We start from the raw sequence: 42,076 nt of genomic DNA on the forward strand, positions 1-42,076 counted from the left end.
TCAAGCCGGGACTCGTTTTGTGACTTTGGAAGAAAATTAGAAACTCTTAGGATGCCTGTCCGTAACACAGTGTTGTGCTGCCACGGACGGCAGCACAAGTCTTAATGTGCCCGGATGGCACATTTAAGACGCACACGTCACTCCGCCACAATATAAATCAGGCATACTTAGACTTTCTTATTTTCGTACAACGGAACAAAAAGAGTCCCGGCTTGATGCAATTTGCCAATCGAAAACCCCCGGAACCACCCTGCACGAGGAAACTCATGTCACCCGCAAACCAGCATTTGGCAGGCAACGCATTTATCCCATACTACTTCAACTGATCCACCGCTTTTTTCAGTTGCACAAACGCCTGCTCTAATGTTCTTCTCGGACATGCAATATTAATGCGCTCAAATCCTATTCCTGTTTTTCCAAAAATAGTTCCGGCATCCAGCCACAGTCCGGCTTTGTCGATCAGAGCCTCTAGTTCTTTTCTTTCCAGTCCAAGCGCTTCAAAATCCAGCCAGATCAGATACGTTCCTTCCGGCTCGATCAATTTGACTTCTGGCAGATTTTCTTTCAGATATTCACGTACAAAGGAAAGATTTTCAAGCAGATATTCTTTTAACTGCAAAAGCCATTCTGCTCCTTCTTCATAAGCAGCCTGACACGCGACAAGTCCCATCAGGTTTACCTGACTGTACCCCGCCTGATCCACCGCACGGATAAATTTTTTACGCAATCCTTCGTCAGCAATAAAAATATTTGACACCTGAAGTCCGGCAAGATTGAATGTTTTGCTTGGTGCTGTACAGATCACGGATATCTTCTCAAATTCCGGCTCTATAGACGCAAATACATAATGTTTATTTCCCGGATACACAAAATCACTATGAATCTCATCGCTGACAACAACAACCTGATATTTCAGACATATTTCTCCGATCTTTCTTAATTCCCATTCTTTCCAGACACGTCCTACCGGGTTATGCGGACTGCAGAGTAAAAACAAATGAATCTGATGTTCCTTTATTTTTGCCTCAAAATTTTCAAAATCAATCTCATAATGACCATCCCGCAAGACGAGATCACTGCTGACTAACTTTCTGTCATTTGATTCGATCACCTGACGGAATGGATAGTATACAGGTTGCTGAATCAGTACGGCATCGCCTTTTTCTGTATAAGCACGTACTGCTGCCGCAAGTGCAAAAACGACCCCTGGAGTTTTTATCATCCACTCCTGCTTTGTGTTCCAGTCGAAATGATCACGGTACCATCCTGACACTGCTGCAAAATAATCTTCCTTACTGTCACTGTACCCATAAATCCCATGTTCCACTGCTTTCTGCAGTCTTTTTGTTACCGCCGGCACAGTCTTAAAATCCATATCAGCAACCCACAGTGGCAATACATCTTCTTTTTTTCCACGCTCTTTTGCAAAATCATATTTTAAACATCCGGTTCCTCTTCGCTCTACTACTTCATCAAAATCGTACTTCATGACATACTCCATTCCGGGATACTGCTCCTTTGCTCATCCTTTGTATTTCTGTTATCAGTTGCCGCATCCTTTTTCTCTTTTATCATTTAATTCATATCAAATTAGTATGATATTAGCATTTTCAATATCATATGTCAATAGTACTAAAAAAGACTGTTCAAACGAAAATCTGTATTCTCCTTCGAACAGTCTATGATCTCTTATATATAATAATAAGTTTTTATGAATTTCCGTGTCTGATATCACGGATTGGAATATTAACAAACAATGCCGGTACAGTTCCATTGTTTGACTCTGACTCTGTCTGTGTGATCTGGATGTCAAGGCCTTCCATATCAATATCCATATGTTTTGAAATTACCTGAATGATCTCGTTTTTGATCTGCTCCATCATTTCCGGGGAACAGCTTGCGCGGTCAGTCACCAGCAAAAGTTTTAAACGGTCTTTTGCAACATCACCGGAACTTTTCTTTTTAAATAAGTCCATCAATCCCATGACTGTTCCTCCTAATTTTTCTTAAATAAATCTTTTAATTTTGAAAATACTCCCTGTTTTGCCTCAAGATCAAGGAATGCGACTTCCTCGCCAAGAATACGATGGCAGATATTTTGATATGCCTGTCCCGCAAGACAGTTGCTGCCAACTAACGGCTCACCCTGATTCGTAGAAATTACGATATTCTCATCATCCGGTACTGCACCGATCAGATTGATCGCTAAAATATCGCACACATCTTCTACATTCATCATATCGCCACGTCTTACCATGTCCATACGCAGACGGTTTACGATAAGATCAACCTTTTGGATCTGGTTTGCCTGAAGCAGTCCGATGATACGATCTGCATCACGCACTGCGGAAACCTCAGGTGTTGTAACTACAAGTGCTCTGTCTGCACCTGCAATGGCATTCTTAAATCCCTGCTCGATTCCTGCCGGGCAGTCTAATAAAATATAATCGAAATCCTGTCTTAAATCTTCGATCAGCGCCTGCATCTGCTCCGGAGATACTGCTGACTTATCTCTCGTCTGTGCTGACGGTAAAAGACATAAATTCGGATATTTTTTGTCTTTGATCAATGCCTGCTCAACACGGCAGTTTCCTTCTACAACGTCTACCAGGTTGTAAACAATGCGGTTTTCAAGTCCCATTACAACATCCAGGTTACGAAGTCCGATATCGGTATCGATCAGCACTACTTTTTTATTTAACTGTGCCAGACCTGTTCCAACATTTGCGGTTGTAGTCGTTTTACCAACTCCGCCCTTTCCGGACGTAATTACAATAACTTCACTCATTTCAAAAAATTCCTCCTGCCGTTAAATATCGCTTAATAGTTCTTTTGTCAGCGGTTCAATACAGATTGTTCCATCTTTTAAATACGCAATCTGCGGAGACGTGGTCGTTTCCTTGACCTTTTTTCTTATTTTACGCCTGCCAAAAGGTTTGTCCGGACTCTTTGCCAGAACATTTCCAATGCGGATCTGAATCGGGTCCATATCCAGTGCAACGATAAATGCACTGTCATCTCCACCAAGTCCTGCATAGACACTTCCTTTTACCGCTCCAAGTACAACGATACTGCCGTTTGCCATGACTGCTGCGCCCGGATTGACATCACCTACCACTACAATACCTGTTTCGCTCTCAAGTGTCTGACCTGAGCGAAGCGTTCCGCGGTAAAACTGAGTCCCTCCATCCACATACGGCTGCTGCACAGATGCCTGATATTCTTCGATCTGCTGCTTGACGTATGCTTCACGGTCCGGATCATGATCTACAATGCACAATATCTCGATACTTGTATTAGATGTCACTGCATCAATGATAGCCATTTCTTCATCATGTGTCAGCTTTCTTCCCTCGAAAGAAATCGCCAGTTTTGCCCCTTTAAAGAACTTCTCTGACTCTTTGAACTTCTCGACGATGGCATCTAAAAGTGCTTTAAAAGATATCTCATTGCTTAATACAAGATGTATCCCGTATTTATTACTTTTTATAACAACTGCCTGTGACATATCGTCCCTCCACTTTACTATCCGATTTAGTATAGCAGATTCTTGAAACAGGTGCAATGCGACATGAGAAATTTGATTGAAATTTTTATATTTTTTATGTTATATTGTCATAAACGCTGACATGATACATGCTCCCTCTGCCCCACATTCACACACAAGGTCAACTTTTCCATCACCAAACCCGATTCCACCGATAGCGTATACCGGTATATGCACGGATTTACACACCTGTTTTAAAAATTCTGTTCCACGCGGCGGAAGCCCCTTCTTACAATCTGTGGCAAAAATATGACCTGCGGTCAGATAAGATGCACCTAGTTTTTCCGCCTCGATAGCATCCTCCACAGAATGAACGGAACAGCCTAAGATCATTTTAACTTTTGTCTCTGTCTGCTTTTTCTCATTTTCCGTTTTTTCCATATAAACTCTTAATAATGGAAGCGGCAGATGAATGTACCTGCTCCCTAACCGCTCTGCGACTTCCAGATAACTGTGCAGAATACAGATCACCCCATATTCTGCACAAATTTTTAAAACCTGTATTGCCAGACTTTCATATTCTGTTTGCGGCAGATCTTTTTCCCTTAATATCAGCGCCGCTGGTTTCTTTTCACATACTCTTTTAACCTGTTCTAAAAATGAGCGGTCACAAAGTGTGCGATTTGTAACCGCAATTATTTTTCCCGGAATTGGATTTTCTTTTTTATACATAAATATAGTCACTCATAACAGGCTGCAGTCCTTCTTCGAGCAATGCATCATACACCTGTTTTACTGTCCTTCCATCCGAAATTTCAAACTGCTCATCTCCCTGATCCTCAAGTCCCTTTGCATGGCTTCCGATACCGGTGCTGACTCCCGCAGAAATCTTTGTTGCAGCGATCTCCATCAGACTGTCTCTTACCCTCGCACACTCTCTGGTAGAAACCGTGATACTTGCAAATGGCATAAACAGACGGTACGCCGTCACAACCTGCAGAAGCTGTTTTTCATGCACATCCATCGGGTTGATCTTGTCATTATTGATAATCGGACGAAGTCTCGGACAGGAAAAAGCAATCTCTGCATGCGGGTATTTTCTCTGCAGCAGATAAGCATGCATTCCTGTCGCAAACGCATCTTTTCTGAAATCATCCAGCCCTAACAGTGCTGCAAATCCCACACCTCTCATACCGCCGCGGATTGCACGCTCCTGTGCCTCCATACGGTATGGAAAAATACGTTTGTGTCCTGCTAAATGAAGTGTCTCGTATTTATCTGAATTATAGGTTTCCTGAAAAACAGTCACATAATCTGCACCGCATTTGTGCAGATATGCATATTCATCAGAATTCATCGGATAAACTTCAAGTCCTATGACTTTAAAATATTTTCTTGCAATTTTACATGCTTCTCCAATATATTCCACATCCGACATTTTTCTGCTCTCACCTGTCAGAATCAATATTTCCTGCAGACCTGATTTTGCGATCTCAGCCATTTCTGCTTCAATTTCCTCCGTATTCAGCTTTGCCCTGCGGATGCGGTTATGACAGTTGAATCCACAGTAAATACAGTAGTTTTCACAATAATTTGCAATATAAAGTGGTGTAAAAAAGCAGACAGAATTACCAAAATGATTTTCTTTTTCCACCTTTGCGCACTGTGCCATTTCTTCAATAAAAGGCTCTGCCGCAGGTGACAGCAACGCTGCAAAATCTTCTGGTGTACGGTTTCTTTTTGTAAGTGCCCTCCGTACATCTTCCGCTGTGTAACTGTCATAATCATATGCCTGCATTACTTCAACCACCTGTTTTGTGATATCGGATCTCAACGCTTCCATCCCCGGCAAATATGTCATATGATCGATTCTTGCTTCTTTCTGGTGTTCCTTTATCTCGTCGCTTAAAATACTTTCATTGATATGTTCCATGATTTTTTATCCCCTGTGCTTATTTTGAACCCGAAACTTTTTATATTCATTTTTCTGTTCAAATCAAATTATAAAAAATGCATTATATTTTCTGATTCAAAATTTCCATAAAACTAATTTTTATTCTGCTCCCATATTTGCCACTCTGATTCTTCTGAATTATTCAGAGAGAAAACCCGTCAGTGGAGAAGATGCACTTGCCCCACCCATCTTGACACGTCCACAACCCGACAGGTATGCTTTTCTTCCGGCTTCGATAGCCTCACGGAAAGCAGATGCCATTGCCGGAATATCACCTGCTGTCGCAATCGCAGTATTTGCCATAACCGCTGCTGCTCCCATTTCCATAACTTCACATGCCTGGGATGGTTTTCCAATGCCAGCGTCCACGACGATCGGCAGGTCGATCTCATCGATCAATATCTGGATAAAATCTTTTGTACATACTCCACGGTTTGAACCGATCGGCGCCGCAAGCGGCATGATACAGGCTGCACCTGCGTTTTGCATATCACGTGCTGCGTTGAGATCCGGATACATATATGGCATTACAACAAATCCTTCTTTTGCTAACACTTCTACTGCTTTCGCTGTCTCATAATTGTCCGGCAGCAGATATTTTGAATCATGAATGACCTCGATTTTCACAAAATCACTGCCGCTGATCTGTCTTGACAGTCTTGCAATACGGACTGCCTCCTCTGCATTTCGTGCCCCGGATGTATTTGGCAGCAATGTCACATTCTTTGGAATATAATCTAAGATATTTGCCACACCACCCTCATTTGCACGTCGCAGTGCCATCGTCACGATCTCTGCTTTTGCTTCTTTTACTGCTGCATCAATCAGCTCTAAGGAATATTTTCCGGAACCTAATATAAATCTGGAGGTAAACTCATGTCCTCCTAATGTCCATGTATCTTTCGTCATTTCACTCATTTTTTTCCTCTTTTCTGTTATGTCTGTACTGTTATATCTTTTCTGATAACACAGCTATCAACTCTTTTTTCTTTTACAATTTTCTTTATTTCTGCCAGATATTCCGCTTATGCCAGCTTAACAGCCGCCACCCATAAAACTGACAATTTCTAAAATGTCATCATCCTTTAAAACAACTTTCGCATAATCTTCCCTGTCTAAAATCACATAATTGTGCTCAACTGCAATCTGCGCTAACACGTAATGATTCTGCTCTAAGTAATCAAGTATTGTTGTTCCTTCCGGCAACGTTGCATGCTTTCCATTGATCTCCATAAATCCTTTCATTTTCCTCCTTTTGTTTTTTCAGGCAAAAACAAAGAGTCGCTTGCGACTCTTTCGCGCTCGAGCAGTGCTATTTACAGCTAACTTCTTCTCCGCGAGATGCGCATCCTGCCCGGAGGACTTTTTGATTCATAGGACGTAATTTCCTATGAATCAAAAAAGCGTTCACAAAGAAATACACCCAAGGTGGTGTACCCCTTCATGAACGCTCTGCTCACTCTATTTCAGATGATAGCACTATACAGTGGTGAAGTCAAGAAAAAAGTTTATACTAATTCACTATATTTTACTCCACTTGTGCAGCACTGCTGACACCTTCCGGCGTCCGATGCTTCGTTACAATGATTTTTTTGTCAATCTGGTCTTTTAGTTCCGATACATGTGAAATGATGCCTACCAGACGATTACCCTCTGTAAGCTGTAACAATGCCTTTAATGCCTGCTCTAGGGCATCCTCATCAAGCGAGCCAAACCCTTCATCTACAAACATGGAATCCATACGGATTCCGCCTGCATAAGACTGTATCTCATCCGACAATCCAAGTGCAAGCGACAATGATGCCTGAAATGACTCTCCGCCGGAAAGTGTCTTGACACTGCGCTTTGTTCCGTTATAATGGTCTACCACACAAAGTTCCAATCCTGCTTTTTCCTTGCGGCTTCCTGTCTCCTCCTCACGCTGCAGTTCATACTGCCCACTGCTCATCGTAAGCATTCTCCTGTTTGCACGGATCAATATCCGGTCAAAGTAAGCCATCTGCACGTAAGTTTCTAATTCGATCTTTGCCTTTCCGGTCAACATACCGCTTGCTGTATCGGAAAGCGACTTCATCCAGACATATTTCTGTTCAGTCTGTGCAATCTCCTTTTGTTTTTTACTGACATTTTCACAGATATTCATATTCGCATGATAAGAAGTATATTTTGATGCCCTGTTTTCTTCGATCTCACTTCTTTTTGTCCGCAGTTCTTCCGCCTGTTTTTCGATTTCTTCTTCCGGAAGTGCTATCAACTTTTCTGTCTCCCTAATCTGACCAAGAAGTACCTGAATGGCACCTTTTTCACTCTCCGTATTTTTTTCGTAATTATTATAGGTTTCCCTCGTCTTTTCCCTGTTCTCTTCAAGATTTTTCTTTTGTTCCGTACATTTTTCTATCTGTGACTGTACTTCCTCTTTTGTAATATCTTCTACCTGCTCTTTCAGTTCTTTTAAACCTTTTTCTTCGTTTACATACTCTGTCTGTAAACGTATTATCTCATTTTCTGCCGCACCGATCTGACTGGTAAGTTCTTTTATTTCTGTTTCATCAAGCGGAATCTGCTTTTCTAATGCAGCCTTTTTTCGTTCTTTCTCCTGCTTTTTGGATAATTCCACCTGTTTTTCACTGGCTGCATTTTGCATCATGACAATCACATCCTCTGCGAAAGCCATCTGTTCGTGCTCTGCTTCCTGTATTTTCTGCACGATAGTAGTGCCGGTATTTCCGAAGATATCTGCCTGACTGCATACAGACTGCATGTCTGTTCTCATCTGCTTTTCGACAGTCTCTTTATTTCCTGTCAGTTTTGCGATTTCTTCCTGGATGCTGCTGATCGTTACACGTATTTTTTGCTTTGATTCTTCACTTTCTTTTAATTCACCTGCAATCTGTTCCACACGCTCCCTGTCTTTTTTTGCCTGCAAAAACTGCATATTTCGTTCTCTTTCAATTTGGGAAAGCTGTGATAAAACAATCTGGGAATCTTCTGTATTTTCCAGCATAAAGCCACAGTCAGCAATATTTTTCTCCCACTGCTGTTTCTGCTGTGTATAACGTTCCTTTGCCGTAGCATTCTTCTGTCCAAGGGCATTCTTCTTTTCACTTAACAGCGTCAGTTCATTCTGCGTATCCTGCATCTTTTGTTCTAACAGATTCTTTGTGTCCAAATCATTCTTTGCCTTTTCTTTTTGACTTTTATATTCTTGTCTTTGTACCTCATTCGCATTCTTTTGTTTTTGATTCTCCAGCCTGATCTCTGCTAAAGACATTTTGTCATCAGATATTCCCAATAATTCCTTTGCATCTTTTAATACAGCAGATATTTTTTCTTCTTCCTGTACCATAAGCTGATGTGCCTTTTCACTCAGCCTGCTGACTTTTTCCCTTGATTTTGCATCCTCCGCTTTCGCATTCTCTAACTCATCCCTCTCCGGAGTCTCCTGTGGTATAACTGCCGGCAGGGGATGATGCACTGAGCCACAGACCGGGCACGGTTCTTCTTCTTTCAGTCCCTGTGCCAATATTCCTGCCTGTGCATCCCAGAATTGCTGCTCCATCTTCCTGTAATGCTCACTGATCTGTTTTTGCGCTGTGACCTCTTTTTGATACTCTTTTTGTGCCTTTTCCCTGTTTTTACTGATTTTTTCCCAATCTTCTAACTTATCTTCCAGCTCATCCTGTCTGCGTATTGCTTCCGATACCTTAATACTCTCTGTTTCAGCCTGTTTTTCCCTTCTTTCTGCGTCGGAAACCTGCTCTAACACTTCTTTTTGCTGCTGCAGTTCGCTGCTTTTCGTATCATACTTCTTCTGTGCATTATCCTGTTCCATGCCCAGTCTTTTCACTTCTTTTGCTGCCGTTTCCAACTGTTCCGTAATCTCTGTCAGATTTCTTATTTTCTGCCGGATATCATTTAATGCGTTCTTACAGACAATTTCACAGCCTGCAGCATCTTTCTTCTGTTCCTGTTCTTCTTTTAGTTTTTGTTCCTGCATTAACAGATGATCTTCTGTTTTCTTTTGTAAACTTAAACTTTCCTTTCTGACTGAAAGTGCTGTTTCCAGTTCAACAATCTTTTTTTTCTGATTTTCTAACGAATCTCTTTTTTCTGTAATTGTGTGGATTTCCCGTTCCACACGCTGTTTTTCTACAGTAGCACCCTCATATGATTTTAAATTTTCTTTCTCCTGCTGCAGTTTTTCCTCCAGCCTGATTTTTCTCTGTTCCTCCTGCTGCTTTTTTTGAACTTTCTCTTCTATATCCTGCTGTTTTGTCCGCTGTGCCAGGTCAAGTTTCTGGATTTTTTCATATAGTGTCAGCTTCTTTTCATATTCCTCCACTGCCCTGTCTAATCTTTCGCAGTCTTTTGCTGCTTCTTGGGCGTACAACATATCTTCTTTTGCCTTTATAAGTAGTGGTTCTAATTCCTTTAATCTTTGCTTTTTCTCTTCTAATAACTGCTTTCTTTTTGTATTTTCCCGTACTTTTCCACTGAGTTCATCCGCACTTCTGATCTTTTCATCAAGTGTCTGTTTCTCATTCTGTAAATATTCTAATGACTCTTTCTGTACCTGGCAGAGCTGCTCTAAAAGCAAAATTCCCTCTTCCACCCTGCCATCAAACTTTTCTTTTTTGAGCAGGTTCATTTTTTCAGCGATTGCTGCCCCTTCTTCATTCAATGAATCACTATCACAAACAATTCCATCCATATACTGATTGATACTGCGCCGCAGTTCATCATATTCTCTCCACTGCTTTTTCACAGCATCTTTCAGCCGTTCCTGCAGCACACGGTAAATATCTGTACCGAATATCTGTCGAAAGATCTTTCCTCTCTCCTCCGTATTTGCAAACAATACTTTCTGAAAATCTCCCTGTGCGATCATCGCTATCTGGGTAAACTGTTTGCAGTCTAAACCAATCAGTTCTGTGATGGCACGTGTAACCTCTCTGCTTTTTGTCACCGGTTCCCTGTCATCCGGATACTCTAACGTAGCATTCGCTTTTTCCATTGTCATTCCAGTTCCGCGTCCTTTTGGACGCATGTATTCCGGATTGCGTTCTACGATATACCGCTTATTTGCATACTCAAACGTCAGACGCACAAATGTTTTCACATCCGCTTTGGCGTATTTACTGCGGAACATATCCGCTTTGCGCACATCACCGCTGGCTTCCCCGTACAATGCAAATGTGATCGCATCAAAAATTGTAGTCTTTCCTGCTCCGGTATCTCCTGTAATCAGGAATAATCCCTGTGATCCAAGCCGTTCAAAATCTATGGTCTGTTCTCCCGCATATGGTCCAAATGCACTTATTGTAAGACTGACTGGTTTCATAACCGCTCCTTTTTCCTGTTTTATGAAAACATAATAATATTGAGATCAAATAGTTATTTACAATATTAATGTAATTCCTCTAATAGTTTTTTTACAAAATTCTGCTGTTCTTCATTCATCGGCTGATTATTTTGTATCTCGTAAAATTCTTCAAACAATTCTATCTCTGACTTTTGCTCCACATGCTCCGTCACTTCAACCTGCCTGCTCTGTCTGGTTCTGCTATTATCATAGACAAGCTGCATCAGATTGGGATATACCGTCCGAAGTTTCGCCATTCCATCCGGGACATCTTCCTCATCAGTCAGCGTGATCTGCAGATAATCGTCCGTTTCTGTGCCCTCATAAAAATCTTTTGCCATCAGTTCCATGTAGGTTCCACGAATCTTACGCAGATCACGAAGAGGTTTCAATGGAACCTTTTCAATACAGATATCCCCCTTCTCCTTTATCTCCATAACAACAACAGACTTTTCCTGTTCTGCCTCTGAAAAAGAATACTTGAGCGGTGTTCCGCAATAACGCAGTGTCTCCCGGCTGATATACTGTGGACTGTGAATGTGCCCCAGTGCAACGTAATCAAAAATATTAAATACTCCCGCCTCGATCTGGTCTAATCCGCCAACAGAAACTTCTTCCGACTCACAACGGGCTGCACCTGTCACAAACTGATGTGCCACTAATATATTACGCTTTGATATGTCTACCGGCATGTGTGATACGACATACTGCAGTGCATCCTGATATGTTTCCACTGTCTCCACGTTATCTTCTTTCGCAAGATCCTGTTTTGTCCCGGCATCATTTTTCCCAATAGATATCCCCTCTGTCACATTTCTCCACGCATGGCGCACAACCGCAGGACGTATAAACGGAAGCAGCCAGATACACAGTTCTCCGTATTCATCCTGACAGGTAACGCATCTTACCTCTCCATCATAAACCGGAGAAACATAAACTTCCCGGCTGCTCATAAGCTGCGCACCAAATGCAATGCGTTCCGCTGAATCATGGTTTCCACTGACTGCAAATACCTTTTTCCCGCAATCTGCAAGTTCTGTCAGAAACTTGTCAAACAACTGTACCGCCTCTGCAGACGGAACTGGCTTATCATAAATATCCCCCGCGATCATAACTGCATCCACCTGCTGCTCCAATGCAATTTTTTTGATCTGCCGTAAAATATATTTCTGATCTTCGATCATGGAAAACTCATTGACACGTTTCCCAATATGTAAATCTGAGATATGAAGAAATTTCATGTTCTCCCCCTGTACTATATCAATCGTAATATTTGATTTAAATGTACCACATAACACCGCGCAATGCAAACATATGTTTTGTTTTTGTTACTTTTTCACAAAAATCAGGTCTCTGAAAATCAAAACACAATTTTCAAAGACCTGACCGATTATTTTTCTACTCTTCCCGGATCTCTATCGGATGTGCATCCGCAACAAAAATCATTCCATCATACAATTTTTCCGGCGATTGTGATATGCGGTAACTTTGAGGGAAAATACTCATAAAAAACGCACTGTAACCCTCTCCTAATGATCCCATAGAAACATGATCTGTAATCTGTTCTTTCAGTTTTGAATTTTCCGGAACCTTTGAAAAATCCAGCCAGCACATATCATAACCGGCTTTCTTCGCGGCTTTTGCAAGAGGATCATACGAATAAAACGTGTGCGTGATACGCTTTCCATCACTTTTCGGAAGATTGCAGTTTGTCTTGTAAAAATCTGTTCCTATTGCAAAATATCCTTCTCCAAGTTCATCCGATAAAATATTTCCCATAACCCTGTTATCCGTGCCATAATTTCCAGACCGCTCTATATGTCCATTGTGACCGGAAATAAAAATACATGCATTCCCCCGTTGTTCTTCCATAGAAAGAATCCACATCACATTTTCTGCCATCCGTTGATCTCTGAGCGCATTTCCTTCTACGGCAGAATCGATCACTTTTCCAAGAGAAATATTCTGCAGCAGCGTATCTGCCAGATGATCTGCCTGTTTAATGTCTTTCGCATCTGATTCCTGCAATTCTTTTTTTATCTCCATTATAATCCTGGTCTGTTCCTCAATATCATAGCCGCCGTCTGCCTCGTCATTGTCTTCTAATTTTTTCAGTTCAGTTACGTCGATTCCTGACGCTTTACATGCCTCGGTCAGATACTGCAGATTATAGGACCAGTTTTGCATGTCAAACCCATAAAATCTTAAGTCATCTCCAGCCTTTGCAGTCTCATTGTATTTTCGCATATAAGAAATCAGATCTGCCATCTCATCGGTTCTGTATATTGCAAAGCCAATCGCCGCGGCAGCCTGCTCTGCCGTTCCTTCCCCGCCGTGAATGTAACGGTTCACATACTCACATCCGCCATAGTCTCCCTCCAGTGCAAATGCCCTTATCCCGGCATTTTCCACCAGATTTTGAAATACGGAAAGTTTTAACTGCTGAAACCCTACATTTCCATGGGATGCTTCCCCTAATGCCACAATCTTTGTTTTCTCCGGTATTTTTATATTATCCACCTGGTCTGCGTATTGCATAAATTCCGTTTCATCAGCACATGGTCCGGTACCAAATCCTCCAAAATGAGAATATATACTGCCGACAGCAACTATACCCAGCAGGATTATACCTACGACAGCCCAGATTCGCGAATGTTTTTTCTTTTTCATAAATTTCCCTCCCCAAAAATTATCTGCTTTACTTAATTCACGACTTTATCTTAACAAAAAAGGAAATGTACCGCCATTTTATTAGCTTACATTTCCCTGATAAATCTTACATTTTTGTAAGATTGGAAGAATCTTCAAATTTATATTGCAAGATAACTTTACTTCCCAAAAGTGTGATCGCCTTTTGTGGACAATTACATATACAGCGGTAACACATCGTACATTTGCCACCTGGATGAGGTCTTCCATTCTCCATCGTGATATTTTTCATGGGGCAGATTTTTGCACACTTACCACATCCCACGCAATCCTGATTTATTTTTAGCTGGTCGGTATATCCCGCTGTTTTTTTATAAAACCAGAGCCTTTGTCCAAAAAGTCCTGCTATATGGGCGAAAATTGTCAGCCCCTCCGCAGGATAATCCCCCTGCCTGATCCGTTCTGCAGCTTCTTTCAATTTTTCATCCGCTTTCCTGATGATCTTTTCATTTTCTTCCACTGATTCTTTCAACATTTTACTGTCACATATGGAATCCGGCATTTTAATATGTACGCCGCCTAAGATTACTGCTCCGTATTTTTTCAGAAGTCTCGCTGCACATCCGGCGCCGTCCCCGCTAAATGCTCCCATGGTCGCGACACATATCATTTTCTTGCCCGTCCATAAAGAGGCATGCGTTTGGATAAAATCTCTGATCATATATGGTGCATTCGAAAACTGCGTCGGATATCCCAGGATAATCGTTTCATTCCTTTTTATTTTATCAGTAACAGATTCATCCTCTAATGGAACCACATCGGCTGACGCATCAATTAATTTCACCAGTCTTGTAACACAATGTTTCGTATTGCCTGTACCACTCAAATAGATTCCTAACATACACTTACTCACTCCCAATAAAATTTTATGCAGCTCCTTTAAGTGCAACCTCAACCGCCTTCTTAATAACAATACTCGAATTCGTCGCACCTGAAACGGTATCGACGTCTATTCTCTGTTCATCAACGATCTCATTTTATTCTCCGATATAAACTCCATCCGGAATATCCGAAATATTTACTTCTTCAATAGTCGTTTCCTTTACAGCCCGCTTATACTCTCCTACACGATCTATATAAGCAGTTCCAAAAATTAATGCTAAAAGAAGAAACAACATAATAAGAATCATCACTATCTTTTTTCTGGATATACTCATTTCAAACTCCTCCTCTTTCTATTATTCTGGTATTTTTTTTATAGAATATTTTCTATGGAATGATACAGCATGCAAAACCCATCCTCTAAAAATTCGCTCTTCGATAAATCCATCGACATTTTGATATATTCTTCCTTATTCGCCGCAAGCTGTATCAGTCCTGCTAACATTCCCCAAAGCTGAAAGATCGTAGGCATTATTTTTAAATCTTCACGCAAATCGCCTTTTTGAATGCCTGCCGCTAAAAATTCTTTCATTTTTTCATTGATTTCTTCCCCTACCTGATAGGTAGCTTTCTCTTCCGGCAGATAATCATGATCTTTAAAATCAACATTAATTTTGTCTAACACCATTTTAAAATAAAACGGAAATTCTTCCTGATACTGTATTAAACCTTTACAGATCATATCGTATCTCGCCCTTGTTGTCTGCTGCTCTTCTAACGCAGCAACTATATATCCATATAATTTTTGCATGCTCTCTAAAACCAGCAGACCAACGATCTCCTCTTTGTTTTCAAAATATACATATAACGTAGCTTTGCTGTACCCGGCAGCTTTTGCTATATCGCTCATGGAAGTTGCCGTAATTCCATTTTCCATAAACAATACCGATGCCGCTGACGCAATATTTTCTCTATGTACTGCCCTCGGTTCTTTTTTTCTTCGTCCCATATACCTCTCCTTTTTTATTAATTAAACTCTCAGTTTAATTATATTGACAAATATATGGATTGTCAATCCTTACCCTTACACACAAAAAACCCGCACAAACCTTTCGGTTCATGCGGGTTTTCTCTCTATATATTACCTTCTCCCAAAAATAACATATCCCCTTTTTAATTTATGCAATACACATTATTTGTTTGCAATTGCTGCACTGTGCATGCAGCACAGGCAACATTTTACCTTACAACAAATTATTTATTTGCAATAGCAGCCTGTGCTGCAGCTAAACGAGCGATCGGCACACGGAATGGTGAACAGGATACATAATCCAGACCAATCTTGTGGCAGAACTCAACAGATGAAGGATCTCCACCGTGCTCACCACAGATACCAACATGGAGTTTCGGATTAACCGGTTTTCCAAGTTTAATAGCTGTCTCCATTAACTTACCAACACCTGTCTGGTCAAGTTTTGCAAATGGATCGTTCTCGAAGATTTTCTTATCATAGTAAGCATTTAAGAACTTACCAGCATCGTCACGAGAGAATCCATATGTCATCTGTGTTAAGTCGTTTGTACCGAAGCAGAAGAAGTCAGCCTCTTTAGCGATCTCATCAGCTGTAAGAGCAGCTCTTGGGATCTCGATCATAGTACCTACTTCATAATCAAGTTTGATACCTGCTGCTGCGATCTCAGCATCTGCTGTCTCAACAACAACCTGTTTTACATATTTTAACTCTTTTACTTCGCAAACCAATGGGATCATGATCTCAGGTTTTACAGTCCAGTCAGAATGTTTCTTCTGAACGTTGATTGCTGCACGGATAACAGCTTTTGTCTGCATCTTTGCAATTTCCGGATAAGTAACTGCAAGACGGCATCCTCTGTGTCCCATCATTGGGTTGAACTCATGTAAAGAAGCGATGATGTTCTTAATTGTCTCAACAGATTTACCCTGAGCTTTTGCAAGTTTCTCAATGTCAGCTTCCTCAGTAGGAACGAACTCATGAAGAGGCGGATCAAGGAAACGGATAGTAACTGGGTTGCCTTCCAGAGCTTCATATAATGCTTCGAAGTCTCCCTGCTGATATGGCAGGATCTTCTCTAATGCAGCTTCTCTCTCTTCTACTGTATCGGAGCAGATCATTTCACGGAAAGCAGCGATTCTGTCTTCCTCGAAGAACATATGCTCTGTACGGCAGAGACCGATACCTTCTGCACCAAGCTCACGAGCTTTCTTAGCATCTGCAGGAGTATCTGCATTTGTACGAACCTTAAGAGTTCTGAACTGATCAGCCCATGCCATAACACGTCCGAACTCACCAGCGATCGTAGCGTCAACTGTCTTGATAGCTCCATCGTAAATGTTACCGGTTGTACCATCGATAGAGATATAATCTCCCTCATGGAACTCTTTGCCAGCTAATGTGAATTTCTTATTCTCTTCGTCCATAGCGATATCGCCACATCCGGATACACAGCAGGTACCCATACCACGTGCAACTACGGCTGCGTGAGATGTCATACCACCACGAACTGTTAAGATACCCTGGGAAGCTTTCATACCAGTAATATCTTCCGGAGAAGTTTCAAGACGCACTAATACGACTTTCTCTCCTCTTGCATTCCACTCTTCAGCATCCTCTGCTGTGAATACGATCTTACCGCAGGCAGCACCCGGAGAAGCACCAAGTCCTTTTCCGATCGGTGTAGCAGCTTTTAATGCAGCAGCATCAAACTGTGGATGAAGTAATGTATCAAGGTTACGAGGATCGATCATCGCGACTGCCTCTTCCGGAGTCTTATGTCCCTCGTCTACTAAATCACAAGCGATCTTAAGTGCAGCCGGAGCTGTTCTCTTACCGTTACGGCACTGAAGCATGTATAACTTCTTGTTCTCAACGGTGAACTCCATATCCTGCATATCATGATAGTGATTCTCAAGAGTCTCACAAACTTTAAGGAAGTCTGCATATGCCTCCGGGAACTCTTTCTCCATCTGAGCGATCGGCATAGGTGTACGAACACCGGCAACTACGTCCTCACCCTGTGCATTGATTAAGAACTCACCCATCAGTTTGTTCTCACCAGTTGCAGGATCACGTGTAAATGCAACACCTGTACCAGATTCGTTATTTAAGTTACCGAATACCATAGGCATTACGTTAACTGCAGTACCCCAGGAATATGGAATATCGTTATCACGACGATATACGTTCGCACGTGGGTTGTCCCATGAACGGAATACAGCCTCGATAGCAAGTTTTAACTGCTCAACAGGATCTGAAGGGAAATCTGTTCCTAACTGATTCTTGTACTCAGCCTTGAACTGCTCTGCTAACTCTTTTAAGTCAGCTGCTGTGAGGTCGATATCGAATTTAACGCCTCTTTCTTCTTTCATCTTGTCGATGAGCTGCTCGAAGTATTTTTTACCAACTTCCATAACTACATCTGAGAACATCTGAATGAAACGTCTATATGAGTCATATACGAAACGCTCGAATGCAGGATCCGGATTACCTTTGATCATAGCAGCAACTACTTCGTCATTTAAACCAAGGTTTAAGATGGTATCCATCATACCTGGCATGGAAGCTCTTGCTCCTGAACGAACAGATACTAATAATGGATTCTCAAGATCGCCGAATTTCTTTCCGTTGATCTCTTCCATTTTCTTAACGCCTTCCATAGCCTGAGCCATGATCTCGTCGTTGATCTTACGACCATCTTCATAGTACTGTGTACAAGCCTCTGTTGTGATTGTGAATCCCTGTGGTACAGGAAGTCCGATGCTTGTCATCTCTGCAAGGTTGGCACCTTTACCGCCAAGCAGGTTACGCATGGTCATGTCGCCTTCGCTAAACATATACACCCATTTGTTTGCCATTTTGATAATTCCTCCTAAATTATATTACTATGTAATTATGGACACTGTATTTGTTTCCATAATCAAGCCATGTCATGTGCATTTCTAAAACGCACATATTCATTTTATCATATTTTGTCTAAATAGCAACATTTTTTTTGCTATTTATCCCTGTTTTTTTGTTACATTTTCACAATGCAAAACTTTGTTTCGTGATGTGGAACATTTTGTAAGTATTTATTTCTTTTTCCACTTCGCATACAGCGTCATTTTCCCTGTGCTGCCTTTTTTAATTGAGGTTACCTTTTTGGTACATTTTTTATCACGGTACCATGTGGTGTCAACTTTTATGATCCACGCAGAACCAGCACAAGTTGGAAACAGTAGCTGCCGGTGCATCTGGAATCTCAGATAAACCAGAAAAGGACCCACAACCACAGGGCACAAAGTTCAAAGTCGTAAGTCCAAAGGATAAAATAAGCCCACAGCAAGTCCACGAGAATGACTTAAGCCCATGCATCGGCTTCGCTGAACGCACATAAAAACAGACGGATCATTCCCTCCCAACCGGAAAATCCGTCTGTCTTTTTCTTTTCCTTTTTATTCTCAGACTCTAAAAATCCTAGAAATCTACTTCCGTATCATAGTAGCAGCACTTCAGCAGTTTCTCCATCTCCTCCTGACTCGGCTGACGCGGATTCGATCCGGTACAAGCATCTAAGATGGCATTGGCTGCGATTTCCGGCAGTCTCTCTAAGAATACCTCTTCCGGCACAAATCCCTGCTCCACCGGATAACTGTCTGCGCCATAATTTTTGATGCAGTGCGGAATCTTTAAGTCATCATTCATGCCGCGCAGATATCTGATCAGCAGATCAACTTTCTCATCTAAAGAATCTCCGCCAAGTCCCATAAAATCAGCGATCTCACCATAGCGTTTCTTTGCCGTCTCATCTTTTGCATTGAACGCGATAACTTTTGGCAGATACATTGCATTTGCTGCACCGTGGATGATATGTGCACCGTAATCTGCAAATGCTGCACCCGTCTTGTGTGCCATGGAATGAACGATACCAAGCAGTGCATTGGAAAATGCCATACCTGCAAGGCACTGTGCATTGTGCATGTTATCCCTCTTTTCCATATCCCCGTTATAAGATCCTACCAGATCTCTCTGGATCATCTTGATCGCATGCAGTGCAAGCGGGTCTGTGAAATCACAGTTTGCAGTAGATACATATGCCTCGATCGCATGTGTCATTGCATCCATTCCGGTGTGTGCAACAAGTTTCTGTGGCATCGTCTCTGCAAGTTCAGGATCTACGATTGCAACATCCGGTGTGATCTCAAAATCAGCGATCGGATATTTGATACCTTTCTGATAATCTGTAATAATAGAGAATGCTGTTACCTCTGTTGCAGTTCCTGAAGTGGAAGAAATTGCACAGAAATGCGCTTTTTTGCGGAGTTTCGGAATGCCGAACACTTTGCACATATCCTCAAATGTGATATCCGGATACTCGTATTTGATCCACATTGCCTTCGCTGCATCGATCGGTGAACCTCCTCCGATTGCAACGATCCAGTCTGGTTCAAACTCCTCCATCGCTTTTGCACCCTTCATTACAGTCTCCACAGATGGATCCGGCTCAATTCCCTCAAAAAGCTGTACTTCCATACCGGCTTCTTCCAGATACTGTTTTGCACGGTCTAAGAAGCCAAAACGTTTCATGGAACCACCGCCTACACAGATGATCGCCTTTTTGCCTTCAAACGTCTTTAATGCTTCTAATGCCCCTTTTCCATGATACAAATCGCGTGGTAATGTAAATCTTGCCATCTTTCCTCCAATCTGCTGCCATCCTCTGGCTGCCCCCTGACACAATACTGTATTTTATGTGTCCTTAACTGTGTGCAATTTTTATGTAACTGTCACATATTTTGTTAATTAAATAACAATATGTATAGTAATATTATATCACACTTTTCAAAAATAAGAAGCTATTTTATGCATTTTTAATAATTCTTAATATTTTCTAAGCATTGTTCTTAAATCCACATTTCGGGCAGACATTTCCTCCCTTATATACATAACCACAGCGGAAACAGCAGATCGTATCATGTTTTTCTTTCGCCAGATAAGAAATATTTCTCGAATCCGGTTTTTCCTGCAGGTAATGTATAAATTCGTTTAACACTCCCGCATATGCCGTCAGCTGCTTATTGTCCACCGCATACGGAATTTTCGTCTTTTTTCCATTTTTTTCAGTCACATAAACTCCACGGTTTAAAAGTCCTGTGGATGCACTGATCTCCAGAACAGATGACACATCGATCCGGTAGGATGTCATAAGAGTACTGTAATAAAGATGTTCCGGCGTCAGAATGATTCCCTCTTTTCCACTGTTATTCCGCGATGTATCCACCACAAAGATCGGGTATTCGAACAGACCGTTTCCTGCGGCATAGGATGCCATGGCATAATCGATAACCTCTGTTTCCTGCGGTGCTGCCTGTTTTAACAGCACTTTTCTTGCCGGATAAAAATAGTGTTTCTGATTTTCAGCGATACCCGCTTCTTTCAGTTCATTTTTGAGTTTATTTACCAGCTGTTCACATTCATCCGTCTTGATCTTTGAGAGACGCCTGCTTAAAAGTTCTAATGCATTATCTTTCAGATCTGGTAAATAAGGTCCGTCTGCTATCTTCTGATATGCATCCATTCCCTCCTCAAAGGACATATGCACCGGATCACCGGCAATCTCTGCAATCTCATTTTCATCCATCTGGCGGATTTTGTTCTCGATCTGCTCAAAATACGGCAAAACCAGCCCCGGCTCAAACTCCTTTTCTTTCAGACGCTCCTTAAGCTCTGTCAGATCATCTCTGGTGATTTTTCTCGACTGGCGGATCATATTTTTTATTTCCTGCTGTTCGGCAAGATTTTTCTGCGATTCTAACCGTTCCTGATATGGGGTTAAATCTACTCCTTCGTATTCTTTTAATTTCTCCCGAAGTGCATGGTAACGTGCCCTGTCCATATTAGGCGGCATTTTTCCAACCAGCTCTGCGACTTCCCGCTCTGCCTGTGTCTGCATTTTCTGTTTCAGATTTAAAAGCAGATTCTGTTTTTTCTCCTGCGGCAGCTTTTCCTCTGCAATCTCGTCATAGACACGGCGCATCACGGCATAATTTTTATCTGCGCAGCTCTCTGCCTTTTTATTTAACGCGGTAAGCTTTCTGTCCTGTTCTTTTTCCTCTAACATATCCAGGTATTGTTTCCGCTCTTCGGGCGAAATTCTTGTTTCATGCATGAGCTGGTGTTTTAATTCGGAAAGCTGGCGCTCTGACATACGGTCTGCGACTCCAAATTTAGCCTGATAAGTCTCGCGGACTTTCTGTGCCTCCGCATTATTTACCTGTGCATATTTTTCATCGGACGATTCCCCGCTGATCTGCCCAGCTTCGTGCGGCTGCCTGCTGTCACTCTCATATCGGGAACCTTTCACATGGCGTCGTTCGGTTTCATCCTGACGTGCATCTGCATACAGCCTTTCGTTCTCATTCCGTGAAATATTTCCCTCACGTCTTTCATTCTCACTCTGTCGTGCATTTACATGCAGACTTTTCTCCTCATTCCGGCGTGCATCTGCCTGCTTTTCTTCCCGCTCGTTCCGCTTCCATCCACTTTCACCCGCGCTTTCATTTCCATGCTGTTTTTCTTCGTGCCGGTTCTTGCTCTCATCCTGCTCTTCTTCATCATCTGTGACTTCGTCCTGATCTGATGCAGGCGTACTCTTTAACTTTTTACGACGCTTTTTTTCCTCCTGTATGGCAGGTTCGCAGGCTGCAATACTGCTTTCCGGGAAAAATCCCTCTTCTATCTTATTTAATAATTCCTCAAAGTCTGCATCTGAATATTCCGGCAGATCCTCGCACAGTTCCTCAAGTGGCTGCTGCTCATCCTCGACACCCGCCGGCTTTCTGCCGTCCTCATATTCATTATAACGACTGTTTGCCTCATGCTCGCCGTTACGCCCCATCAGCTCAAGATAATCTTCGTATGCCTTTTTATCCTCCTCAAAATCCATCAGATAAATATCGCCGTCTCCAAGAAGTTTCCATGGGCGCGGCGTATAAAATCTGTGACACGCCGCACAGGTACATGCTTTTGCCAAAAGGACTACTCCCTCAGGCGTCTCAATCCGAAACTCTTTTCCTTTCGGATACATGATCATATGCAGATTTCCTTTGCATTTTGGGCAGCGGTAACCAACTTTATAAAAGTTATTGCCAATCCTGCCTTTTGCTCTTTCTGACAGTGAAAGTTCTGTTCTCTCAAAAACAGTATGCGCCATCTTCCATTCAACTTTATGCCAGAGTCCCTGTTCCTCGTCTGCTTCCTCTTCCTTCTGCACTGCTTCTTTTGCCTCAAGTGCCGCCTGTATCACATCTTCATAGGTAATACGCTTTCCTGCATGATAAAAACGGAAATACTGCGTGGTATATTCCGGTTCAATATAGATTCCTGCAAGCACATGCCCGAAAAGAGTATTCAGCTGCTCCGTATTTTTTTCCACACGAAGTCCCTGGATCGTCCCCCATTTTCCAAATGCATACAGGATCATATTGATCACATCCCGTACTGCTGCCTCATCGGTATCTTTGATCTCATCTTCTTTGATCGGCAGATCTACAATATTTTCCGCCACTTTTCTGCTGTCAAAATGAAAAAACAGGGAGCGCACTTCCCCCTGTAAAATGAGATAATTATCAAGTGCCACAAAAAGACCTGTCCAGTTTACATTTGCATGCATGGTCTTTATCAGCCGTTCAAATGTCATTTTTAATTCGCTATCTGCTTTTAATACGATCACTTTTTTCACCTCTTACTTTTCAAATGCAGATTTTTCCTTCAAGATCTGTGCAAATCCCATATGAAGTTCTTTTTTTGCCCATTCAAAATCAATCTCCTGATTGCTGTCATTCAAACAGACGCTTCCACTCTTCTGATGACCTATATCAGCCACAATCCTGCTGTTATCATTTGAGACATCATAATACCGGCAGAGTTTTCTTACATTGCCGGGAACAAAACCGCCTGTCAGTTTCTGATACTCCCTGAGCACATACTGGCTGACATCCTCTTTCTGACGAAATTTATGGCTGCACACCTCGTTTAACAACTCCGGTTCTAATTCCCACATTTTCACAAAAGTACTCTTTTTAAAAGAAGACGGCCCATGAACCGTGTAAAATCCTGTAAACAATGGGAACGCCAGTTCTAACATATTATAAATAAAATACATAAACGGATAACCGGGATGGAAATATGCTCCCGGCTGTTTTTTCATATTTTCACGTTTGTCAAAATATTTTGCCAGAAGCATGGTATTATTCAGGTAAATATATGGCATGACCTGATCTTTTGTATTTGCCACATCAGGCTGAAGAGCCAGCATATCCACCGGAAGATCATTTTTAAAATACTGTTCCGGTCTGACCTTTTTTATCAGAAACATATCATCATTAAAATATACAAAATTCTCTGCCAGACCTGGGATTCTGTGCATATTCCACTCAATGGCATGTGAATTAAATGTCGGCAGATATTTTTCCGGTATAAAATCTTTATGATTTACAATATTTAACTTCGGATGTTCTTTATTTAACCAGGATGGCAGATGCCCCCATGTAACAAAGTGTATCCTGCGCACCCATGGTGCAAAACGCTCCACACCACGAAACCAGTACCTCAGCAGATCCCAGTCTCTGTATCTCTCTTTTCTGTCATCCTGTTTCTGCGACAGATCCGGCTGCATACTGTACTCCATTTTCTGTTTCTGCCAGTCCGGATCATTGCCATCTACCCATGTGATCACAAAATCAATTTCCGGAATGTTATTGTCGCGTGTCATAATAATCTCCATTTCTGCCCATCTAACGTCTTTTTCATCTGCATGATAATTTTTACTTCTATCATGATAAAACAAATCCCGCAAAATGAAAATCCCATTTATCTGCTTAATTTATATTTTTTTAAGAAATCCTGTTTTTCCCGATTTTAAAGCATTTTTGCCGTTTTTGTTAGCACTCGTTTAAAAAGAGTGCTGATTTTCTATTGACTTTTAAAATTTACGGTTATAATATTAGATTCAGGCAGCAGCGAAGCGGATCTGCTCCGCTGCATTTTATAACGATCATAAAGGAGTGTTTGAATATGGCAGAGAAACATGGAAATCTTTCAATTAACAGTGATAATCTGTTTCCGATTATCAAAAAATGGTTATATTCCGATCACGATATTTTCTTCCGTGAGCTGATCAGTAACGGCTGTGATGCTATCACGAAATTAAAAAAACTTGAGATGATGGGCGAATATACATTACCGGCAGACTACAAACCGGAAATTCACGTTGTCGTAAATCCGGAGGAAAAGACCTTAAAATTCATCGATAACGGTCTTGGTATGACTGCAGACGAAGTTGAGGAATATATCAACCAGATCGCATTTTCCGGTGCAACTGATTTTATTGAAAAATATAAGGACAAAGCAAACGACGATCAGATCATCGGTCACTTCGGACTTGGTTTTTACTCCGCATTCATGGTAGCCGATCAGGTAACGATCGATACTTTATCTTACAAAGACGGTGCAACAGCTGTTCACTGGTCCTGCGATGGCGGTACAGAATTTAATATGGCTGACGGCAATAAAGAAGGCGTCGGTACTGAGATCACCCTTTTCTTAAATGAAGATGCTGTTGAGTTCTCCAACGAGTACCGTGCAAGAGAAGTCATCGAAAAGTACTGCTCTTTCATGCCTACCCCGATCTTCCTTGAAAAAGCAAATGCCGAGACCGAATATGAGACGATCGACGCTGCTGATAAATTAGACACTGATACCGTTGTGGAGACGATCCATGAAGAAGCAAAAACAGAGGAAAAAGAAAATGAGAACGGCGAAAAAGAAGTCGTTGAAGTTTCCCCTGCAAAAGATAAATTAAAGATCGTAAAACGTCCGGTTCCACTTAACGATATAAACCCGCTCTGGGCAAAAAATCCAAACGAGTGTACGGATGAAGAATACAAGGCATTTTACCGTAAAGTATTCTTAGACTACAAGGAGCCGCTGTTCTGGATCCACTTAAATATGGATTATCCATTCAACTTAAAAGGTATCCTGTACTTCCCGAAGATCAATACGGAATATGATTCTATCGAGGGAACCATCAAACTTTACAATAATCAGGTATTTATCGCTGACAACATCAAAGAGGTCATTCCTGAGTTCTTAATGCTCTTAAAAGGTGTGATCGACTGCCCGGATCTGCCGCTTAACGTATCCAGAAGCGCATTACAGAATGATGGCTTTGTAAAGAAAATTTCCGAGTACATCACCAAGAAAGTTGCAGACAAACTGATCGGCATGTGCAAGACGGATAAAGAAAACTATGAGAAATACTGGGATGACATCAGCCCATTTATCAAATTCGGCTGCTTAAAAGATACCAAATTCTGTGACAAGATGAACGATTACATCCTGTTTAAGAATCTCGATGACAAATATCTTACTCTTCCGGAACTCTTAGTCAAAGAGGAAGAAAAGAAAGACGAAGCGAAAAAAGATGAAGCTGAAGTATTAGACGCTGATGGCAATCCGATCAAATCCGAAAACGCTGATGCTGCAAATGAAAATGCAGAGGAAAAAGACGAGCGCAAGGTGATCTACTATGTAACTGACAAACTTCAACAGGGTCAGTACATCAAGATGTTCAAAGAGCAGAACATGGACGCTGTCATCTTAGACCACAACATTGATACTTCCTTCATTTCACAGTTGGAACAGCGCAACGAGCATTATAAATTCATGCGTATCGATGCAGATGTGACAGAATCCTTAAAGGACGAGACTTCTGCTGAGGACTTAAGGGCTGAGACAGATACCCTGACGGATGTATTCAAAAAAGCCTTAAACAATGACAAGCTGACTGTCAAAGTCGAGAAACTGAAAAATGCTGATATTGCTTCTGTCATCACTCTCTCCGAGGAAGGCAGACGTATGCAGGATATGATGAAGATGTACGCAATGAACGGCATGGGCGGTATGGACCCGAACATGTTTGCAGCAGATCAGACCCTGACGTTAAATGCAAATAACGAACTTGTAAAATACATTTTCGAGCACAAAGATTCTGAGCATGTTCCGATGTTCTGCGAACAGTTATACGATCTTGCAATGCTTTCAAACCAGCCTCTGTCTGTTGATGCAATGTCCAAATTTGTACAGCGCAGCAATCAGATCATGATGCTTTTAGCAAAATAAATATGAGTCATCCAGTTTATTAGATCAAAAAAAGCGATGCCACCGGTTAAAACCGTGCATCGCTTTTTTCATTTAATTCTAATTTTACAGGAAAACGCAATCCTGCTTTTTAATTCTATTGTTACATTGAAATCTTATCTAAAATTCCGGTCAGATGGGCGATCGTCACACCATAATTGGTCATCGGAACCTGCTGTTTTTTTGCTCGGTCGATCCGGGACAGCACATATTTACGGTTAAACATACATGCACCGCACTGGATGACCAGATCATAATCTGATAAATTCTCCGGGAAATCCGTTCCGCTTACAATATCTACCGTAAGCCCCTCCCCGGCACGTTTTTTTAACATGCGCGGGATCTTGACTCTTCCGATGTCTTCCTGCAACGGTGCATGGCTGCAGCACTCTGCGATCAGAACGTGTGATTCATTCGTCAGGGAGTCTAACATCTTCGCACCTTCCACATAATAAGGAAGATCCCCTTTATAGGCTGCAAATAAAACGGAAAATGAAGTCAGCATGCTCTCTTTGGGTTTGTGCTCATACACATAGCCAAACACCTGTGAGTCCGTAATGATCAGTTTCGGCAGTTCTTTTAAGGCTGCAAGTGCCGGCACCAGTTTGTCTGTTGTCACACTCATGACCAGACATTTTTTATCTAAAAGCTCCCGCAGCGTCTGCACCTGCGGCAGGATCAGGCGTCCTTTCGGTGCCTGAATATCCTGCGGCATAACCAGCAGGACAAGATCTTCCTCTGTGACAAGTTCTCCCGTGATCTTTCTTTCCCCGAAGTTTTCCGGTACAAGGCGGGCTAATTCTTCTCTTACCGCATCGATTCCTGCCCCGGTTTCTGCACTGATTGCAAGCGCTTTCTTTCCGGTTTTTTCTTTGATATATGAAATAAGTTCTTCTGTGTGCGGATCAATATCTGATTTTCCGACGAGGAACAAGACCGGTGTGTTTTTCTCTTTCAAAAACTGGTACCACTTTAATTCTTCTGTGATATCCCATTCATTATCCGGCTGTGATACCACGATCACTGCAATATCTGCCTTTTCTGCCGCCAGTTTTGTTTTCTCCACACGACGTTCACCAAGCTCGCTTGTATCATCAAATCCTGCCGTGTCAATGATCACACAGGGGCCAAGCGGGCTGATCTCCATCGGCTTATAGACCGGATCTGTCGTCGTTCCGGCAATATCCGCAACAATGGAAACTTCCTGATGTGTGAACGCATTGATAAAAGAAGATTTTCCACTGTTTGTTTTTCCAAACACACCGATATGCAGACGGTTGCTGCCCGGTGTGTCATTTAGTGTTCCTGCCATAGTACTCCTTTCGAACAGCCTGCGGGCATAATTTATCTGCCTTTGGTTTGTTCATTCCGAATATGCATCACGTTTTTCTTAGAATCTGAAATCACGTTTTCCTTCTGCAATATCATGAATATGCTCGTATGCAGTCTGTTTTACTTTCGGATTCGGAATCTTTTCGAGTTCTCTGTCGATCAGCTCCATACCAAGTTTTTTAGTCTCCTCGCTCGCATAATCCTCTAAGTATTCTTTTAACGTCATCAGCGCATTCGGGTGACAGCAGTTTAAGATCTGCATGTTTTTACAAAGTGCCATAAAACGGTCACCGGTTCTTCCCTCACGGTAACATGCCGTACAGAAACTTGGGATATAACCAAGTTTGATCAGCCAGTTTACAACCTCATCTAACGTTCTCTGGTCACTGACATCAAACTGCTCACTGGTCACTTCGTCCTCTTTTTCCGGCTCTGCATATCCTCCTACACTTGTCTTTGATGCGCCGCTGATCTGAGATACACCAAGCGGAAGTACTTTATTTCTCACTTCCTGGCTCTCTCTGGTTGAGATAATCATCCCGGTATATGGAACGGAAACACGGATCAGTGCACAGATTTTTGCAAATGTATCATCGGAAATACCGTTATCAAACGCATCCGGATCAATATCATCTGCATGTTTTACTCTTGGAACACTGATCGTATGAGGTCCCACTCCATGTACTGCCTCTAAATGCTCTGCATGCATTAAAAGTCCTGCAAACTCATAGCGGTACAGGTCAAGTCCGAATAATACACCAAGTCCCACATCATCAATGCCGCCCTCCATTGCGCGGTCCATTGCTTCCGTATGATATGCATAATCATGTTTCGGTCCGGTCGGATGCAGTTTTTCATAGCTGTCTTTGTGGTAAGTCTCCTGAAACAGGATGTAAGTTCCGATTCCTGCCTCTTTTAATTTGCGGTAATTTTCTACGGTCGTTGCTGCAATGTTGACATTGACACGGCGGATCGCACCATTTTTATGTTTGATACTGTAGATGGTTTTGATACACTCTAAAATATATTCGATCGGATTGTTGACCGGATCTTCCCCAGCCTCTATCGCAAGACGTTTATGTCCCATATCCTGCAGTGCAGTAACTTCTTTTACGATATCTTCCTGTGTCAGTTTCTTTCTTGCAATGTGTTTGTTTTTCAGATGATACGGACAGTATACACAGCCGTTTACACAGTAGTTTGACAGGTAAAGCGGTGCAAATAATACGATACGGTTTCCGTAAAAGTCTTTTTTGATCTGCTCTGCAAGTTCATAAACTTCCTGGATCTTTTCCGGGATCTCACATGCTAAAAGGACAGATGCCTCCCTGTGATTTAAACCTTTTCTTAATTTTGCCTTTTCGATGATCTCATCGATCAGTGCCACATTGTCTTTGTTGGCATCTGCATAGGCAAGTGTCTCTTTGATCTCCTCGTCTGAAATAAACTCTTCTGCTTTTAATGATTTTGCGTTGTACATACATGCTTCCTTTCTTTCCGGTCAGTCTGCACCCGCTGTTACTGTTCGCACATACTGTTTGAGCAGTAACCACCCGCTTACTTTCCGGTTAGTATTTTTTATATGGTATGACAGTTTTTCTGTCACCTAAAACCGGCAATGCTATTTTAGAACTGCCAGTTCTTTATCTGTTTTCTCTGTTATGCCAAAAAATCTCCCCTGTTTACAACTACCTGATAACCAATGCTTTCCATGCGCCGCTGCATGCAGAAACGGCATTCTGCCGCCTCATCGCCGGTACAGATCTTATTGTCATATAATTTATATTTTTCACGCACGGCAACCGGAGACAGATTTGGCATGACAACATTCGCTCCTGCTAAGATTCCGAGCTCCCTGCCCTTTGGATGGATCGTTCCAAGTGCCGTGGTTGCCGGGAGCAGCACATGCGGATGGATCAGCCTTATGACCGACAGCAGCCGCAGTGTCATCTCCATCGTACCCGCCGTCTCATTGCCAAACGGCGTATCCTTCTGCGGGATAAATGGCCCGATACCGACCATCTGCGGTTTTAATCTGCGGATAAACTGCAGATCCTCCCACAAAGTATCTACGGTCTGATATGGCGAACCCACCATAAATCCACAGCCGGTCTGATATCCAATTTCTTTTAAATCTCTAAGACATCGCATCCGGTTCTGATAGGACATCTCCGCCGGGTGCAGCTTTTTATAATGTGCCTCATCTGCCGTCTCGTGGCGCAGCAGATACCGGTCTGCCCCGGCGTCAAAATATGCCTGATAACTCTCCTTTGATTTTTCACCGATGGAAAGTGTCACCGCACAGTCCGGATATTCCTCCTTGATCTTTGAAACAAGATGACAGATTTTTTCATCTGAATAAAATCCATCCTCTCCCCCCTGTAATACAAAAGTCCGGAATCCCAGTTCATATCCGTTCTTACAGCAAGAAAGGATTTCCTCCTCCGTCAGCCTGTAACGGTCTGCGTGGCAGTTACTTCTGCGGATTCCACAGTAAAGGCAGTCATTTTTGCAGTAATTGGTAAACTCGATCAGTCCGCGGATATAAATATTTTTTCCATAGATGCGGTCACCCACATTTCGCGCACGTTGTTTTAAGTCCTGTATCATTGCATTGTCCTCTGTGGAAAGAAGAAATGCAAGCTGTTCTTTTGTGATATCTGCTGTCTTTTCTATTGTCTCCGGCAGATTTTTAAGTTCACGCTCTGGCATGCCGTAGGTGCTCTGTGTGCTCTGTGTATTTTTGTTTTGATCTTGTATTATCTGGTTTTGTAACATAAATTCCTCATTTTTTAATTAATTAGTAATTTCAATTACATCTGCACTGGTGTACTGTATCACTAACAATAATAGCGTACACTAGCTTATGCCAACATTAGAATACACTGTCTTTGCCGTGATTCCGTTAAGTCTGCCAATTTTGCCGGAAAGTGCATTAATGATATCCTGCGGCGCATCGATCGCAACACTGATGATATGTACATTCCGCTCGCGGTATGGTAAACCCATACGTCCGATGATATACGAACCATATTCATGCAAAAGATTATTTAATTCTGGTGTGGAATCCATGTTTTCTACAATGATCCCTATCAAAGCTACTCTTGTTTCCATTCATTTTCTCCCTGATTACCAAATTTATATTATTTTCATACACGAATCTATGATGCAGCTTTTGGAACCAAAAAAGCTGTACCCCTAATTCCAGGTACAGCCCAAAAAGAGTCACAATGCGCCTCTTATATTTTACTCTATGCCGTACCTTTCATCTCAGATAATTCTTTCAATGTCAGTGTCTTTTCTTTTTCCATTTAAAATCTTACGCAACAAGGACTTTAAATGTGCTCTTTGCAAAGATTTACAATATTACTTCACAAAAATACCCTCTATATACATGAAAATTATACGGGAAAAATATTTTGCATATAAGTATTATGTATACAAAGGGTATCATGATTTTTTAAGAAATGCAATTATGTTTCTGTTCTGTATGCCATAAAATACAAAGCATACCCTGCAAAAATCTGTCACACTTTTACGGCACCGGCTCTTCCTCCGGCACCTCGATCTCTTTAATCATCGTTTCATTTCCACATAAAAGCCAGGTATGTTCACCACCACACTCCGGGCAGATCTTACCGTGCTCTACGGTATCATATTCACAGCCACAGTCGTCACAATGTGTTACCGCATGGATCATATCAATTTTTAACTCACTGCCGGATAAGATCTCTGTACGGTCTGCTGCCCAGCGCCAGCAGTCTGTAAGATAGGACGGCACAATGCCGGACACTTCTCCAATGGAAAGTGTCACAGCCGAAACCTTTGTCAGATCATTTTCCTGTGCGATCTCCTCTACGCTTTTGATCACATGAAATACGATTCCAAGTTCATGCATTCGCTTTATTTCTCCTTTTTCCCAAAACGGATCTTCACTTCACGTTTTAACATATAAGGAAGAATTGCCTTCATCTTATCCTCTGCTTTTACCATGCGGCTGCACTCCGGCAGTTCACGGTGCAGATGGATCGCATCAAACTCACATTTTGTTGTGCAGACACCGCATCCGATACACTTGTTCGGATCCACCACGGAAGCACCACAGCCAAGACAACGCGCTGTCTCGATCTTCACCTGCTCCTCGGTCAGTGTCTTATGTGCATCACGGAAGGATCTGTGTGCATCAATCTTATCATCCATTGCAGGACTCTGTCTCTTTGCATTGTCATATCCTTCGAGCGCAAGATTTTCCTTATCCAGTTCGATAAACTGACGGCGGTTTCTTCCGATCGTCATGCTCGCATTTTCATGGACAAAACGGTGAATGGACTCTGCACCTTCTTTTCCGGCCGCGATTGCATTGATTGCAAAGCTCGGTCCGGTATAGACATCTCCACCAACAAAAATATCCGGTTCTGCAGTCTGATAAGTAAGCGGATCTGCCACAGCTCCGTTTCCTCTTCCAAGTTCCACTTTTGAACCTGCTAAAAGGTCACCCCAGAAGATACTCTGTCCGATACTTAAGTAAACATGCTCACATTCCACAGTCATCGTATCATTCTCATCAAACTGAGGGTTAAAGCGGCCTGTCTCATCTTTAACAGAAATACATTTTTTCAGCACGATGCCGCGTACTTTGCCATTTTCTGTTAGAATTTCTTTCGGACCCCAGCCACAATGAACGGCTGCGCCCTCTTCTTTAACTTCCGCCACCTCATCTTTTGATGCCGGCATCTCTTTTTCGGACTCCAGGCAGAACATGGAAACTTCATTTGAACCACAGCGTGCTGCTGTACGTGCCACGTCAATTGCAACATTACCGCCACCGATGACAACGGATCTGCCATCCACACGGTAATCTTCATTTCCACCGGATACGATATGTAAGAAATCAACTGCACTCATCACACCGTCCGCATCCTCACCCGGAATACCTGCTTTACGGCTTCCCTGACATCCGATTGCGATATAAAATGCCTGATATCCCTGTGCACGCAGCTCATCTAATGAAATATCTTTTCCAACTTCCACGCCGCATTTAATATCTACGCCAAGTTCACGCATTACTTCAATCTCAGCATCCACAACATTTTTCTCTAATTTGAAGGAAGGAATACCGTAAACGAGCATTCCACCCGGACGTTCATTTTTCTCAAATACAGTCGGTTTGTAACCTCTGGCAGCCAGATAAAATGCACAGCTTAAACCTGCAGGACCACCACCGATGATCGCGATCTTCTGTGGGAAAGTTCCACGGTTTGACGGCTGTACGACTGGTGGAATATAACGCGTTTCTGCCTTTAAATCAAGTTCTGCGATAAATTTCTTAACATCATCGATCGCAACCGCCTGATCTACGGTACCTCTTGTACATGCATCCTCACAACGATGGTTGCAGACACGGCCGCAGACTGCCGGAAATGGATTCTCCTTTTTGATCAGGGCAAGCGCATCCGTATAACGTCCCTGTGCTGCCATTTTTAAATATCCCTGTACTGCGATATGTGCCGGGCAGGCAGTCTTACACGGTGCTGTTCCGGTATCATAGCAGTTGATACGGTTATTATCACGGTAATCCATATCCCATTTTTCCGGTCCCCATTTGGTATTATCCGGCAGTTCGTGTTTCGGATATGTGATAGCTCCGTCTTTCGTACAAAGCTTCTGACCAAGTTTTACGGCACCTGCCGGGCAGTACTCTACGCAGCGTCCACATGCAACACAATCCTTCGTCTCAACCTTTGCCACATAAGCAGAACGCGACATATTCGGCGTGTTAAATAACTGTGAAGTACGAAGCGCATTACAGATATTTACATTACAGTTACAGATAGCAAAAATCTTGTCCTCGCCGTCAATATTTGTGATCTGATGGACAAAACCGTTGTCCTCTGCACGCTGTAAGATCTCCATTACCTTTTCACGTGTGATATAATGTCCCTTATTTGTCTCAACCAGATAATCAGCCATATCGCCGACACCGATACACCAGTCTTCCGGATCATCCGCACATCCCTCGCCTAAAACACCGCGTGAATAACGGCAGGAACATGGACCTGCTGCGTATTTTCCGTCATATTTATCCAGCCAGTGGGAAATATGCTCGACACTGACAGACTCATTCTCTGTCTCGATCGCTTTCTCAACTGGAATAACATGCATACCGATTCCTGCGCCTCCTGGCGGTACCATCGGTGTTACTTTCTGCAATGGTAAAAATGCCATACGCTCAAAGAATGACGCTACCTCCGGGTGCTCTTTGATCTGGTCTAACTTCATATTAAAGAACTCTGCACTTCCCGGTACATACATCGGAAGAACATACTGTTTCTCATGCTTTGGATTTTCCCAGTTGTATTCCAAAAGACCGATATTGCTCATCTCCTGCAGCAATTCTTCGAGTGCTTTCTCTTCTTTTCCGGTTGCTTTTACGATCTGCGCTAATGTCATCGGCTTACGCACTTTCATTTTCAGTGCAACCTCTGCCATCTCATCGGTCACAAGTGCCTCTAAACCATAATATTCCGGATCTTCTGCTGTCACCGTATGACCGATGCGGTCAGTGATCTTCTGGCCTAATTTTAAGATCAGCTCTCTCGGCTGTTCCGGTGGTGTGTACTCAAACTTTTTCATGCGTGTTCCTCCTCTTTCCATGCAGCTGTTTCTGTTTTCAGCCAGTCTGCCCATTCTTCAATACCCTCTCCGGTCTTTGCACAGATCGGGATGATCTTTGCATTCGGATTGCGCATTAAGATATTCTTTTTACACTGTTCCAGATCAAAATCAAAATAAGGCATCACATCTATTTTGTTGATCAGTACAACATCGCAGATAGAAAACATCAGCGGATATTTTAAAGGCTTATCATGTCCTTCCGGCACAGATAAGATCATTGCATTTTTAACAGCACCTGTGTCAAACTCTGCTGGACATACCAGATTGCCGACATTCTCTAAAATAACCAGTTCCACATCATCTGTCCCAAGTCCTTTTAATCCCTGTCCCGTCATATCTGCATCCAGATGACACATGCCGCCTGTATGAAGCTGGATCGCTTTTGCTCCGGTCTTTAAAATCGTCTCTGCATCCACATCTGAATCAATATCTGCTTCCATGACACCGATCTTTAAATCATCTTTCAGTGCCTCGATCGTGCGTGTTAACGTCGTTGTTTTGCCCGATCCAGGTGATGACATAAGGTTCAGTAAGAACACACCATCTTTTTTCAGTTCTTCGCGGAGCAATGCTGCCTGCTTGTCATTGCTCTCGAAAATACTCTGTTTTACTTCCAGAATCCGTACATTTCCCATTGATAATCTCCATTTCTGATGTAACATTTTTGTTTCGTCTGTTATTTATAGATAAATTCTATCATTTAATAGTGGTGATGTCAATAAATTCTGGTCATACCAGTGTGCCAATTATTTATATTTTGTTTAGAAACACGTAATATTTCATAAATATGTTCCTAAAAATCAGATACAATATGCTTATTCATAAAACTTATAACACCACGTGTGCAATCGGCGTATACAAAATGGATAAAGGAGATTATTTATGAATACAACACAAACGAACAGCACCGTCTTATTCTGCGACTATTACAAACAATGGATCACCGTATACAAAGAAGGTGCCATAAGAGCTGTAACTATGCAAAAATATCTGATGGCCCATCACTGGCTTGAGAAACTTGTTCCTGATTTAATCATCAGCGATCTTGACCGGATTTCTTACCAGAAACTGCTCAATGATTACGCTTCCACACACGAGCATCAGACAACTCTCGATTTTCATCATCATATAAAATGTGCTGTACTTGATGCCGTTGATGAAGGACTTATTTCCAGAGATCCCACCCGAAAAGCCATTATTAAGGGAAAACAACCCGGTGATAAAAAGATTAAATATCTCAATCAGTTTGAATTGCATAAATTAATCGAAGATTTAACATTGGAACAGAATATTTCCTGGGACTGGTTCATTCTTTTGGTTGCCAAAACAGGTATGCGATTTTCCGAGGCACTTGCTTTAACACCAAAAGATTTTGATTTTGCCCACCAGTCACTCTCCATTTCTAAGACCTGGGACTATAAAGGTGACGGCGGTTTCCTTCCCACGAAAAACACTTCCTCTGTGAGAAAAATCCAGATTGACTGGCAAACGGTTATGCAATTCTCAAATTTATTAAAAAATCTTCCAGAGGATGAACCCATCTTCGTAAATGGAACCAAAGTATATAACTCCACTCTAAATGGCATATTAGCGCGCCACTGTAGAAATGCCGGCATACCTGTCATTGCAGTACATGGTCTTCGCCATACACATGCCTCTTTACTTTTGTTTGCCGGAGTTTCTATTGCAAGTGTTGCACGCCGGTTAGGACATTCAAGCATGACAACAACCCAAAAAACATATCTGCATATCATACAGGAACTTGAAAGCAAAGATGTAGATATCATCATGCGCTCATTGTCAAATTTAAACTAAAATCAAAACCCTTGTCTGCATGCTCTACAGACAAACACATTGTCACAAATTTATAATACGCCGATTCTAAAAATAGCTGCCGCATTTTTCAGCTCAGCGGCAGCTATTTTGCATACTTTATCCGATCAGGCAAGTAATGGAAGAACGCTTTCCATCAGATTATTTTTAAAATCTTCTATCATTTCTTTTCTGAATTTAAATTTTGGCATTGGTTCATTTTCATTATTTTTATACGATGTATAATCTGCCTTTTCCTTTAAATTATTTTCATTTGCAAGCTCTCCATCCTTGAAATTATATACCTCATATCGTACCGTTTCAAAATCTACATACCACTGACGGGCAAAATCTTCTATCTCTTTGTCAATGGCTGCGTATCTCATTTCATTAATAATCACGGAAATATCCTGTCCTATATACTTTGTTTTATCTTTCTCAATCTGATCGACCACTGACTCTAACAGGGCACTGAGTTTTGGATTATCTTTCGAAAAATCCTGAATCAGACCACGGATCATACTCATATCATGTTCAAAATCTGCTTCTTTAAAATTATCCTCCGATTGATCTAAAGATTCGACAACTCCCTGCAGCAACTCAATAATATACTCAAAGTCCACTCGCAGTTTACTGTAAGCAATCAGATCATAATCATCCATAACCGGATTATCCTCATCCTGCTTATCTTCTTCTGCCTTCTTTAATTCTTCCATCACATTATGATACATTGCTGCATAATCTTCATATTCTGCTTCCGAAAACTCATAATCTGCAAGAATTTCATCACTGTAATTCGAAAATGCCTTTAAATGTGCAAAATCATGATCTAACGCACGAAACATATGTACAAAGGCTTTTTTCTGTTTTTTTGACAATCCTGCAACATCCATTGGTGTACTTGCAAGCGTATGTATTGTTTTTACTGAAATTGCAAATGAACTTAATACATCATCCCAGTCTTCTGCAATCGGGCTTCCATCGCCGCCTCTGGAATACAATTTTAATGCATAATTGATCGCATTTTTAAAATCTCCGGGAGATTGAAATGTTACAACCTGACCATATTGCTTATTTGGATCAAATAAACGATTTGTCCTGGAAAATGCCTGTATTAGATCCTGCGGGCTCATCGGCTGACGATCCATAAACAACGTTGACAGACACGGTGCATCAAAGCCTGTCAGCAGCCGGTCGACTACGATCACAAGATCCAACTGCTGGCTTCTTTCCAGATACCGCTTCTCTTTTCTTGCAAGCCGGTCATTCAAATTGCTGTTATATGCGTTGATTCCCTCAATTTTATAAGTAGTTCCAAACATTTCATTATAATCGTCCATGGACTCCTTCATCTTTTCCTGATAAATACTGGATGTCTCTTCATTTTCTGATAACGAATACGTAATAGCAAATTTCGGGAAATCCGGCATTGCACGGCTGATATCTTCGTGAATCTTTAATTTATCCTGTCCCGCTTTTACTTTTTTCAGCAGCTCATAATATTTCTGCGCTTTTGGAATCGAATTAACTGTCAAAATTCCCTCGTATGTTTTGCCTTTGACATTCTGCATACCAAACTTTGTATAGGACTGATTCAATATGACATCCAGTACTCTGCGCATATGATCTTCCGTCTCAAATGCGGATAAATCAACATTGGCATTTTTCGGTCCAAGATTTTCGATCATAAATCCCAGAACTGCCTCATCATGAATCGCTTCTTTTATGGTATAACTGTGCAGACATTTTCCATACAACTGCTCTGTCGTCTGTGGCAAATCTCCTTTTTGTTCATACTTATTCTCTTCAAAAATTGGCGTCCCTGTAAAACCATACCACAAGGAATTATTAAAAAAACGTTCCAGCAATCTCTTTGTCTCCGGAGTAACTGCCCTATGACATTCATCCACTACAAAAGCGACTCTCAGACTTTTTATTTTCTGGTATTCTTTTGTACCTTCCTGCAGACGTTTATTGACCATCGTCTGCATCTTCTGCCTTGTTGTTACAATCATCTGGCGATTTCCATCTGCCAGCTTTTTGATCAAAGTATCCACATAATCTGTATCATCTACGTCTATCGTATCATTGTCCGCATAAGACTGAAATGCCATCTTTGTCTGTAAATCAAGATCTTTCCTGTCGATCAAAAAAATTGTCTTTTCTATGGATGGGATATCCATCAGCAAATTTCGCGTTGCCTTATAAGATGTCATTGTCTTTCCCGAACCTGTGGTATGCCAGATAAATCCCGATTCGCCCCTCTTTGAAGCAGCTCTCATAGCTTCAATCGCATGTATCTGGTACGGACGCAGGATCAATAACTTCTTCTTATCATTATCCAATACCGTATATTTTGTTACCATCTCATGTGCTTCCGGTATTTTCAGCACCGCTTCGGCAAAATCAATATAATCACATACTGATAAATTTTCTTTATCAATCCACCCGGTTATAAATTTTTTGTTTAATTCCGTGTCTCTTGCCGCTGAAAAATACTTTGTATCAACCGCATTACTTACCACAAACATCTGCACATTCGAGAAAATCCCATGAAATTTCCCCTCTGCTATATACTTTTTGATCTGCCGGTATGCATCCATATAAGAATGTTCTTTATTTTTCAATTCAATATGGATCATTGGTATACCGTTAATCAGAAGCGTCACATCAAATCTCCGGTCACGATTATCATTTTCCTCACCCGTTGCAAACGCCTGATACTGATTGATCACTTCATATACACTGGTTCCCCCTGCGATATGCTCATTGTTCATCACAAGTAAATGCAGTGTCTCATTTCCACGCTGCACATGCACATATACTTTGCCGTTCTCACCAACCAGCCACTTTCCGGCATCATAGAAGGAGGCATGTGAAAGATCATTCTTCACCTTTGCAAATTCGGAGTCAGATAATGGCGTATCATTTAATTTTGCCTTATTGTTCTGCTCTAAAATATATTTAAAATTGCTCCAAAGCTGCTCTTCTGTTCTGATATCCGGCCGGTATGTCCACTGTGATTCACCACTGCATAACTTATCGATCAGTCTTTTTTCGATGACTGCTTCTAATTCTGCCATAATTTTTCCTTTCTCATTAGTTCAAAACGTATCCTTCTTCATAGGAACAACGCAGGTAATCCTCGATCCATTCATCACAGACTTGTTCCATAGAAAGACAGTGATTCACAGGTGCCGCTTTTATCTGATGCGCAACATCATCATCAGATAGTCTATTTACAATATCTCGGACATGATTATGTGTACTTCTTGCAACAAATTCTATTACTATGCATACATAAAACAAATCATCCGTTACTAAATTTTTCATGTATTTTGTCACTCCTTTCATATTTCAGGCAGGAAAGTGCCTGAATACTCCTTATAACGTTTAAGGCATCTACCATTTATGTAATTTTATCATATATTTTCACTTGTGTCGTAGAAACATGCGCTGTAGCATATACTTTTTTATTTTTCTTAGTAACTTATACTTACGCTGATGAAGAGTGATAAGGTGGTCGAGGTTTTTCAAATATGCAGAAATCATACATTGTTCTTCTTTTGAGGAAGGCATGGATATTGTAACCTCATCAAAAAATGCTTTTGTATCAACATTTAATAATCCATGATTTCTAGCACCTTCTGCACATATCATTGTAATGTCAGAATACCATTTAAGAGTATCAAAAAAACATTCCAAATAATCTGAATCCACATCATCTGATGTTATCCCAAAACATATATACAATGTCGATAAACAACCCTGTTCATAGGCATTTAGTCGCTTTATAGAACCATAATCAAATCCCTTAGAATAACTTTTGTTATATGCAAATTCTCCTTTTTTCAAAAGATAATAATTTGACATGTCCTTTGCCGCAACAATCTTATTAAAAAAATCTCTTTGATCAATTAATCCATATTGAGATGCTATTGTCAGGGGCAAATCTGATTCGTTATTTATATTTTTCCTAGTGATTCTTTCACACACTTTCCCCAACTTACGCTGTTCCCAAGTAATAACATTTACAGCCTGTCTCTAACCATCATTAACGTATATCCCAATAAATTTTGTCCTCTCCATTTTCCCATATCCAGACGATCCGGATCATTCATAGACAATCCAATTCCCCAAATCCTATCTTTTACTGCACATTCCGCAAGAATTTTGTCATTTGTAACCAGCAATGTCTCCCTCAATTTATCATTTTGAGAAAATTTTTCTATAAGTCCCTCATAAACTACAATCTGCCGTATTCCATTCCAGTAATTCTCACTATATCCCGACACCATACGTCCTAATTCTTTGATTGTTCCAACGCTTTCTGTTTCTAATATCTTTTGGGCAATCACATGATCTTTAAAACAAACTGCCTTTTGATACATCATATATTGTTCCATGGATGAAAACGTGATTCCATTTATCGTAAATTTTGACATATACCAGTTGCTCAGATATCCATTTTCTTCGTCCGGATTATGAAAACATATCATGTCCATTTTAAGCCGCACCTACCTTTTTTACTGCCAGATCGAGTTCTAAGTCATGCAGTCCGTGATATGCTTTCATCAAAAAATTTAATGGCACTTTTTCTATCACTTCTGCACTTGGAATATTGTAATACCATTGATAATATGCATAAAACTCACCGATCCAGTCCGGCATAAATCCTTCTAAAGCCTTACCTTCCTTTAATTTATACTTTTCTGTATCCAAGAAGTATTTCCACAATTCTTTGGCATCCATGGTATTTACATACGCCTTTGACTCATCGATATACTTTCTGGTTTTGCTTTTCATATATGTTTTTATAAAATCTGCCGTATCATTTTGGGGAAATGTCTGTGCCACAAAATCAAACAATTTTCCCTGACTTTCTACCACATCATCTAAATATGTTTCTGAATATGCCTGCATCTTTCTTACCTCACAAAAGTGTACTAAACACGTTGGTTACTTTATTCGCATCCGAATCAATCAGTTCTTTCATCCTTTTTCTCGCTGTCACGTCACGCTCATTATACTTTTCATTAAATTCATTGTAGTCCACCGCGGCAAGTTCTTCTTTTCTCTCATGTAATCTTGAATATGCCAATTCTGATTTGATGCAATACTGTATCCCCAGTCCTCCGAGCAACAACAATTCTTCTAAAATTTCCACATCAATTTCATCTCTGACAAATGCTTTTGCAATATAAAAATATGATGCATCCGCTCTCCATCCTTTTATCACATCAAAACTGCCTGTTTCTATTCCATATTTCGCAATGAATTTCTGGGATAACATTCTATATCGTTTCGAATCAGCTGCATCTCTGTGTTTCATTAATTCTGCCAGCCACGATAAAATACTATGTTTCTGAAAATCAAGTACTTTTAAGCCCTCCATATCCAGTTCATATTTATGAACCCAACCATTTGATTCATCCGGTCTGCAAACCGCCCACTCTTTCGCAAGATCAACACTTTCTGTCAAATAAAATCCTTTTCCGTAATCATGGCGCTCTTCTCCCAATCCCAAAGTCGGTTTTATTTCTTTGTCAGGACTCCCATGATATAAGATAATCTTCCCCATATCCGTTATTCTCCCTATACAAACATATTTTGAAGCATATATTTCTTTAAATTTTTCAAATTATCTGCTTTACGCTGATGAAGGGTGATAAGGTTATCGAGGTTACAGAAATAACCCGCAATCACTTT

The 42,076-nt window shown here is 41.4% G+C and carries 35 protein-coding genes; 2 read left to right on the forward strand and 33 right to left on the reverse strand.

The genetic code is table 11. The annotated features are described in order from the left end of the window. Nucleotides 1-313 precede the first annotated feature (313 nt). From DW650_RS16995 to DW650_RS17085, 20 genes are all read right to left on the reverse strand, one after another. Nucleotides 314-1,501 (reverse strand): MalY/PatB family protein, encoded by a 1,188-nt coding sequence (locus DW650_RS16995; protein ID WP_118210613.1) that lies wholly within the window; start codon nucleotides 1,499-1,501, stop codon nucleotides 314-316. A 208-nt stretch (nucleotides 1,502-1,709) separates the two neighbouring features. Continuing rightward, nucleotides 1,710-1,985, reverse strand: a complete 276-nt coding sequence (gene minE / locus DW650_RS17000) for a cell division topological specificity factor MinE (protein WP_006857669.1) — start codon at nucleotides 1,983-1,985, stop codon at nucleotides 1,710-1,712. A gap of 11 nt (nucleotides 1,986-1,996) precedes the next feature. Next, nucleotides 1,997-2,788, reverse strand: a complete 792-nt coding sequence (minD, locus tag DW650_RS17005; RefSeq protein WP_118210614.1) for a septum site-determining protein MinD — start codon at nucleotides 2,786-2,788, stop codon at nucleotides 1,997-1,999. Nucleotides 2,789-2,809: 21 nt separating this feature from the next. Further along, the gene (minC, locus tag DW650_RS17010; protein ID WP_117922303.1) at nucleotides 2,810-3,508 is read right to left on the reverse strand and encodes a septum site-determining protein MinC; all 699 of its coding nucleotides are present in this window, start codon (nucleotides 3,506-3,508) and stop codon (nucleotides 2,810-2,812) included. A gap of 99 nt (nucleotides 3,509-3,607) precedes the next feature. Beyond that, the gene (locus tag DW650_RS17015) at nucleotides 3,608-4,219 is read right to left on the reverse strand and encodes a thiamine phosphate synthase (RefSeq protein WP_118210615.1); all 612 of its coding nucleotides are present in this window, start codon (nucleotides 4,217-4,219) and stop codon (nucleotides 3,608-3,610) included. Beyond that, the gene (gene thiH, locus DW650_RS17020) at nucleotides 4,212-5,420 is read right to left on the reverse strand and encodes a 2-iminoacetate synthase ThiH (RefSeq protein ID WP_117922301.1); all 1,209 of its coding nucleotides are present in this window, start codon (nucleotides 5,418-5,420) and stop codon (nucleotides 4,212-4,214) included. Before thiH ends, DW650_RS17015 begins: the two co-directional genes overlap by 8 nt. Before the next feature lie 159 nt (nucleotides 5,421-5,579). Next, nucleotides 5,580-6,359: a thiazole synthase gene (locus tag DW650_RS17025; RefSeq protein ID WP_118210616.1), complete on the reverse strand. Its 780-nt coding sequence runs from the start codon at nucleotides 6,357-6,359 to the stop codon at nucleotides 5,580-5,582. 117 nt (nucleotides 6,360-6,476) lie between these two features. Continuing rightward, complete coding sequence (gene thiS / locus DW650_RS17030; RefSeq protein WP_241070691.1) at nucleotides 6,477-6,686, reverse strand: sulfur carrier protein ThiS; 210 nt, start codon at nucleotides 6,684-6,686, stop codon at nucleotides 6,477-6,479. Nucleotides 6,687-6,969: 283 nt separating this feature from the next. After that, on the reverse strand, nucleotides 6,970-10,782 hold the full coding sequence (locus DW650_RS17035) for an AAA family ATPase (RefSeq protein ID WP_117922299.1): 3,813 nt from the start codon (nucleotides 10,780-10,782) through the stop codon (nucleotides 6,970-6,972). A 65-nt stretch (nucleotides 10,783-10,847) separates the two neighbouring features. Continuing rightward, nucleotides 10,848-12,044, reverse strand: coding sequence for an exonuclease SbcCD subunit D (locus DW650_RS17040; RefSeq protein WP_117922298.1), 1,197 nt, complete (start codon nucleotides 12,042-12,044; stop codon nucleotides 10,848-10,850). 157 nt (nucleotides 12,045-12,201) lie between these two features. Next, nucleotides 12,202-13,473: an erythromycin esterase family protein gene (locus DW650_RS17045; RefSeq protein ID WP_199536240.1), complete on the reverse strand. Its 1,272-nt coding sequence runs from the start codon at nucleotides 13,471-13,473 to the stop codon at nucleotides 12,202-12,204. Nucleotides 13,474-13,579: 106 nt separating this feature from the next. Next, the gene (locus tag DW650_RS17050; protein WP_117922297.1) at nucleotides 13,580-14,353 is read right to left on the reverse strand and encodes an EFR1 family ferrodoxin; all 774 of its coding nucleotides are present in this window, start codon (nucleotides 14,351-14,353) and stop codon (nucleotides 13,580-13,582) included. Between the two features lie 25 nt (nucleotides 14,354-14,378). After that, entirely contained in the window at nucleotides 14,379-14,483 is a 105-nt protein-coding gene (locus tag DW650_RS20685) for an FMN-binding protein (protein WP_334294428.1), read from the reverse strand. Between the two features lie 6 nt (nucleotides 14,484-14,489). After that, a complete protein-coding gene (locus DW650_RS20205; RefSeq protein WP_241070692.1) occupies nucleotides 14,490-14,669 on the reverse strand; it encodes a hypothetical protein in 180 nt (59 codons plus the stop codon). Between the two features lie 38 nt (nucleotides 14,670-14,707). After that, a complete protein-coding gene (locus DW650_RS17060) occupies nucleotides 14,708-15,343 on the reverse strand; it encodes a TetR/AcrR family transcriptional regulator (protein ID WP_117922296.1) in 636 nt (211 codons plus the stop codon). 245 nt (nucleotides 15,344-15,588) lie between these two features. Then, nucleotides 15,589-18,225 carry a pyruvate, phosphate dikinase gene (gene ppdK / locus DW650_RS17065; RefSeq protein ID WP_117922295.1) on the reverse strand — a complete coding sequence of 879 codons (2,637 nt, stop codon included), beginning with the start codon at nucleotides 18,223-18,225 and terminating at the stop codon, nucleotides 15,589-15,591. 216 nt (nucleotides 18,226-18,441) lie between these two features. Then, nucleotides 18,442-18,603 (reverse strand): hypothetical protein, encoded by a 162-nt coding sequence (locus DW650_RS20795; RefSeq protein ID WP_117922294.1) that lies wholly within the window; start codon nucleotides 18,601-18,603, stop codon nucleotides 18,442-18,444. 223 nt (nucleotides 18,604-18,826) lie between these two features. Then, a complete protein-coding gene (locus DW650_RS17075) occupies nucleotides 18,827-20,044 on the reverse strand; it encodes an iron-containing alcohol dehydrogenase (RefSeq protein ID WP_117922293.1) in 1,218 nt (405 codons plus the stop codon). A gap of 196 nt (nucleotides 20,045-20,240) precedes the next feature. Beyond that, nucleotides 20,241-23,081, reverse strand: a complete 2,841-nt coding sequence (locus tag DW650_RS17080) for a hypothetical protein (RefSeq protein WP_243103006.1) — start codon at nucleotides 23,079-23,081, stop codon at nucleotides 20,241-20,243. A gap of 12 nt (nucleotides 23,082-23,093) precedes the next feature. Continuing rightward, nucleotides 23,094-24,122: a stealth family protein gene (locus DW650_RS17085; protein WP_243006924.1), complete on the reverse strand. Its 1,029-nt coding sequence runs from the start codon at nucleotides 24,120-24,122 to the stop codon at nucleotides 23,094-23,096. A 302-nt stretch (nucleotides 24,123-24,424) separates the two neighbouring features. Between DW650_RS17085 and htpG the strand changes: the two genes are divergently transcribed. Then, nucleotides 24,425-26,530, forward strand: a complete 2,106-nt coding sequence (gene htpG / locus DW650_RS17090) for a molecular chaperone HtpG (protein WP_118210618.1) — start codon at nucleotides 24,425-24,427, stop codon at nucleotides 26,528-26,530. 121 nt (nucleotides 26,531-26,651) lie between these two features. On the opposite strand, the gene hydF is transcribed toward htpG, so the two are convergent. The 7 genes from hydF to hypB form a co-directional block, all read right to left on the reverse strand. After that, nucleotides 26,652-27,860 (reverse strand): [FeFe] hydrogenase H-cluster maturation GTPase HydF, encoded by a 1,209-nt coding sequence (gene hydF / locus DW650_RS17095; protein ID WP_118210619.1) that lies wholly within the window; start codon nucleotides 27,858-27,860, stop codon nucleotides 26,652-26,654. 78 nt (nucleotides 27,861-27,938) lie between these two features. Then, nucleotides 27,939-29,360: a [FeFe] hydrogenase H-cluster radical SAM maturase HydG gene (gene hydG / locus DW650_RS17100; protein ID WP_117922289.1), complete on the reverse strand. Its 1,422-nt coding sequence runs from the start codon at nucleotides 29,358-29,360 to the stop codon at nucleotides 27,939-27,941. A 179-nt stretch (nucleotides 29,361-29,539) separates the two neighbouring features. Beyond that, nucleotides 29,540-30,658, reverse strand: a complete 1,119-nt coding sequence (gene hydE / locus DW650_RS17105) for a [FeFe] hydrogenase H-cluster radical SAM maturase HydE (RefSeq protein WP_118210620.1) — start codon at nucleotides 30,656-30,658, stop codon at nucleotides 29,540-29,542. 81 nt (nucleotides 30,659-30,739) lie between these two features. Beyond that, a complete protein-coding gene (locus DW650_RS17110; protein WP_117922287.1) occupies nucleotides 30,740-30,994 on the reverse strand; it encodes a TM1266 family iron-only hydrogenase system putative regulator in 255 nt (84 codons plus the stop codon). 421 nt (nucleotides 30,995-31,415) lie between these two features. Further along, on the reverse strand, nucleotides 31,416-31,778 hold the full coding sequence (locus DW650_RS17115) for a hydrogenase maturation nickel metallochaperone HypA (RefSeq protein WP_117922286.1): 363 nt from the start codon (nucleotides 31,776-31,778) through the stop codon (nucleotides 31,416-31,418). Nucleotides 31,779-31,783: 5 nt separating this feature from the next. Continuing rightward, the gene (locus DW650_RS17120) at nucleotides 31,784-34,513 is read right to left on the reverse strand and encodes an FAD-dependent oxidoreductase (RefSeq protein WP_118210621.1); all 2,730 of its coding nucleotides are present in this window, start codon (nucleotides 34,511-34,513) and stop codon (nucleotides 31,784-31,786) included. Continuing rightward, the gene (gene hypB / locus DW650_RS17125; protein ID WP_118210622.1) at nucleotides 34,510-35,190 is read right to left on the reverse strand and encodes a hydrogenase nickel incorporation protein HypB; all 681 of its coding nucleotides are present in this window, start codon (nucleotides 35,188-35,190) and stop codon (nucleotides 34,510-34,512) included. Before hypB ends, DW650_RS17120 begins: the two co-directional genes overlap by 4 nt. A gap of 247 nt (nucleotides 35,191-35,437) precedes the next feature. On the opposite strand from hypB, the gene DW650_RS17130 reads away from it, so the two are divergent. Continuing rightward, nucleotides 35,438-36,370: a site-specific integrase gene (locus DW650_RS17130; RefSeq protein ID WP_118210623.1), complete on the forward strand. Its 933-nt coding sequence runs from the start codon at nucleotides 35,438-35,440 to the stop codon at nucleotides 36,368-36,370. Nucleotides 36,371-36,495: 125 nt separating this feature from the next. Here the strand turns inward: DW650_RS17130 and DW650_RS17135 are convergent, their stop codons facing one another. The 6 genes from DW650_RS17135 to DW650_RS17160 all read right to left on the reverse strand — a co-directional run bounded on the left by DW650_RS17135 (nucleotide 36,496) and on the right by DW650_RS17160 (nucleotide 41,948). Next, nucleotides 36,496-39,450, reverse strand: coding sequence for a type I restriction endonuclease subunit R, EcoR124 family (locus DW650_RS17135; RefSeq protein WP_118210624.1), 2,955 nt, complete (start codon nucleotides 39,448-39,450; stop codon nucleotides 36,496-36,498). Nucleotides 39,451-39,466: 16 nt separating this feature from the next. Further along, nucleotides 39,467-39,700 (reverse strand): hypothetical protein, encoded by a 234-nt coding sequence (locus DW650_RS17140; RefSeq protein ID WP_147403020.1) that lies wholly within the window; start codon nucleotides 39,698-39,700, stop codon nucleotides 39,467-39,469. Nucleotides 39,701-39,799: 99 nt separating this feature from the next. Then, nucleotides 39,800-40,372: a restriction endonuclease subunit S gene (locus DW650_RS17145; protein ID WP_199654306.1), complete on the reverse strand. Its 573-nt coding sequence runs from the start codon at nucleotides 40,370-40,372 to the stop codon at nucleotides 39,800-39,802. 26 nt (nucleotides 40,373-40,398) lie between these two features. Then, nucleotides 40,399-40,872, reverse strand: a complete 474-nt coding sequence (locus DW650_RS17150; RefSeq protein WP_118210627.1) for an NADAR family protein — start codon at nucleotides 40,870-40,872, stop codon at nucleotides 40,399-40,401. 1 nt (nucleotide 40,873) lies between these two features. Then, nucleotides 40,874-41,290 carry a hypothetical protein gene (locus DW650_RS17155; RefSeq protein WP_118210628.1) on the reverse strand — a complete coding sequence of 139 codons (417 nt, stop codon included), beginning with the start codon at nucleotides 41,288-41,290 and terminating at the stop codon, nucleotides 40,874-40,876. Between the two features lie 10 nt (nucleotides 41,291-41,300). Then, complete coding sequence (locus DW650_RS17160) at nucleotides 41,301-41,948, reverse strand: DUF3990 domain-containing protein (protein WP_118210629.1); 648 nt, start codon at nucleotides 41,946-41,948, stop codon at nucleotides 41,301-41,303. Nucleotides 41,949-42,076 lie beyond the last annotated feature (128 nt).

Origin of the sequence: Roseburia sp. AM23-20 (assembly GCF_003470905.1) — a bacterium.
GTDB lineage: Bacteria > Bacillota > Clostridia > Lachnospirales > Lachnospiraceae > Roseburia > Roseburia rectibacter.

Bases quoted from the DNA above. Each gene is read 5' to 3' on its own strand.
- DW650_RS17085 (WP_243006924.1), bottom strand. From the start codon at position 24,122: ATGACACGCGACAATAACATTCCGGAAATTGATTTTGTGATCACATGG.
- DW650_RS17075 (WP_117922293.1), bottom strand. From the start codon at position 20,044: ATGGCAAGATTTACATTACCACGCGATTTGTATCATGGAAAAGGGGCA.
- minC (WP_117922303.1), bottom strand. From the start codon at position 3,508: ATGTCACAGGCAGTTGTTATAAAAAGTAATAAATACGGGATACATCTT.
- DW650_RS17050 (WP_117922297.1), bottom strand. From the start codon at position 14,353: ATGTTAGGAATCTATTTGAGTGGTACAGGCAATACGAAACATTGTGTT.
- minE (WP_006857669.1), bottom strand. From the start codon at position 1,985: ATGGGATTGATGGACTTATTTAAAAAGAAAAGTTCCGGTGATGTTGCA.
- DW650_RS17040 (WP_117922298.1), bottom strand. From the start codon at position 12,044: ATGAAATTTCTTCATATCTCAGATTTACATATTGGGAAACGTGTCAAT.
- DW650_RS17120 (WP_118210621.1), bottom strand. From the start codon at position 34,513: ATGAAAAAGTTTGAGTACACACCACCGGAACAGCCGAGAGAGCTGATC.
- DW650_RS17115 (WP_117922286.1), bottom strand. From the start codon at position 31,778: ATGCATGAACTTGGAATCGTATTTCATGTGATCAAAAGCGTAGAGGAG.
- DW650_RS17035 (WP_117922299.1), bottom strand. From the start codon at position 10,782: ATGAAACCAGTCAGTCTTACAATAAGTGCATTTGGACCATATGCGGGA.
- thiH (WP_117922301.1), bottom strand. From the start codon at position 5,420: ATGGAACATATCAATGAAAGTATTTTAAGCGACGAGATAAAGGAACAC.
- DW650_RS17025 (WP_118210616.1), bottom strand. From the start codon at position 6,359: ATGAGTGAAATGACGAAAGATACATGGACATTAGGAGGACATGAGTTT.
- minD (WP_118210614.1), bottom strand. From the start codon at position 2,788: ATGAGTGAAGTTATTGTAATTACGTCCGGAAAGGGCGGAGTTGGTAAA.
- hydF (WP_118210619.1), bottom strand. From the start codon at position 27,860: ATGGCAGGAACACTAAATGACACACCGGGCAGCAACCGTCTGCATATC.
- ppdK (WP_117922295.1), bottom strand. From the start codon at position 18,225: ATGGCAAACAAATGGGTGTATATGTTTAGCGAAGGCGACATGACCATG.
- DW650_RS20205 (WP_241070692.1), bottom strand. From the start codon at position 14,669: ATGAGTATATCCAGAAAAAAGATAGTGATGATTCTTATTATGTTGTTT.
- hydG (WP_117922289.1), bottom strand. From the start codon at position 29,360: ATGTACAACGCAAAATCATTAAAAGCAGAAGAGTTTATTTCAGACGAG.
- hypB (WP_118210622.1), bottom strand. From the start codon at position 35,190: ATGGGAAATGTACGGATTCTGGAAGTAAAACAGAGTATTTTCGAGAGC.
- DW650_RS17155 (WP_118210628.1), bottom strand. From the start codon at position 41,290: ATGCAGGCATATTCAGAAACATATTTAGATGATGTGGTAGAAAGTCAG.
- DW650_RS17060 (WP_117922296.1), bottom strand. From the start codon at position 15,343: ATGGGACGAAGAAAAAAAGAACCGAGGGCAGTACATAGAGAAAATATT.
- htpG (WP_118210618.1), top strand. From the start codon at position 24,425: ATGGCAGAGAAACATGGAAATCTTTCAATTAACAGTGATAATCTGTTT.
- DW650_RS17150 (WP_118210627.1), bottom strand. From the start codon at position 40,872: ATGGACATGATATGTTTTCATAATCCGGACGAAGAAAATGGATATCTG.
- DW650_RS17160 (WP_118210629.1), bottom strand. From the start codon at position 41,948: ATGGGGAAGATTATCTTATATCATGGGAGTCCTGACAAAGAAATAAAA.
- DW650_RS17130 (WP_118210623.1), top strand. From the start codon at position 35,438: ATGAATACAACACAAACGAACAGCACCGTCTTATTCTGCGACTATTAC.
- DW650_RS20795 (WP_117922294.1), bottom strand. From the start codon at position 18,603: ATGCACCGGCAGCTACTGTTTCCAACTTGTGCTGGTTCTGCGTGGATC.
- thiS (WP_241070691.1), bottom strand. From the start codon at position 6,686: ATGAAAGGATTTATGGAGATCAATGGAAAGCATGCAACGTTGCCGGAA.
- DW650_RS16995 (WP_118210613.1), bottom strand. From the start codon at position 1,501: ATGGAGTATGTCATGAAGTACGATTTTGATGAAGTAGTAGAGCGAAGA.
- DW650_RS17140 (WP_147403020.1), bottom strand. From the start codon at position 39,700: ATGAAAAATTTAGTAACGGATGATTTGTTTTATGTATGCATAGTAATA.
- DW650_RS17015 (WP_118210615.1), bottom strand. From the start codon at position 4,219: ATGTATAAAAAAGAAAATCCAATTCCGGGAAAAATAATTGCGGTTACA.
- DW650_RS17135 (WP_118210624.1), bottom strand. From the start codon at position 39,450: ATGGCAGAATTAGAAGCAGTCATCGAAAAAAGACTGATCGATAAGTTA.
- DW650_RS17045 (WP_199536240.1), bottom strand. From the start codon at position 13,473: ATGAAAAAGAAAAAACATTCGCGAATCTGGGCTGTCGTAGGTATAATC.
- hydE (WP_118210620.1), bottom strand. From the start codon at position 30,658: ATGTTACAAAACCAGATAATACAAGATCAAAACAAAAATACACAGAGC.
- DW650_RS17110 (WP_117922287.1), bottom strand. From the start codon at position 30,994: ATGGAAACAAGAGTAGCTTTGATAGGGATCATTGTAGAAAACATGGAT.